This window comes from Mycobacterium timonense, from assembly GCF_025821985.1.
Classification (GTDB): Bacteria; Actinomycetota; Actinomycetes; order Mycobacteriales; family Mycobacteriaceae; genus Mycobacterium; species Mycobacterium avium.
The window spans coordinates 1-56323 of record NZ_JACKSY010000014.1; the positions used below are offsets into that span (position 1 = coordinate 1).

A 56323-nucleotide genomic window follows, 5' to 3' on the forward strand; every position below is an offset into this window, starting at 1 on the left:
CACCCTCTGCCTGGCGCGACGCCGTACCAACGTCCTTTACGCCCTCATCCGTGACAACCGCACCTGGCAACCCGAATCACCCCCGATCACCAAGTCGGCGGCTTGACATCTTCATTGAGAGTCCGGTGACATCGCCGGCGCTCTTGAACAACTCGCCGAGGTTCTTGTTGCGGCTGTTGAGGGTTCGCGACAAGCGGGTGAGCGCGTCGAAGGCCGGCCCCATCTGGGGTGCGATCTGGTCGAGCGTCGCAGCCAGCGTGTCCAAAGACTGGTTCAGCGCCGTGGTGTTCGTCCCGGCGGTGTCGGTGGTCAAGTCGCTGACCGCTTCGGTCAGCGAGTACGGCGACGACGTGCGCGACACCGGAATCAGTGCCATCGGGTGCATGGTGCCGGTGCCGGCGGACTCCAGCGTCAGCATCCGCTCACCCAGCAGCGTCCCGGTGCGGATGTGCGCGGTGGTCTCCGACCCGAGCAGGATGTTGCCCTTCAGCGCAAAGGTCACCAGGGCGTCGCCGCGATGCAGCTTCACGTCCGACACGGTGCCGACCTTCATTCCCGACACCACCACCGGATTGCCCGTGGCAAGGCCGCCGGCCTCGGTGAACAGCGCCTGGTACCTGACCATGGTCGCCCACGCGATGAACCGGTCCGGCGACAGTCCCACCAGGATCACCATCACCGCCAGGACGACACCGATGAGCCCAGCCTTGACGAGCCCAGATCCGCGATACTTGAGCATCAGGGTTCCGTGCACCTTCCAGCATCTGAACGGAATATGGGAGCTCGCACCGTCTTGCCCTGAAGGTCCGTGCCGCGCAGCTCCAACATGCATAGGTAGTAGGGGATGGTGGCGCCGTTCGCGCCGAGCCGAACCAGCTTGCGATAGTTCTTGGGCGCCTTGCCAATTGCCGCGTCGAGGCGGTCCTTGTCGTTGTCGAGAATCGGCGCCAGCCGATTCAACTGATCGATGGTTCCGGTCAGCGGCGGCCGCGCCTGGGCAAGCAGATCCGCCAGCGAGGCGGTTCCCCGGTCCAGGGCGTCGATGGCGGAACCGATGGTGTTGCGGTCATCGGACAGTCCGCTGACGAGACGCTCGAGGCGATCGACCGCGCCGGAAAACTGTTTGCCGTCTTTGGAGATCGTGCCGATCACGATGTTGAGGTTGTCGATCAGTTGCTGCACGGTTTGGTCGTTGTCGGCCAGGGCATTCGAGAACGACGTCGCCTTGGTGAACAGCGAGTCGAGAGTGCCGCCCTGCCCCTGGAAGACCTGCAGGAGTCCTGAGGTCAACGCGTTGACGTCGCGCGCATTCAGGCCCTGGGTAACGGGTTTGAGCCCGCCGAGCAGCAGGTCGAGATCGAGCGCCGGCGCGGTGCGACTGACGGGGATCTGACCGCCGGCCGGCAGCCGCTTGGGCGAGCCCGGACCGTCGACCAGTTCCAGGTAGCGATCGCCGACCAGGTTGAGGTAGCGGACCGCCGCCCGGGTGCCCTCGGTGAGGACGATGTTGCGGTCGGCGTCGAACTTCACCACGACCTTTTTGTCCGGCTGCAACGAAACGCTGTTGACCGTGCCCACCCGGATCCCGGCGACCCGCACCGACTGCCCCGGCTTGAGCCGCGACACGTCGGTGAACACCGCCGAATAGCCGTTCGTCGCACCCGTGCGGTACTGGCCGAAGATGAAGAACAGGAAGGCGGTCAGCATCGCCATCACAACCGCGAAGACGGCGAACTTGATCAGTGTGGCGCGTGTTCTCATCCGGGCATCCCCACCTGTGCGGAGTTGCGCGGCGGGCCCGCGATCGGCCCGTACAACAGCTGTTTGAGCAGATCGGAGTTGATCAGCAGCTGCGGGTTTCCGTATCCGACCGGGTTGGCCCCGATGTCGGTGATGAATTGCGGCGGGTTGGTGTTGAACGGCAGGGTCGGCAGGCCCATGCACTTGGGGCCGCCGGTGGCCGCGACCTTGGGCAGGTTCGTCGGGTAGCGATAGCGTTCGCCGCCCCAGGTGAGGCTCGCCGAGATGTTGATGCTCGGTTCCGACAGCGGCGGACCGTGCGCGATGGTTATCAGCCCGCCGAAACTGCAAGTGAGCGCCGGCGCGTACTCGTTGGTCAGATCGGTCGTCGGCACGAGTAGATGCAGCACGTTCGTCAGCGGTTGGCGGTTCGTCGACAAGACGTCATTGCCGATGTCGGCCAAGCCGATCGCGCTGATCAGCAGCGCGTCCAGGTTGTGCTGTTCGTCGACCAGTGTCTTGCTGATCCGGGTCGCGTTGGCCGCGGTCTTCACCAGGTCGGGCGCCGCGTCGGCATAGGCGTTCGACACCGTCGGCAGGACGGAGAGGTCATGGCGGAACGCGGGAAGGCTCGGCTCCAGCCGGGCGAGGAACGAATCCAGGTCGCTGAGCGACTGGCCCAGCTGTGGGCCGCGCCCACTGAACGCTTGGGCAAGCGCACCCAGGGACTCGTTGAGTTTCGGCGGGTCGATGTGCGACAGCACCGACACCAATTCCTGGAACACCGTGTTGATCTCGACCATGACGTGCTGGCCCTGCAGCGTCTGACCGGCGCGCAGCCGCTGGGCCGAGGGTTGGGCGGGTTCCACCAGTTGGATCGACTTGGCGCCGAACACCGTCGACGACGCGATGTCGACCAGCACGTTGCTCGGGATGAAGTGCATCTGCGACGGGTCCATCGCGAGGTGAATGGCCGCTTGGCCGTTGGGCAGTGATTCGATGGAGGCGACCTTGCCCACCTGCACGCCGCGCATCTTGACCTTGGCGTCCGGGTTCATGACCAGACCGGCTCGTTGCGAAATCACCGTCACCGGAACGGTTTCAGTGAACGAACCCTGAAACAGGCCCACCGCCACGGCGAAGATCAGGCCGATGATGAGGATGGTGGCCAGTCCGAGCAGGGGCGGCAGGTAATTCCGCCCCGCGGGCGGGTGGGCATGGCCCGGCCGCGGGGGTCGACCGGCGATCGCGCCGCGACCGGCTGGCACATTCTGCGTCACTGCCGTTTCACCTCCTCTGCTAACCGGAAAGGTTGAAGTTGCCGTTCGTACCGTAGATAGACAGCGAGACCAACAGCGTCACCGACACCACGACGATGAGCGACGTGCGCACCGCGTTGCCGGTGGCGTTGCCGACACCGGCCGGCCCGCCGGAAGCGAAATAGCCGTAGTACGTGTGGATCAACAGGATGGTCAGCGCCATCAAAATCGCCTGCAGGAAGGACCACAACAAGTCGATGGGGTTCAGGAACGTGTTGAAGTAGTGCTGGTACAAACCCTGTGACTGCCCCAGCAGGAACGTCGTGGTGAACTGACTGGCCACGAACGACAGGATCACGGCGATGCTGTACAACGGCGTGATCGCCAGCATCCCGGCCAGGATCCTGGTGCTCACCAGGTAGGCAACCGGCCGAATTGCCATGCTCTCCAACGCATCGACTTCCTCGTTGATCCGCATGGCGCCCAACTGAGCCGTCACGCCGGCGCCGAAGGTGGCCGCCAGCCCGATCCCGGCGACCACCGGCGCCGCGATGCGCACGTTGATGAACGCGGCCAAAAAGCCGGTCAGCGCCTCGATGCCGATGTTTCCCAGCGAGGTGTACCCCTGAATGGCCAGCGTGCCGCCCGCTGCCAGCGTCAGGAAGCCGACGATCACCACCGTTCCGCCGATCATCGCCAAAGTGCCTGCGCCCATGCTGATCTCGGCGACCAAGCGGACGACCTCGCGCGTGTAGCGGGTAGCCGCGAAGGGCATCCCGGCGAGCGCTTTGCCGTAGAACAGCGCATGATCGCCGATCCCCGCCAGCAGGGCGACCGGCCGCTCGAGTTGGCGGGTCAGTCGTGGGTATGCAGCCCTCAGCGCCACCGACAGCCTCCTACTTCGCCGTCATCTTGATGCCGATCGCCGTGACGACCACGTTGACGACGAACAGGGACATGAACGCATACACCACGGTTTCGTTCACCGCGTTGCCGACCGCCTTCGCGCCGCCACCGGTGATCGACAGGCCCCGATAACAGGCGACCAAACCGGCGATGAGGCCGAAAAGAGCTGCCTTGATACAGGAAATGACGACCTCGGGCACGCCCGTCAGCAAGGTGATACCGGCGGCGAACGCACCGGGATTGACGTCTTGCACAAACACCGAAAAGACGTAGCCACCGAGGACGCCGATGATGACGACCAGGCTGTTGAGCAAGAAGGCCACCAAACCGGAAGCCAGCATGCGCGGCGTCACCAGGCGCTGAATCGGATTGATGCCCAGCACTTCCATCGCGTCGATCTCTTCACGAATCGTGCGCGACCCCAGGTCCGCACACATGGCGGTGGCACCCGCACCGGCCACGATCAACACCGTGACCAGCGGGCCGAGCTGGGTGACCGCACCGAACGCGGCGCCCGCGCCGGACAGATCCGCCGCGCCCAGTTCACGCAACAGGATGTTGAGCGTGAAGCTGACGAGCACGGTAAACGGGATGGCTACCAACAGGGTTGGGGCCAACGACACCCGCGCGACGAACCAGGATTGCTCCAGGAACTCCCGCCACTGGAACGGCCGGCGAAACAAGTACTTGACCGCGTCGGCCGACATGGCGAACAAGGCTCCGACGGCCTGCATCGCCCCGGACACGTCGACCTTCAGTCGCAGCGCGGGCAACCCCGTAGACCATCGCTCGGCACGCAAATCCGCCATCGGCCTCAGACCCTCCCCAGCGTTACGAGACCGTCAGTCTTGTTCTTGGGCAACGGCTGCGGTAAATTCAGCAGAATTGACGGCTGTGAATTCGTACCGGCGACGGCGAAATGCCCGGCGGGCAGCTGGTTTTCGGCACCGATGGCCGCTGCTTCGCTCACGCCAGACCTCCGTTCTGTCGCGTGAGTTGGCGCCGCAAAACGAGGGGCTCCACGTCTTGAAGCGTCCGGCGATTATGACTCATGCCGCGTCCAGGCGGAGCGAAAAATGCATAACCGTTATCGCGCGCTCGGCGCTTTGCGCAAACGCGTAAGGCACCCGCGTGCCAACACATGCGACAGTCCGCTCAGGCATGTCAGGGCTGCTCCAGTCCGGTAGTGCTCAGGTGACGGCGCCGGCCGTCTTGAGTTCGATGATGCGGTCCCAGTCGAGGCCGAGCTCCATCAGGATCTCGTCGGTCTGCTCGGCGAATCCGGGGGCCGGCCCGGTCTGCGGTGCTGCGACGTCGAACTGTACCGGGTTGGCGACGAGCTCCAGCTCGCCCGCCCGCACGATGTACTCGTTCGCCCGGATCTGGGCGTCGTCGGCCGCTTGCAGGGTGTCCTGGACCGGCGCCCACGGCCCGGCGAGGGTGGCGAAGCGCTCGGTCCATTCGGCCAACGTCCGGGTGGCGATGGCCTTGGTCAGCAGTTCCACCGCGTCCGCCGTGTTGGCGGCGATGTTTTCGGCCGTGTCGAAGCGCGGGTCGTCGGCCAGCTCGGGCAGGTCGACATGCCGGCACACGTCGGCCCAGAACTTGGTGGGCTGCATCATCACGAAGGAGATATAGCGGCCGTCGGAGGTCGTGTACAGCCCCACCAACGGATTGTTCGGCGCGCCGTGCACTCCGGGCGGCGGTGATTCCAGCCGCTGGTGCAGATGATTGGTCAGCGCGACGGTGTGGCCCAGCGACCACAGACCGCTGCCCAGCAGCGAGACGTCGACGACGGACGGTTCGCCGGTGCGCTCCCGCTTGAGCAGTGCCGCCGCGATCCCGCCGGCCAGGTTGGTGCCCGAGATGGTGTCACCGTAGGCCGGTCCGGGCGGGGCGATCATTCCCGGCATGCCGGCGGGCGTGATCGTCGCAGCGGTTCCCGCCCGGCACCAGAAGGCGGTCATGTCGTAGCCACCCTTTTCCGATTCGGCGCCCCGGGGGCCGAGCGCGCTCCCTCGGGCGTAGACGATCTTCGGATTGACCGTACGAATGTCGTCGACATCGATGCCGAACTTCTTCCGGTGAGCGGGAAGGAAGCTCGTGAGGAACACATCCGAGCGGCGGGCCAACTCGTAGAGCACTTCCTTGCCCTCCGGCACCGATATGTCCAGCCCGATGCTGCGCTTGCCGCGGTTGGCGTGCTCGATGTTGGGGTTGGGATCGCCCTCGACGCGCAGCATCCCGGTCTGGCGGAGCCCACGCTGCGGGTCACCGGTCACCGCGTGCTCGACCTTGACCACCTCGGCGCCCCACTCGGCCAGCACGGCGCCCGCCGACGGGACGAACCCGTACATGGCGACTTCCAGGACGCGGATGCCTTCCAGCGGCCTCATGCGAGCGCCCCCTCGGCCGGCCCCGCGACAACGGCAAAGGTCTTGCGCTCCAAGAACTCTTCCAATCCCGCAACCCCCATCTCGCGGCCCACGCCGGACTGCTTGAAACCCCCGAACGGGCTGTCGGCGCCAAAGTAGTTGCCGCCGTTGATCGAAAAGGATCCGGTGCGGATCCGGCGCGCCACGGCCAGCGCCCGTTCCTGGTCGCCGCTGAACACCGCGCCGGCCAGTCCGTAGATCGAATTGTTGGCGATGCGCACCGCGTCGTCGTCATCGTCGAACGCGATCACCACGAGCACCGGCCCGAAGATCTCCTCTTGGGCGATCTCGCTGTCCGGGTCGACATTGGTCAGCAGCGTCGGCGCATAGAAGAAGCCGGGATCCAGCCGCTTGCCGCCGGTGACCAGGGTGGCGCCGGCGGCCACCGCCCGCCGGACCATGCCGTCGACCTTGTCGCGCTGCCGCTCGTTGATCAGCGGGCCCATGTAGGTCTTGGGGTCGGCCGGATCGCCGTGCCGGACCTTGGCGAAGTTCTGCGCGATCAGTTCGACGATCTCGTCGTGATGCGAGCGGGGCACCAGCAGCCGGGAAGTGAGCGCGCAGCCCTGGCCCGCGTGGGTGACCATGCTGAAGGCCGCGAACAGGGCCGCGCCGGCGAAGTCGGCGTCGTCGAGGATGATGGCCGCCGATTTGCCGCCCAGTTCCAGGAAGACGCGCTTGACGGTCTGGCTCGCGGCGGCCATGATCTCCCGCCCGACGGCGGTCGACCCGGTGAAGGTGATGACGTCGACGTCCGGGCTGGTGGTCAGGGCGACGCCCGCGGCCGGGTCCGACGAACTGAGCACGTTGACCACGCCGGCGGGGATGTCGGTGTGGTTGGCGATCAGTTCGCCCAGCGCCAGGGTGACCAGCGGCGTGTCCGGGGCGCCCTTGAGCACCACGGTGCAGCCGGCGGCCAGCGCCGGCGCCAGCTTGGCCAGCGCCAACTGGTTCGGATAGTTGTAGGCGATGATGGCGCCCACCACTCCGGCGGCTTCCTTTTCCACCCAGCGGTGGTGGCGCAGGCCGCGCGACTCCTTCTCGCCGAGGTCTTCGGTGAACGGATAGCTGCGCAGCAGGTCGGCGTAGAAGCGCACGATTCCGATCGGCTCGTCGAGCTGAGCGCCGTGGGTCAGCGCACGGGTTGCGCCGACTTCGGCGATGGTGAGCTCCCGCAGCTCGTCGGCGTGCTCGAGCAGCGCCCGGTGCAGCTGGTCGAGGCAGCGGATCCGCAGCTCGACATCGGTGGCCCATCCGGTGCCGTCGAATGCCCGGCGGGCCGCCGCGATGGCCGCTTCGGCCTCGGCCGTGCCGGCGTCGGGGGCGTGCCCGATCACCGCGCCCGTCGCGGGATTGATCGAGGGGAATGTCGTGCCGGCGGTGACCAGCCGGCCGTCGATCAACAGCCGGCGGTCGACATGGGCGGCGGGCGCGGCGTCGGCCGTCGCGGCGGTCGCTGAGCTCCCCGTGACGGGCTCTGCCGTGTCCTGGGCAGGCATTCCGGTACCCCCTGATGTGGTGGCGGTCACGATAATTTCATTCTCTTCCCCGGCGAATCTTACATTCGAGTTTCGATAATTCAAGAAAGTCTCAGGAATGAGATCGAGCTGCTGACCAGCGGCGCGAACGGCCGTACGCTGTGGATCCCGGCCTCTCCATGCAGGCTGGACGCGGTGTTGTGCGCGTGTTGCACGCCGCTCCGAACGGAGAGTAAGGTTCTCATAATTGTAAGGGAGATTCTTTGTGACTGAAATGGCGTCCTTCGGAGCAGAGGCCTCGAGATGAAGACTGCGGTGGTCACCGGCGGCGGATCCGGCATCGGGCTGGCCGTCGTCGAGCGGTTGCGCGCCGACGGCTTGAACGTCGCCTCCATCGACCTGCGGCCGTCGGATGCGGAGCTGGCTTTCACCGCCGACGTCACCGACCGGTCGCAGGTGGACGCCGCGCTGTCGGCCATCCGCGCCCAACTCGGGCCGGTGACGGTGCTGGTGAACGCGGCGGGCCTGGACGGCTTCAAGAAGTTCAACAACATCACGTTCGAGGACTGGCAGCGGGTGATCGACGTCAACCTCAATGGCGTCTTCCACACCACCCAAGCGGTGTTGCCCGACATGATCGAGGCGGGCTGGGGACGCATCGTCAACATCTCTTCGTCGAGCACCCATTCGGGTGCGCCCTACATGAGTCATTACGTGGCGGCCAAGTCGGCGGTCAACGGCCTCACGAAGTCGTTGGCGCTGGAGTACGGGCCCAAGGGCATCACGGTCAACGCCGTGCCGCCGGGCTTCATCGACACCCCGATGCTGCGCGCCGCCGAGAAGAACGGGTTCCTGGGCGACATCGAGGAGACCATCGCCCGGACCCCGGTGCGCCGGATGGGCACGCCCCAGGACATCGCGGCGGCATGCGCATTCCTGGTGTCCGAGGAAGCCGGCTACATCACCGGTCAGATCTTGGGCGTCAACGGCGGCCGCAACACCTGAGCGGTGGGGATCGGTCAGCGGCGCCCGGCAACAAGCACCAGGTGAGAGGAGACAGCCCGTGAAGGTTTGGGTGGATTCGCAGCGATGCCAGGGCCACACCCTGTGTTCGATGATCGCCCCGGATTCGTTCCAGCTCAGCGACATCGACGGCAGTTCATCGGCGATCGACGAAGTGGTGCCCGCCGACCGCGAGGACCAGGTTCGCGAAGCCGCGCAATCGTGTCCGGAGCAGGCCATCATGATCACCGACGACGCCTGAGCCGGCACCGACCAACAGACATCGAGGGAGACGAAGCGTTGAGTGTCGACGACGGCGTCAATGACAGCGACCGCAAGAAGAACCGGTATCACTTCGACCGGCATTCCCCGGACTATCGGTCGCGGTTCAAGGCGATCACCGAGGAGATGCACGCGAAGTGCCCGATGGCGTGGACGGACACCTACGGCGGGCACTGGGTGGCGGCCGGCAGCCACGAGGTCTTCGAACTCGCCCGTTGCCCCGCCGTGTCCAACGACCATGACATCAACGGCGAACGCCGTGGCTACAAAGGCATTTCGATCCCCACGGCCAGCCGCGTCAGCGCAGTGCGCGGCGGCATCCTGGAAATGGACGACCCCGAGCACCGCATCTATCGCACGGTGCTCAACCCGTACCTGTCGCCGGCGGCGGTCAAGCGCTGGGAGCCGTTCATCGACGAGGTGACCCGCGCCGCGCTGGACGAGAAGATCGAAGAGGGCAGCATCGACTTCGTCGACGACCTGGCCAACATCGTGCCGGCCGTCCTGACGCTGGCGATGCTGGGCATTCCGCTGAAGAAGTGGAAGATGTACAGCGAGCCGGTGCACGCCGCGGTCTACACGCCCGAGCACTCTCCCGACATCGAGCGCGTCACCGCCATGCACCGCGAGATGGGCCTCGACATGGTCAACAACATGCTCGAGATCCGCGAGAACCCGCGCCCCGGCATCGTGAATGCGCTGCTGCAGATGCGCATTGACGGCGAACCCGCGCCGGACCTGGAAATCCTCGGCAACCTGGGGCTGGTCATCGGCGGCGGGTTCGACACCACGACCGCCCTGACCGCCCATTCGCTGGAATGGCTGTCCGAGCATCCCGAACAACGACAGCTGCTCAGCGACGAACGCAAAACGCTGCTCGATCCCGCCACCGAAGAGTTCCTGCGCTACTTCACCCCGGCGCCCGGCGACGGCCGGACCTTCTCCGAGGACTTCGAACTCGACGGCACCGTGTTCAAGGAGGGCGAGCGGCTGTGGATCTCCTGGGCGATGGCCAACCGCGACCCGGCGGTCTTCCACGACCCGGACGAGGTGATCCTCGACCGTAAGGGCAACCGGCACTTCAGCTTTGGGCTGGGCATCCACCGCTGCATCGGGTCGAACGTGGCGCGCACCGTGTTCAAGTCGATGCTCATCGCGGTGCTCGACCGGATGCCGGACTACCGCTGCGACCCCGAGGGCACCGTGCACTACGAGACCATCGGCGTCATCCAGGGCATGCGCAAGCTGCCGGCCACATTCACCCCGGGCCGCCGGATCGGCGCCGGACTGGACGAGACGCTGGAGAAACTGCAACGCATCTGCGACGAGCAGGAGCTCGCCCGGCCGATCACCGAGCGCAAGGAGGCCGCCGTCATCGACTAGGGTCTCGACGAACCGTTGACTGTCGCGATTTTTCGGAGTAGGCCCTGTTCAGCGTGACCGCGCCTTATATTCGGGCCACGAACCTGTGCAGAGATGGGAGACGGATCGGTGAAGCCTTTCGCCGTGGGCCTTGCGCTTGCCACCGCCGCGTTGACTCTTACGCCGACCGCGCACGCCGACATGCAGGTCGGCAACTACCGGGTGGACACGGCCCGGGATCCCGGCCACAGCTGGATCTGGGCGATCAGACCCTGCAGCTACGATCGAGGACCGGAATGTCTGACGGTTGAAGCGATTCCGCAACCGAACGGACAAGCGGCGTGGTGGAAGTCGGACGCACATCTGTCCAACGGCCGCTACACCATGGCAGTTGACGTTCCCGATGGTGTGCGCTGCGTGGTCCAGTTCTTTCCCTCGCACGATGTTTACTCGTGGGACCCGGCGACGATGTCGGGTCAGGTCGATTCGACGTTCGACACCGGTTGCGGCGGCGGACCGGGGGGCAGCAACAGTTGGCCGTTCTCGCTCGTGCGATGGTAGCCGCGTGAGACCTATAGGAGTCAGTCGATCATGAGGGCGACGGGCAGCGAGCACCATGGCTGATGCGAAGAAGCCGCCGCACGATTCGGCCACCTCCGACGAGGACGTGAAGGCCTTGCTCGAGGAGGCCGAGGCCGAAGCGGCCGAAGCCGAAGCGCTGGCCGCGGCGGCGCGCGCCCGCGCCCGTGCCGCCCGGCTCCGGCGGGAAGCGCAGGCTCAGGCGGCGAAGGCCGCTGCAGAAACCTCCGAAGCCGACGAGCATGCGGCCGACGACGAGCCGGCGGAGACCGACGATGAGGTCTCCGACAGCGTGGAAGCAACCGACGCCGACGACACGGAGACCACGCAAGCGCAGACCAAGGAGGCGGCCAAGGAAGCCGAGCCCAACGAGGAAGCCGCCGAGGAAACCGCAGAGGACGCAGAATCGGAATCCAAGGCCCGCTCCCGGCGCCGCCTGCGGTTGCCGTCGTGGTCCGTGGCGTGGAAAGCGGCCGTCATCGCCCTCATCTGTGCTTTCGTCGCCGCCAGCGGATACATGATGTGGGAGCGCCATCAAACCTCCGAGCGCAACCAGCGCATCGCGAACTTCCTGGCGGCAGCCCGGCAAGGGGTGGTCAACATGACGTCCCTGGACTTCAACAAGGCCAAGGAGGACGTCCAGCGGGTGATCGACAGCTCGACCGGCCAGTTCCGCGACGACTTCCAGCAGCGTGCAAAGGATTTCACCACCGTCGTCGAGCAGTCCAAGGTGGTCACCCAGGGCACCGTGAACGCGGCGGCCGTGCAATCCATCGACGGGAATTCCGCATTGGTGCTCGTCGCGGCGACGTCGCGGATCACCAACGCCGCCGGCGCCAAAGACGAGCCGCGCAACTGGCGGCTCAAGGTGACCGTCACCGACGAGGGCGGACAGTACAAGATGTCCAAACTGGAGTTCGTTCCATGAGCGAGGACAACCGCAGCAGCGACGCCGCCGACGACTCTGCCGACCGGCCCGAACCCGGTCGGCCCCGCGCGCGACGCAACGTGAAAGTTGTTCCGATCGTTTTGATTTCGCTTCTGCTGATTTCCGGCGCCGGGACGGCCTGGCTCTACTTCAAGGAGTACCTGCCGGACAAGCGCACTGACGCCCGGGTCGCGAGCGCGGTGGTCAATGCGGCGTCCGACGGAACGGTCGCGCTGCTGTCCTACTCGCCCGACACGCTCGACAAGGACTTCGCCGCCGCCAAGTCGCACCTGTCCGGAGATTTCCTGTCGTACTACAACCAATTCACCGAGCAGATCGTGGCTCCGGCCGCCAAGCAGAAATCGCTGAAAACCAACGCTCGGGTGTTGGGGGCCGCGGTTTCGGATCTACGTCCGGACTCGGCCGTCGTGCTGGTGCTGGTCGACCAGAGCACCACCAGCAAGGACAACCCCGACCCGGCGATGGCGTCCAGCAGCGTGCTGGTGAGTCTGACCAAGGTCAACGGCAAGTGGCTCATCACCAAATTCGACCCGGTCTAGGCGCCCGGTGAATGCCGTTGCGCCGCCGGCATTCACTGTGCGCTGACGGCGACGACACGCTGACAACGGCCGCCGTGGCGTGACAGTCAACGCGGTGACTTCGCGCTGCGGCCCGCGGGCCACCCAGACGGCCTCCAAGAATCCGTCAAGGATTCCGCGAGGCCGGCATTCGATCCTCTTCTCAGCCGAACCATCGATGCGCCGAGGAGGAATCGCCATGCCGAGCAACCACATTTCGCTGGTGCATGGGTGGCTGCCGGTGGCGATCCAGGCCGTGGCCGGGATAACGCTGAGCCTGGCCGCCGGATGGCGGTCGTGGCGCTGGCGGCTGTTGTGGCTGCCGTCCGCCGCGGTTTTGGGGGTGACGACGGCCGTCGGGGCGCACCGCTGCATCAGCACGCGGGCCCCGCAGGCGCTGTTCGTCTGGATCGCGTTGGCCGGCATGGCGATCGCGATCCTGCTCCTGGGCTGGCGCGGTGCGCGGTGGTGGCGACGCGGGCTGTCCATCCTGGCCGTACCGCTGTGCCTGCTCTGCTCGCTGCTGGTGCTCAACCAGTGGGTCGGCTACTTCCAGACCGTGCAGAGTGCGTGGAGCCAGTTCACCTCCGGTCCGCTGCCCGACCAGACCGACAGGGCCACCGTCACCACACTGGCGGCGCGGGGCGCCAAACCGCCGCACGGCAGCCTGGTGCCGGTGCAGATCCCCGAGGACGCATCGCATTTCAAGCATCGCGAGGAGCTGGTGTACCTACCGCCGGCGTGGTTCGCGAGCTATCCGCCGCCGCAACTGCCGACGGTGCTGATGATCGGCGGCATGGTCAACACCCCCGCCGACTGGGTGCGCGCCGGCAATGCGGTGGACACCGTCGACGCGTTCGCGGCCGCCCACGGTGGCAACTCGCCGGTGCTGGTGTTCGCGGACCCGGGCGGCGCGTTGGACAACGACACCGAATGCGTCAACGGCAGCCGCGGCAACGCCGCCGACCACCTGACCAAAGATGTTGTGCCCTATATGATTTCGACTTTCGGCGTCAGTAAGGACCCGTCCCGCTGGGGCATCGTCGGCTGGTCCATGGGCGGGACCTGCTCGGTGGACCTGACCGTCATGCATCCGGCGCTGTTCAGCGCGTTCGTCGACATCGACGGCGACCTGACCCCCAACACGGGAACCAGGGAGCAGACCATCGCCGACCTGTTCGACGGCAGTGCCGACGCGTGGGCGACATTCGATCCGGCGACGGTGATCGCCCGCCACGGCCGCTACACCGGCGTGTCCGGATGGTTCGCGATCTCCTCGACCGGCTCGCCGTCACCGCGCCGCGACGTCGACTCCACCGCGATGGCGGTCGCGGGCCGGGCCGCCGCCGATCCGGGTGACCAGGCCGCCGCTGCCGCCTCGCTGTGCGCGCTGGGCCGGGCCAACGGCATCGACTGCGCGGTCGTCGCCCAGGGCGGACACCACGACTGGCCGACCGCCGGCACGGCCTTCGCCACCGCGTTGCCGTGGCTGGCCGGCCAGCTGGGCACTCCGGGGGCGAGCCGGATTTCCTTGCCCGGCAACGCCTCTCGGCAAGCGCTGTGACGGCGCTAACCGCGCGGCAGGCCGAGCACCCGCTGGGCGATGATGTTGCGCTGGATCTCCGAGGTGCCCCCGGCGATGGTCCCGGAGAAGCTGCGCGCGTAGCGCTCGAACCAGCTGGCGAAGTAGTGGTCGAGGTTCATGTGCGCGTACGGCCCGGTCTGCCCGGGGTGCACGAGTCCGTCGGCGCCCGCGGAGGTGAGCGCCAATTCCATGGCGCGCAGCTCGGCTTCCGAACCGAGCAGCTTGAGCACCGAGATGGCGGCGACGTCGTCTTCGCCGCGGGCGGCGCGGGCCAGCGCCGCCGAGCCGAGCAGCCGCAGCGCCTGTCTGTCCATGATCGTGGTGGCGTACTGGTCGCGCTCCACCTCGGTGCCGGGCTGGAAGTCGGCGATCATGTTCTCCAGGCGGTCCGCGAACCCCAGCCACATCATGGTGCGCTCGTGACCCAGCGAACCGTTGGCCACCAGCCACCCTTGGTTGAGTCCACCGACCAGGTTCTCGGCCGGCACCCGCACGTCGGTGAAGAACACCTCGTTGAAGTCCTTGTCGTCGATCGAACAGATCGACGGGAACGGCCGGCGGACCAGGCCCGGGGTGTCGGTGGGGATCACCAGGGCGCTGATTCCCTTGTGCTTGGGCGCATCTGGATCGGTTCGCACGAAGGTCAGCAGGACGTCGGCGTCATGCGCCCCGGAGGTCCACACCTTTTGCCCGTTGACCACGAAGTGGTCGCCGTCCAGCACCGCGCGGGTGCGCAGCGAGGCGAGATCCGAACCGGCGCTGGGCTCGCTCATGCCCAGCGACGCGGTGATCTCGGCGCGCAGGATCGGCACCGCCCAGCGCTGCTTTTGTTCGTCGCTGCCGAACGACAACAGCGACGCCGCAACGATATTCACGCCCTGCGGGTTGAAGCTGTGGTAGATCCGGCGGCGGCTGAGTTCCTCGAGATAGACGAACTGTTGCAGCACCGTGGCGTTGCGGCCGCCGTACTCCGGCGGCTGGCTGGGCAGCAGCCAGCCGTTGTCGAAGAGCAGCCGTTGCCAGCGGCGCGCCCACTGGGGCATGTGCGAGACCGATCGCGGACGTTCCAGGGTTTCGCTTGCCGGGGGCAGGTTTTCGTCCAGGAACGCTGCGAACTCGGCGCGGAACGCCTCGACGTCGGGATCAAAAGTCAGCTGCACGGTATTCCTCTGCGATCCGCGCCCGGTGCTCCGCCGCGCCGCCCAACATCAGCTCACCCGCCTTGGCCCGCTTGAGCGCGAACTGCAGGTCGTTCTCCCAGGTGAATCCCATGGCGCCGTGCAGCTGCAGGCCGTGCCGGAAGGCCAGCGACTGGCACTCCCCCGCCGACGCCTTGGCCATTGCGGCGGCCAGCCGGCGCCGGGGGTCATCGGCCGCGATCGTCAGCGCGGCGAAATAGGCCAGCGCGCGGGCCCGTTGCACGGCGACGTGCATGTCGGCGACCTTGTGCTGCACGGCCTGGAACGAGCCGATCGGCACGCCGAACTGCTGACGGCTTTTGACGTGCTCGAGCACCAGATCGAGGATGCGCTGGCAGGCGCCGACCATGGTGATCGCCATGCCGGTCAGCGCCACATGGTGTGCGCGCTCGGGATCGACGCTCAGCCGGGCGCTGTCGGGCACCCGCACCTCGGCGAACGACAGGTCGGCCACGTGCAGCACCGGGTCGAACACCGCCGTGCGCCTTGCCGACACCTGATTGGCCGCGGTGATGAACACCCCGGCGTCGGTCACCACCGCGAGGCGGTCGACGCGGTCGCCGTCGAGCACGTGGCGCGCGGTGCCGTCCAACACCCAACCGTCGGCGTCCCGGTAGGCGCAGACCCCGCCGTATACGGCGGTCCCGGACTGGTGCGGATCGAAGTGCTCGCCCACCAGCGGCGCGAACTGGCTCATCGTCGCCAGGAAGGGTGTGGGGTCGGTGGCGTGGCCCAGCTCTTCGAGAACGATGGCCAGCTCGACGGTGCTCTCCGGGTCGTTGAGCTCCGTCCAGCCCTGGTCCACGTAGGACTTCCACAGCGGGCTGGGGTCGACGCCCTCCTCGGCCACGCTGCGCACCAGCGACGGCGGGCATTGCTTGGTGACGGCGTCGCGCACCGTGCTCTGCCACAGCCGCTGATCAGCATCGAATTCCAACAGCATCGGCGCCGCCTCTCGTCGTGACCGTCCCGGCGAGAATAACATTCTCGGTTGCGGAAGTAATAATCTCGAAATCCGGGCATGCACTCACGCGACGCCGGTGGCGGGCCGGAATTCCCGTGCGTTAGAGGCCGCTGAGCAGGCCGTCGGCCGGGGCGTCCCAGCGGTCGAGGTTGACGAACTCGGCGAGCGGACGGCGGCGCAGCGGCCCGTGCTTGCCCTTGGGCCAGCCGACGACGATGTGACCGGCGATCATCCAGCCCTCGGGCACCCCGACGGCCTCGCGCAGCAGTTGTTCCCCGCCATAGGACGCCCAGCTGGTCAGGCAGGCGCCGAGCCCCTGGGCGCGGGCGGCGAGCAGGAAGTTCTGCATGGCCGGGAAGATGGACCCGCCGAGCAGCAGCTCCGAGGCCGTCGGGTAGTGCGCCTGGGCGAACAGCACGGAGGTGAATTCGCCTGCGCGGTCGTGCAATTCGTAGGTGGCCCGGTAGGTGCGGGCGCGACGGCTGTGGTCGTCGGGGGCGGGCCGGCTCATTCCGTAGACCGGCTCGATCACTTCCAGCGCCTGGGCCGCGGCTTTGGCCACCACCGCCCGTTGTTCGGGAGAGCGCAGCACCACGAACCGCCAGCCCTGCGCGTTGGCGCCGGAGGGCGCCCACCTGGCGGCCCCGAGGCAGCGCGCCAGCGTCGCATCGTCCACCGGTTCGTCGGTGAAGCGCCGGATGGTGCGGGCGGTCGACATCACTTCCCAGACGTCAGCGGTTGCTTGAGCCACTGCCTCTCCTCACCTTTCCCCGGTCATCCGAAAACGTATTACCGTCCCCCACAAGCCAATTAGCCGTCAATGCGGCCCGGCAGTCCGCCACCGCGGACGGGGACGGTCCGTTTGACCCTCGACTGTAGACCTGCGGACCCGGGGCACGGTGTAAGACTGCGCTCAGGCAATCGGAGCCTCAGCGAAGGACCTCAGCGAAGGAGAAGTGCATTGGATCGCGAAAGATACGAGCGGGGGTTGCGAATTCGCTCCGACGTTCTGGGCGAGCAGTACGTCAACCGGGCGTTGGCCGACGCGGACGAGTTCACCCGGCCCCTGCAAGATCTCGTCACCGAATACTGCTGGGGTGCCGTGTGGGGCCGCGAGGAGCTGCCCCGCAAGACCCGCAGCATGCTCAACCTGGCGATGATCGCGGTGCTCAACCGGCCCAACGAATTGCGGATGCACATCAAGGCGGCCCTGACCAACGGTGTGACCCGCGAGGAGATCCGCGAGGTGTTCCTGCAGGTGGCCATCTACGCCGGTGTGCCGGCGGCGGTTGACAGCTTCCGCATCGCCCGCGAGGCGTTCGCCGAACTCGATCGGGAGAACTCATGACGATCGGCTTCATCGGGCTGGGAAACATGGGATTTCCCATGGCATCTCGGCTCATTCGCGAACAGCACGACGTCGTCGCCTTCGACAGCCGCCGCGAGGCCCTCGAACGCCTCGTCGCCGCCGGGGCGCGCCCCGCCTCGTCGCCGAAAGAGGTGGCCGACGGCGCCGAAACGGTGCTGGCCAGCCTTCCCACCCCGGGCGCGTCACTCGAGGTGGCCACCGGCACCGCGGGCGTGATCGAAGGCGCGCGGGTGAAGCGTTATGTCGACCTGTCCACCGTCGGCAGCCGGACGGCGATGCGGATCCACGACCTGCTGGCGCGGCGGAACATCGTGGCCATCGACAGCCCGGTCAGCGGCGGCGTCGGCGGCGCCGAGCAGGGCACGCTGGCGCTCATGGTGTCCGGCCCGCGCGGCGAATTCGACGTCATACGAACCACACTCGAAGCCCTGGGCCGACCCTTCTACGTCGGCGACAAACCGGGCGCGGCGCAGACGATGAAGCTGGCCAACAACATCCTGGCCGCCAACGTCTTGGCCGCCACGGCCGAGGTCGTCGTGATGGGGGTCAAAGCCGGGCTGGACCCCGCCGTGATGATCGAGGTGCTCAACGCCGGATCCGGCGCGACGAGCGCCAGCCGCGACAAGTTCCCCCGCGCGATCCTGCCGCGCAGCTTCGACTACGGCTTTGCCACCGGCCTGATGGTCAAGGATGTGCGCCTCTATCTCGACGAGGCGAAGGCGCTCGGCGTGCCCGCCGAGGTGGCCGAGACGATCGCGCGGCTGTGGGAGACCGCGGCGCGCGAGGAAGGGCCGGAGGCCGATTTCACGACGGTGATCAAACCGCTGGAGCGGGCCGCCGGCGTCACGGTGGGCCGGTCCGCGCGGTAACCGCGACGGCCCGGCCGGGGCGACGCGCCGTTACTAATCTGCACGAGAATGTTATTATCCTAATTGAAGAACCCAAGTGGCCCAGCCAGCCGATAAATGCCCTCTCACCAGGGAAGACGATTAGACGAAATGCTTACCGGAAACCCATTGATGCGGCGCCGACGAGAATGTTAGATTGCCTATCAGATGATCTTGCCCGGCTCGCTTCGGCTGCCGGAGCCGAAGGGTGGCTCTCGTGATCGAACACGCTGACGGAACACGCACGCCCGTCATCGATGCCAGCGTGCACATCTTCTTCCCGTCCAACAAGGACCTGCGTTCCTTCCTGCGCGAGCCGTTCAAGAGCCGCGGTTTCCCCGACTACGAAATGGACTGGTACGGCGCGCCGGGCAGCGAGTACGCGCCCAACACCGACGGGCCCGACGGCCAGTACCCCGGTTCCGACCCGGAATTCGTTGCCCAGGAACTGTTTTCGAAACGCGGCGTCGACGTCGCCGTGCTGCATCCGATGGGGCGCGGCATCATGCCGGACCGGCATCTGGGCAGCGCGCTGCACGCCGCGCACAACGAGATGATGGTGTCGCGCTGGCTGGACTCACCGGAATTCGGCGAGAAGTTCCGCGGCACCATCCGGGTCAACCCCGACGACATCGCCGGCGCGCTGCGCGAGCTGGAGAGATGGCGGTCCCACCCGCGCGTCGTGCAGCTCGGCATCCCGCTGCAGTCGCGGGAACTGTACGGCAAACCGCAGTTCTGGCCGCTCTGGGAGGCCGCCGCCGACGCCAACCTGCCGGTGGCCGTGCACATCGAGACCGGAGAGGGCATCGGGTTTCCGCCCACCCCGTCCGGGCACACCCAGACCTACGAGCAATACGTCAGCTTCATGGCGCTGAACTACCTGTACCACCTGATGAACATGATCGCCGAGGGCGTATTCGAGCGTTTCCCCGCACTGAAATTCGTGTGGGCCGACGGCGCCGCCGACTTCTTGACGCCGTTCATCTGGCGGATGGACACCTTCGGCCGGCCGCACCTCGAGCAGACGCCGTGGGCTCCGCGCATTCCCAGCGATTACATCCCCGGGCACGTGTATTTCGTCCAGGGCAGCTTGGACGGGCCCGGCGACGCCGACTTCGCGGCGGAGTGGTTCGGCTTCACCGGCAAGGAAGACATGGTGATGTTCGGCTCCAGCTATCCGCACTGGCAGTGCGCCGACGTGCACAAGCTGCCGCCGGCGCTGTCCGCCGAGCAGCGCGAGAAGCTGTGCTGGCGCACCGCGGCGGATCTGTACGGGATCGACATTTCTGTCGACCTGGCCGCGAGCTAGTCGCAGAATAGGGAAAGGGATACGGAGGAGGTCGCCATGACGCTCACCCACATGCAGGAGCGGGTCCCCGCCGCCGAACGCATCGCCGTCCGGTGCGTGGACTCGGATGTGCACCCGGTGCCCAAGCGGGGCGAGATCACCCCGTACATCCCCGAGCGGTGGCGCAAATTCTTCTTCGAACACCGAGTCGGCGAACTCATCTACTACGACGCCCCCGACTATGCGCACGCCTTCGCGATGCGCACCGACACCTTCCCGCCGGACGGCGAGTTCCCCGGCAGCGACCCGGACATGGCCTTCCGCCAGCTGATCATGGAGGCGGGCTCCGATATCGCCATCCTCGAGCCCGCCGGGCGCACCCCGCGGATCGGCGAGGCGCACCAGGCGTACTGCAGCGCGCTCAACGACTGGCAGGCCAACCACTGGCTGGACAGCCGCAACAACTGGCACGAACGCTGGCGCGGCTCGATCTGCGCCGCCATCGAGGACCCCGAGGGCGCCGTCGAGCAGATCGAGAAGTGGGCCGGCCATCCCTACATGGCGCAGATCCTCATCAAGGCCGAACCGCGGCCGTCCTGGGGACACCCCAAGTACGACCCCATCTGGGCCGCGGCCACCAAGCACGACATCGTGGTCAGCTGCCACCTGTCGCGCAGCAATTACGAGATGCTGCCGACGCCTCCGGTCGGATTCCCCAGCTACAACCACGATTTCATGGTCACCTACTCGCTGCTGGCCGCCAACCAGGTGATGAGCCTGATCTTCGACGGTGTCTTCGACCGGTTCCCGACCCTGCGGATCGTGTTCGTCGAGCACGCGTTCACCTGGATCCTGCCGCTGATGTGGCGGATGGACGCGATCTACGAGGCCCGCAAGTCGCGGGTGCAGATCAAGCGCAAGCCAAGCGAATACGTCAAGGACCACATCAAATTCACCACCCAGCCGCTGGACTACCCCGAGGACAAGACCGAGCTGACCCGGGCGCTGGAATGGATGGAGTGCGACAAGATCCTGCTCTACTCCTCGGACTACCCGCACTGGACGTTCGACGACCCGCGCTGGCTGGTCAAGCACCTTCCTAAGGCGGCCCGCGACGCGGTGATGTACAAGAACGGCATCGCGACCTATCACCTGCCGGAGACGGTGCCGGTGCTCGAGGGTCAGGTCCGGGTGCTCTGAATTGGCATCCGAAACCGAGGGGGCTCAGACCAAGCGGCCCGAACCCCGACTCGCCCAGGGCCGCGAGCACGTCGTCGCCACGGTAGACGAAATCCCGCCGGGCACACACAAACTGGTGCCGATCGGTCGCCACGGCGTCGGCGTGTACAACGTCAACGGAACCTTTTACGCGATCGCGAACTACTGCCCACACCAGGGCGGCCCGCTGTGTTCGGGGCGGCCCCGGGGGCGCACCATCGTCGACGAGACCGCGCCCGGTGACTCGGTCATGGTGCGCGACCTGGAGTACATCTACTGCCCTTGGCACCAATGGGGTTTCGAGCTGGCGACCGGAACCACCGCGGTCAAGCCGGAGTGGAGTATCCGCACCTACCCGGTGCGCGTCGTCGGCAACGACGTCGTGGTGCAGGCCTAGCTACAGGAGAATCGGGTGCCTTCTATCGAGGTCAACGGCGGGAATGTGGTCTACGAAATCCTCGGTGACTCAGGTGATCTCATCGCGCTGACGCCGGGCGGACGGTTCAGCATGCAGATCCCCGGCCTGCGGCCGCTCGCCGATGCGCTGGTCGCCGGCGGCTATCGGGTGCTGCTGTGGGACCGGCCCAATTGCGGCGCTTCCGATGTGCAGTTCTACGGGCAAAGCGAATCGCACATGCGCGCCGAAACGCTGCACAAGCTGGTGACCGGGCTCGGCTTCGAGCGCTGCATCCTGGCCGGAGGCTCCGGTGGGGCAAGGGATTCCATGCTGACCACGATGCTCTACCCCGAGATGGTGACCAAACTCGTGGTGTGGAACATCGTCGGCGGCATCTACGGCACCTTTGTGCTCGGCTCCTTCTACATCATCCCCAGCATCCTCGCGGTGCGGGGCACCGGGATGGACGGTGTGATCAAGGTGCAGGAATGGCGCGAACGCATCGAGGAGAACCCGGCCAACAAGCAGCGGTTCCTCGATTTCGACTCCGGCGAGTTCCTCAAGGTGATGCTGCGCTGGCTCAACGCGTTCGTGTCCAAGCCGGGCCAGACCATCCCGGGCGTCGAGGACGAGATGTTCGACCGAATCACGGTGCCCACCTTGATCATTCGCGGCGGCGAGAACGACATGGATCACCCGAAACGGACGTCGCTGGAAGTCAGCTGCCTGATCAAGGGGTCCAAACTCATCGATCCGCCCTGGCCCGAGGACGCGTGGGAGCGCGCGTCCGAGGACCGCGCCGCGGGCCGGGTGCAGCACTTCAACATGTTCGACACCTGGGTGCAGGCCGCACCCGCGATCCTGGAATTTTTGGGGTCGTGATGGCTTTACCGAGTGCGGATGTGGACTTCGCAGTTCAGCGACGCTTCCAGGGCGGTGTGGATGCGGCTTTCCGGAATCCGCTCCAGGTCCTGCTCGCGCAGCGTCACGTAGACGATGTCGAATCCCTCGTCGCCGGCGGTCCTTTCGATGTCCCCGGTGAGCCCGAACCCCGACAGCACCCCGTGCGCGTCGTCGTCGGTTCCCCGGCTGATGAAGGTGACCACCCCCGGCACCGGAGTGGACTGAAACGCTTTGGCGCACAGGGTGACAGCGACGCCCATGGCCGCATCGCCGTCGTCGGCGGCGATGAGCAACTCCACCTCGCGGCGGCTCGCCGGCATGGCGGCCAGGTCGTTGTCGACGACGTCGGCGCCCGCCGCGCGCGCCAGCCCGAGGAGTGCTGCCATGCCGTCGCGTAGTTGTGCAGCCGTGCACTCACTCTTCGGGTCGACGTTGACGCGCACCACCGCAGTTCGCATGTGCGCAAGCCTAACTAACACCTTGGCAGGCCAGCCGTGAACACCACACAGTCCACCACCGTCGTCACCGCAATCGCGCCGGGCTGCCGGCCGCGGTTGCTGACCGGACAGCCCGGGCGTGAAGACCTCGCCGCGTACCGCGGGCTCGGCGGCTATCGCCCGCTCGCTGCCGGCGAGCAGTTGCTCAGCGAGGTCGAGGCCAGTGGCCTGGTCGGACGCGGCGGCGCGGCGTTCCCGCTCGGGGTGAAGTTGCGCACCGTCCGCGACAACGGCCGCGCGGCGGCCGGGGCCGGCGGCACCGTCGTCGTCGCGAATGGCGAAGAGGGAGAACCGGCTTCGATCAAGGACCGTTGGCTGCTGCGCAACCGCCCGCACCTGGTGCTGGACGGGTTGCGGCTGGCGGCCGCGGTGGTCGGCGCCGAGCGTGGCTACGTGTACGTGTCCGACCCGGAAGCCGCGCACAGCGTCGAATCCGCGCTGGGCGAGCTGGATCCCGACACGCTCGGCGGTGTGACGGTCACGCTGTCGACGGTGCCGGCCGGATACGTGGCCGGCGAGGAGACCGCCGCCGTCCGCGCGCTCAACGGCGGTCCGGCCAAGCCGACCGACAAGCCGCCGCGTCCCTTCGAGGCCGGCGTCGGCGACCGGCCCACCCTGGTGAGCAATGTGGAAACCCTGGCCAACGTGCCCTTCCTGCAGTCCCACGGCGCATCCGCGTTCCGCGCGCAAGGCACCCCCCTGTCGCCGGGCACCTTCCTGGCCACCATCAGCGGGGCCGGCCGGCCACCGGTGCTCTACGAGCTCGCCCACGGCACGCCGTTCACCGAACTCCTTGCCCTGCATGGTGTCTCGGCCGACGCAGTGCGCGGCGCGTTGATGGGCGGCTACTTCGCCGGCCTACTGAATCGCTCCGTGCTGCAGACCACGCTGGACCACGAGACGATGCGACGCTTCGGCAGTGGACTGGGCTGCGGTGCGATCTCGGTCCTCACCGATGACTGCCCCGTCGCGGTCGCGGCGTCGGTGCTGGCCTACTTCGATCGCGAAAACGCCGGCCAGTGCGGGTCGTGCTTCAACGGGACGGCGGCGATGGCCGCCGCCGGCGGTGCGCTGCGCGACGGCGCCGCGACGACCGAAGACGTCGACCGGTTGCGGCGCTGGTCGGTGCTGCTGCGGGGCCGCGGTGCCTGCGCGACGCTGGACGCCGCCACCAATATGGCCGCCAGCCTGCTCGACCAGTTCCCGGACGACGTCACGGCCCATCTCGACGGGTCGTGCCCGGATTGCACCCGCGGCGCGTTCCGCGCCGACCGTCCCTACCAGGCGGAAGTTGCGAGGCAGGCATGAGAATCCGGTTGGACCGCACCGTGTGCGACGGCTTCGGCATCTGCGCCAAGCACGCGCCGGGATACTTCTCGCTGGACGACTGGGGGTACGCGTCGCTGATCGGCGACGGCACGGTGGCCGAGGCGGATCGCGACGCGGTGATGCGCGCCCTGCTGGACTGCCCGGTGCACGCCATCGCCGAGATCGGTGAGCGCACCGCCCCTTCCCACCGCCCACCGCTGGCCGAGGCGACGGATCCGGCCGAGCACCTGAAAACCGAAGAGAACGAAGCAGAGTGGGGCTTCACCCGCTGAGCCTCACAACGCCGGGCACACCGCCGACAGGAACTCGTGAGTGCGGCGCCGCGATTCGGCCCGCTCGCGCGCGTCGTTGCCCAGCGGCACGATCCGCGCCGCCAGGTCGGTAGCGCCCGCGTCGCGGTACCGCCGCAACCTGCGCAGCACGGCCGACTCGTCGCCGGCCGCCATGGTGTCGCCGACGTCTTCGGCGTCGCCGTGCTGCAGCAGCCGGACGTAATTCGGGGAGAACTCCGCGTGACCGAGCATCTCGCCGGCATAGGCTCGCGCATCGTCGATCTCGCTGTTCGAGCAGACTGCGACCGGAACCCCGGCGACGACTCGAGGCGCCGGCCGCCCGGCACCGCCGGCCGCCGCGGTGATCCGCGGCACCACATGCTCGCCGATCGCCCGCTCGTCGGCCATCCACAGTATGGTGCCGTCGGCGCGCTCGCCCGCCAGTTGCAGCATCGTCGGCCCCAGCGCCGACAACAGGATCGAGACACCGAATGAATCCGTGACGTCGACCGGCGAATGCACGCAATAACTTTCGTTGTCGACGTCGACGCTGCCCGGTCCGGCGAACGCCGCGCCGAGCACCTGCAGGTAGTTCCTCGTCAGGCGTGCCGGACGTTCATAGGGCAGTCCCAGTTGGCCGTTGACGATCCAGTGATGCGAGGGCCCGATGCCCAACGTGAACCGCCCGCCGCAGGCGACCTGGGTGGTCAATGCCTGCTGCGCCAGGGCCATCGGGTGGCGGGTCTGGATCGGGACCACCGCCGTTCCGATCTCGATGCGCTCGGTGGCCTGCCCGATCAGCGCCACCGCGGTGAGCGCGTCGAGGTAGCCGGGCACCTGGGGCATCCAGAACGCGGTGAAACCGCCGCGTTCGGCGGCGGCCGCGTCGTCGACCAGCCCGGCCAGCCGCTCGGCACGCGAGCGCTCCTTGTCCGAGCCGACCATCAATCCGATTCGCACGCCGCCCCCCGGCTACGGGACATAGCGATCCCATTCGTAGGGCACCACCGCGAAAAACGGTGCGGCAATAAGGGGTTCGACGCCCGCGTCGGCCCAGCGCGCGGTCAGCGCCGGCCGCATCCGCCAGGCGGTCGCGACCGGGTCGTCGTCGACAAAGCAATAGGTGATCGACTGGTCTTCTTGCGCGTTCCCGGAATCGGCGAAGATCCGCCGGGACGACGCGGACCACGCCCCGGCGACGCCGTCGACCTCGACCAGCGGATCGACCGGCGCCGATCCCCGCTCGACCAGCAGCACCGCGCCGCGCACCGGCAGCCAGGGCAGCACATCGGCTCCGACCTTGACCCGCGGCGCGGCCACCTTGCGCCCCACGTCGTACACGCCGCGCTGCACCGGGGGCAGCAACGGGACCTTGCGGCCGGCGTCGCCCAGCGCGGTGGACAGTTCGTTGAAGCCGCGCAGCCCGGACGCGTCGGTGAAGAAGTACGTCATCACGTGATCGACCGCGTCCAGCGGCCCGTCGCCGACCGCGCGCGCCGCCCGGCAGGCCGGCGTGGACACCAGGCGCAGCGAGGCCCGCACCGCGGCCAGGCGATGCTGCTCCGGGCGGTGGTCAAGGGTGTGCCAGCGCAGGTAGTCGGCGTCGTTCCCGTCGGGATGGCGGGTCGCCATCGAGACGAACAACGTGGTGATCTCGCCCCGCCCGGTCGCGAGGACCTCGGCGACTTCGTCGGATGGCCTTCCGGAAAGTTGCATCGCAGCAGTCCTCAGGATGTTGCCGGATCGGCTTGGCGCAGTGTGATTTCCGGGTGCCGTGCCTCGATCATGCGCCGAAATCCTTCGCGCCAGGGCACTTTCGTCCGACCCAACACCTCATGCATCCGGGTGACATCGGGCCACAGCGGCGTGTGCGCCCGCTCGGTGTACTCGAATTTCGGCTCCACACCGATCAATTGGCCCATGAATGTGCAGTACTCCTCCACGCTGACCGTTTCGCTTCCCGCCCAGTTCACCACGACCGGCGGTGTCGCTGCCACCTCCATGGCGCGGATGCCCAGCTCCACGTAGTCGTCTTCATAGATCGGGTTGTAGTTGTTCGGCTTGTCCGGGTGCAACCGAATGGGCTTGCCCGCCAGCATCGCTTCCAGACGATCGGCGGGCGCACCGCCCTGCGGCCCGTAGGTGGAACAGATCCGGATGATGGTCAATGGAATCTGAAAATGCCGGGCGACCCAGGTGCACACCGCTTCGGCCGCCACCTTGGAGATGCTGTAGTTGGCCCGCAGCGGCACCCCCGGCGGGTCGGATTCGGTCAGCGGCCGGCGCCCCTGATAGGCGTACACCGAGCCGGTGGAGCAGAACACGAAACCCTTGGCGGCGCGGCAGTGGTAGAGCAGCTCGCCCGACCGCTGCGCGTTGGTTTCGAGGCAGCGGTTCCAGTCACCCGCGCCGGTGTCCACCGCGGCGTGCAAGACGTAGCTGAAATCCTCAGGGAGACCGGAGAAGTCGCCCGCGCCGACGTCCAGGGCGACCGGTTTGACACCGGCGGCGACGAGTTTCTCGCGGGCCGCAGGGTCTTTCAGCCGGGCCACGCCCCACACCTCGTTGCCGGCCGCGGCCAGGGCGCGCGCGATCGGAAAGGCGATCTTGCCCGTCGCCCCGGTGATCAGAATCTTCTCCGCCTCGAGCAACGGACCTCCCAATGTGAAGTACTTGATATCGCGCTTGGAGCATAACCCCGGCGCGACACGAAACGCCACGACAGCGCTCGGTGGTCGTGGCGTCGGCGAAACGAACCTGGTCGTCGCGGTGGCACCGGAATAAGCTGAGACTCCCAACGTCGTCGGGACGGCCCCACGGGAGGCCCACCATGAGATGGTTTGTCCGTCGTTCGACGGTTGTCGTTGCGGTCGCGTTCATCGGTATGGCGGTAGCGGCGACAGCGACGCCGGGAGTCAGCTCCGCGGAGTGCGATCGCAACATGTCGTGGAATCGGACGACGGGTGAGTGCAGGGTGCCACCGGCGCCGCCGGACTGGTACCAGCCCCCGCCGCCATACGCGCCGTCGTTTGCCGGGCAGGACGTGCCGCCCCCGCCACCGCGGCCCTGGTGGTCGCCCAACGAACCCATGTGGAGTGTGCGCTTTCACCAGTGGGGCACCTATGTCGCCGGCACCTGGGTGCCCTTTTGATCCGGCACCTCGGTGCCGTCTTGACGGTGTCATTCTGCGCGTCCGCAAGTAGTGATAACGTGATTCTCCGAATCGTATAACGGTCCTACCGTGCTACTCGCGGAGGTGACGTGTCAGCATCCGGACGCCCACTGCCCCTGGTCACCGAGGAGAACGAGTTCTTCTGGACGTCGGGCGCCGACGGAAAGCTGCGCCTGCAGGAATGCCGGAGCTGCGCATCGCTGATCCACCCGCCCGCGCCGGTGTGCCGGTACTGCCGGTCCCGCGACATCGGGGTGCGGGCCGTCTCGGGCAAGGCGACGCTGGCCGGATTCACCGTCAACCACCGCTTCAGCCTGCCGGGAATGCCGGCGCCGTACGTGATCGCGCAGGTGGCGATCGCGGAGGACCCACGGGTCCGGCTGACCACCAACATCGTGGAGTGCGATCCCGACCGGCTCGAGCTCGGCCAGGCCGTCGAGGTCGTCTTCGAACAGGCCGACGACGTGTGGTTCCCCCTGTTTCGGCCTAGCGCGGTTGGTGAGCCGGGCCCGCTGCCGGCCGACGAAATCGCCCCCGAGCGGTTCGGCGACCACGTCCGGCCTATGCTCACCACCGCGAAGTTCGAGGACAAGGTCGCCCTCACCGGGATCGGCATGTCGCCGATCGGGCGCCGGTTGATGCAGCTGCCGCTGGCGCTGACCGTGCAGGCCTGCGAGGCGGCCATCGCCGACGCCGGCCTGACGTACGCCGACATCGACGGCCTGTCCACCTATCCCGGCGCGATCAATGTCGCCGGGATGGGCGAGGGCGGCGTCACCGCCCTGGAGGCCGCGCTGGGCATCCGGCCGACGTGGCACAACGGCGCCATGGAGACGTTCGGGCCCGGCGGCTCGGTGATCGCCGCAATGCTTGCTGTCGCAGGCGGTTTGGCGCGCCACGTGTTGTGCTTCCGCACGCTGTGGGAGGCCACCCACACCGAGCTGATGAAGCAGGGCAAGATCACCCCGTCGATGGGCCGGATGCAAGGCTGGCAGATGCCGTTCGGCGCCACCTCGGCGGCGCACACCCTGGCGATGAACGCGCAGCGGCACTTTCACCGCTACGGCACCACCAAGGAGACGCTGGGCTGGATCGCGTTGAACCAGCGGGCCAACGCCGAGCTCAACCCGACCGCGATCTACCGCTCGCCGATGACCATGGAGGACTACCTGGGCGCGCGGCCCATCACCACGCCCTTCGGCCTCTACGACTGCGACGTGCCCTGCGACGGCGCGATCGCCGTCATCGTCTCGGCCGTCGACGCCGCCCGCGATCTGGCCAAGCCGCCGGTGCTGGTGGAGGCGGTGGGCACCCAGATCATCGAGCGAACCGATTGGGACCAAAGCACTCTCACCCACGAGCCGCAGGTGTTGGGCCAGGCGGCACACGTATGGACGCGCACATCGCTGCGCCCGTCGGACGTCGATGTGGCCGAGTTGTACGACGGGTTCTCGTTCAACTGCCTGTCCTGGATCGAGGCGCTGGGATTCTGCGGAATCGGTGAGGCGAAGGAGTTTTTGGACGGCGGCAAGAACATCGCCCGCGACGGCCAGCTACCGCTCAACACGCACGGCGGTCAGCTTTCGCACGGCCGCACCCACGGCATGGGTCTGCTGCACGAAGCCATCACCCAGCTGCGCGGCGAGGCCGGCGACCGCCAAGTCGCCGACGCCCGCGTCGGCGTCGTCAGCAGCGGCGGCCTGACCCCGAGCGGCGTGATCCTGCTGCGGGCCGACCGGTGAACGGCGCCGCGCCGCGTCCCCGACTCGTCATCGTGGACGGCGTGCCGATGTCGGCACTGGTGGCCGAGGCCGAGGATCCCAAGGCCGTGCTGGTGGCCATCCACGGCGGCGGCACCACCGCGGTCTATTTCGACTGCCCGGGCCACCCGTCGTTCTCGCTGCTGCGGGCCGGCGCCACAGCGGGATTCACCGTGGTGGCGCTCGACCGGCCGGGCTACGGCAGCTCGGCCCCCTATCCGGGGGCGATGACGCGGCCCGAGCAGCGCGTCGAGCTCGCCTACGGTGCGGTGGATCGCATCCTCGGGCAGCGGCCGCGCGGCGCCGGGCTGTTCTTGATGGGCCACTCCGGCGGTTGCGAGCTTGTGCTGCGGATGGCGGCCGACGAGCGGGGGGCGGACCTGCTCGGCATCGAGCTGGCCGGCACCGGTCGGCACTACCACCCCGCCGCCCGGGAGATCCTCAAGACCGCGACGCGCGAGCGTCGTCCCGCCGGACTGCGCGAACTGTTGTGGCACCCGGAAAACCTTTATCCGCCTGAGGTTCTCGGCGGTGCGACGGTCTCCCCGAGCGCCCCGTCCTACGAGGACCAGATGGTGTCGAACTGGGCCCGCCGGGATTTTCCGGCGCTCGCCCCGGCCGTGCGTGTCCCGGTGCACTTCAGCATCGCCGAACACGAAAAGGTCTGGCAGAACGACGCTTCGGCGATGGACGAGATCGCGGCGCTGTTCACCGGTGCGCCGGAATTCACCGTGCACCGGCAACCCGGCGCCGGGCACAACATCAGCCTCGGGTACACGGCGGCCGACTATCACGCGACGGTGTTGTCCTTCGCGAACGCCTGCGCGACCGCCGGCCCGGCGCCGAACGTGAAATTAGCTTCACGCTCGGCGTCGAACGTGAAATTAGCTTCACGCTCGGCGGCCGACGGGGAGCCGGCGGCCGACGGGGAGCCGGCGGAGGACGGGGAGCAGGCGGAGGACAGGGAGCAGGCGGCGCACGAAACGACGGCGGCGCAGGAGGAGGCGGGTTGATGCGCGTGGGATTCATCGGGTTGGGCAGCCAGGGCGGGCCGATGGCGCGCCGGATCGTCGAAGGCGGCTACCCCACCACGCTGTGGGCGCGCCGACCCGCGACGCTCGAGGTATTCGCCGACACCGACGCGAAGGTGGCCGGCTCTCCGGCCGAACTCGCCGCGGCCAGTGACCTGGTCTGCCTGTGCGTCATCGGCGACGCCGACATCGACGAACTCACCGACGGCGAGCATGGACTGCTGTCGGCGATGCAACCCGGCGGGGTCATCGCGGTGCACAGCACGGTGCACCCCGACACCTGCCGAAAACTTGCCAAACGGGCTGCGGCGCTCGGGGTTTCGGTCGTCGATGCGCCGGTCAGCGGCGGCGGTGGCGCGGCGGCCGAGGGCCGGCTGCTGGTGATGGCCGGCGGCGACGCCGACGTGGTCGAGCGCTGCCGTCCGGTGTTCGAAACCTACGCCGATCCGGTGGTTCACCTCGGTGAGCTGGGATCCGGGCAAACCACCAAGCTGCTCAACAACTTGCTGTTCACCGCGAACCTGGCCACCGCGGCCACCGCCCTGTCGCTGGCCGAGCAGCTCGGTGTCCGCCCCGAGCGGCTCACCGAAGTCGTCTCGCGCAGCAGCGGAAACAGCTTCGCGCTCAACGCGCTTGGCGGCATCGGCGGGCTGGATCAGCTGGCCGGCGTGGCCGGAGCGTTACTGCGCAAGGACGTCCGGCTGGTCGTCGACCTCGCCGAGCAGGCTGGGGCGGCCGGCGGCGCGGTGCTCGACGCGGCCGATGCGGCCCTGGCGCTGATGGGCCATCCCCGATGATTCCCCGGCTGGGCCCGACCAAGCGGTTGACCGGGTGGGGCCGATGATCGCGAACAGGGTTTGAAATACCAGCGTTTTGGTCTTTTCGGTTTGTCATGAAGGTATTACCGTTACCGTTACAGTCAGGGACTCCGCTGTAAAGGTTTCAGCCCGACCTCGCCGCTGAGGAGGATTCAGTGACCAAACCGAAGCTCGTCTTCGATCCGTACTCCGAGGACTACTTCAACAACCCGTACGAGATCTATCGGCGGATGCGCGAGGAAGCGCCCCTGTATTACGACGAAAAAGAGGATTTCTACGCGCTGACCCGCCACGTGGACGTCGCGGCCGCGTTCAAGGACTACGAGACGTACTCCTCGGCACGCGGCTGCGACCTGGCGATGGTGCGCCGCGGCATCTCGCCGGAACAGAAGTCCATCATCTTCATGGACCCGCCCGAGCACCGCCACATGCGCAGCCTGCTCAACAAGGCGTTCACCCCGCGGGCGATCCAGTCGCAGCGCGAGACCATCATCGAGGTGGTCGACAAGTATCTGAGCGCCGCCGACCCCGACAACTTCGACGTGGTGCAGGACTTCTCCGGGCCGTTTCCGGTGGAGGTCATCACCCGGATGGCGGGCGTGCCTGAGGAATACCGCCAGCAGGTCCGCCACTGGATCGACACCAGTCTGCACCACGAGCCGGGGCAGATCGAGGTCAGCGAGGCCGGCATGCAGGCCAACATCGACACGGCGATGTACTACTTCGGCCTGGTCCAGGAGCGCCGCCAGAACCCGCAGGACGACATGATCAGCCGGCTGATCGCCGCCGAAATCCCCGGCGAAAACGGCCAGATGCGCAAGCTCGACGACATCGAGATCACCGGCTTCGCGACCCTGCTGGGCGGCGCGGGCGCCGAGACCGTCACCAAGCTGCTCGGCAACGCGGCGGTGATCTTCGCCCGCCACCCCGACCAGTGGCAGAAGCTGCAAGACGATCGCGACAAGATCCCCGGGGCGGTCGAAGAGCTACTGCGCTACGAGGGCCCGGTGCAATACAACGTCCGGTACACGCTGAAGGAGGCACACGTCAGCGGGGGCGTGATCCCGGCGGGCAAGCCGGTGTTCCTGTGCGGTGCCGCGGCCAACCGCGACCCGGAGGCCTTCACCGACGCCGACACCTTCGACATCGAGCGGGACCAGACCGAGGCTCAGCACCTCGGCCTGGGATACGGCATCCACAGCTGCCTGGGTGCCGCGCTGGCCCGCCTGGAGAGCCGCATCGCGCTGGAGCGGCTGCTCGACTTCATGCCGCGCTACGAGGTCGACTGGGCGGGCTGCAGACGAGTGACCATGCAAAACGTGGCGGGCTGGAAGAACGTGCCCGTCAAGGTGCTTCGGTAAGGGGGTCACGGTGACGAAGAAGATCGAGGTCGATTGGGGGCTCTGCGAGAGCAACGGCGTCTGCATGGGCATCAACCCGGACATCTTCGAGCTCGGCGATGACGACATGCTGACCGTGCACCAGGAAGAAGTCACCCCGGAGAACGAACACGACGTGCGCGAGGCCGTCCGTCAATGCCCCCGGCAGGCGATCTCCATCGTCGGCGAGTAGCGCTCCGTTAGAAGCCGGCGAGGATGACCGCGTTGCAGTCGGCCGCCGCCTGGCGCAGCTTCGCGGCTTTCTGGTAGCCCTCGGATTCGTACCATGCCCGGGCCGCGTCCACCGATTCGAATTCCAGGACGACGGTCTGGTCGCCGTGCCAGGTGCCCTCGATGACGGTGGGCGCGGTGTCCACGGCAAGCACGGTGGCGCCGCTCATCGCCGATCCGGCGGCCTTCGCGTAGGCCTTCATGCCCTCCGGATCTTTGATGGCCTCGGTGAGGATGACATAGCCTTTTCGCCCGTCGGCCACTCGAATCTCCTTACTCGCGTTTACTTTTCGCTGATCGCCTGCTCGGGACAGCATTCGATGGCCTCTTGGGCGGCCGACTCCAATTCCGTTGGGACATCGGCATCTATCGCTTCGGCGTAGCCGTCGTCGGTCAGGCTGAACACCTCGGGACACAGCGTCAGGCACATCCCGTGGCCGCGACAGCGCTGGTCGTCTACCCAAACCCTCATGCCAGCGTGAACTCCAGGTGCAATTCGGTCAGGCCGCGCAGGATGTAGGTCGGAACATATTGGTAGCGGCGGTCATTCGCCGGGCCGTGGATGTTCTCGTTGATCCTGATGTCGGTGGTGCGGTCGAGCAGCCGTTCGATGGCCACCCGGGTCTCGGCGCGCGCCAGCGGCGCGCCCGGGCAGCTGTGGATGCCGCGGCCGAAGGAGATGTGCTGGCGGGCGTTCTTGCGGGCCGGGTCGAAGGTGGCGGGGTCGTCGAACCGGCGCGGGTCCCGGTTGGCCGCCGCCTGCACCACCATCACCGTGGTCCCGGCGGGCAGGTCGACGCCGCCGACGGTGACCGGCCTTCGGTTCAACCGGAAGTCGCCCTTGACCGGGCTCTCGTGGCGCAGCGACTCCTCGATGAAGTTGGGAATCAGGCTGCGGTCCTTGCGCAACTGCGCCTGGATGTCCGGGCGCTCGCCGAGCGTCTGCAGCGCCGCGCCCAACAGCCGCACGGTGGTTTCCTGGCCCGCCGAGAAGACGTTGCTGGCGACCCGGGCCACGTCTTCGACCTCCGGGATGGAGCCGTCCGGATAGGTCGCGGTGGCCAGGCCGGTCAGCACGTCCTCGCGCGGTTGCCGACGGCGGTCGCGGACGTAGTCGGAGAACAGGCCGTAGAGGAATTCCAGCGGGCTGTGCGCCAGCGTTTCCTCGCCGGTGCCGCCGACCCCGCCGCCCGAGTGCTGGCGGATGCCCTTGACGAACTTGTCCCGGTCCTCCTCCGGCACGCCGAGCAGATCGGCGATCACCAGCAGTGTGAACGGGCCGGCGAAGCCCTTGATGAACTCGCCGTGCCCCGGCGCCAGGAAGGTGTCCAGCGCCTGGTCGGCGAGCACCCACATGGCGTCCTCGTTCTCCTTGAGCCGCTTGGGGGTGATCAGCCGCATCAGCAGGGAGCGGTGGTTGGTGTGGGTGGGCGGGTCGAGGGTGGGCAGCTGGTCACTGAAGGGCAGCTCGTCGCGGTGCCGCTCGATCAGCTCCGTGACGTCGTCACCTTCCAGCGGCACCGGAAAGCCGGGAAACGGGCCGGTGACCGAGATGCACGAGGACCACGTCTCGGCGTCGTTGAGCACCGCGCAGGCCTCGTCCCAGCCGGTGATCATGGTGACGTTGTGGTGGCTTTCCTTGGTGACGGGGCACCGCTGGCGCAGCGCCTCGTAGTAGGGGTACGGGTTCTCGATGAGCTCGCTGCCGCGGAAGAAGTCCAACTCGGAGAATTCGTTCGTCATCTCCTGCTCCTTGAATCTCGGCTAGTGAGAACGTGCCTCTCGCGAATGAGCATTACATTTCCATACGCCAAGGTGGTCGTCAACGCGGCCCCCGGCGGGAACCGGCCGGCGCCGGTCACAGCCAGGCCCGGCGCCGGATCAGCTGGCGGGCACCAGGTCGGCGGCCACCGACGGCCAGGCCAGCAACCCGCTGCGGAAGGTCTCGACGCGATCGACGGCCACCTGCGGCGCCCCGTCGACGCCCGAGGCGGCCGCCAGGGCCTTGGCCTTGAACGTCTGCGCCGCCATGCTCAGCCGGTGCTGCACCAGGCCGACGCTGTCGTCGAGTTCGGACGGCCAGGTCTCGCCCCACAGCGTGACCTCGGTGACGCCGTGGTCGAGGGCCTGCAGCACGCCCTGACGCACCCGTGCGTCGCAGCCGAACAGGTCGGCGCCGGCCGCCAGCGCCTGCGGACGGGGACGCGCGTGCACCGACGCCAGCGCCTCTTCCAGGTCGAGTACCTGGGCGCCGACGATTTGCAGCGGCCGGGGGTCGGGTTCCTCGGCGAGGTCCATCAGCAGCACCGTGACGTCCCATCCGGCCATCGACCGGTCGAAGATCCAGCCGCCGGCGAATCGCACCACGTCGACGGCGGTGGCGGCGACGACGTCGAGCCGGTATCTCATGTCGTCTCGGCCCTCTTCGGAGGCGCGAAGTCCCGCGCCAGTGTCTCGGCGTACTGCTTGAACACCTCGGGCAGCGGTATCGAAGGATCGAGCAACCATGTCGTTTCCATTCCGTGGACGAAGGCGAGAATCTCAACGGCCTTGACGGCGGGGTCTATGTCGGCGCGGTAGCGGCCATCGGCCTGGCCGCGGCGGATCAGGTCGGCGACGATGTCGGTCGCGGCCCGGTGCCTGGCCAGCATGCGGTCGTGCAGCGGCGCCTCGGGCAGGATGTTCTCCACCAGTAGCACCGTGAAGGTGCCCACCAGTTCGGGCGCCCGGTAGAACCGGTCGGCGACCGCGGCGATCTGGTCGAACAGGTCGCCGGTCCGGTCGGCGTGGGTGTCGTCGTCGAGGTCGCGGGCGTCGAGCACGGCGTGCAGCAGCTGCTCCTTCGATTCGAAGTGATGCAGCAGGCCCGCCGGGGTGACGCCGGCCTCCCCGGCGATCTGGGCGAGGGTGGTGTTGCGCCAGCCGTTGCGGGTGAGCAGGCGCTGCGCGACGTCGAGAATCCGCTGCTTGCGGTCCTCGCCCTTGGCCAGCAGCGTGTCGTAGCGCCGTGCGACGGGCAAATGCAACTCCTCGGGCCGGGTGACGTGGGAAAACCAACCTAGTGAACACACAGTAGGTTAGTTTGGCGGCTGTGACAAGGGTCACCCATCGGTGTTTTTCCGCGGTCAGCTCACCAGCTCGACCAGGGTGGCGTTGGCGGTGCCCCCGCCCTCGCACATGGTCTGCAGCCCGTAACGAATTCCGTTGTCGCGCATGTGATGTGCCATGCGCGTCATCAGCACGGCCCCGGACGCGCCCAGCGGGTGCCCAAGCGCGATGGCGCCGCCCAGCGGATTCGTCCGGGCCGCATCGGCCCCGGTCTCGGCCAGCCAGGCCAGCGGCACCGGCGCGAACGCCTCGTTGACCTCGAACACGCCCACATCCGACAGCGCGACGCCGGCCTTCTTCAACACCTTCTCGGTCGCCGGGATCGGGCCGGTGAGCATCAGCACCGGGTCGGCGCCGGTGACCGCGCCGGCCACATACCGCACGATCGGCGTCAGTCCCAGCTCGACGGCCATCTCGGCGGTGGTCACCAGCAGCGCGGCCGCACCGTCGGAGATCTGCGAGGAATTCCCGGCATGGATCACACCGTCCTCGGCGAAGGCCGGTTTGAGCGCGGCCAGCTTCTCCACGCTGCTTCCCCGCCGCACGCCCTCGTCGGCGGCGACGACCTTGTTCTCGGCGTCCTCGACGAACACCGGGACGATCTGGTCGGTGAAGGCGCCGGCGTCCTGGGCGGCGGCCGCCCGCTCGTGCGAGCGGACTGAGTACTCGTCGAGCTGGGTGCGCGAGAACCCCCACTTCTTGGCGATCATCTCCGCCGACAGGCCCTGGTTGAAGGAGAAGTCGTCATAGCGGGCAAGCACTTTGGGGCCGTACGGCGTGCCGGTCGCCCGGGCCGCACCGAGCGGGACGCGGCTCATCACCTCCACCCCGCCGGCCACCACGACGTCCTGCTGACCCGACATCACCGCCTGCACGGCGAAGTCCAGCGCCTGCTGGCTGGAGCCGCAGGCCCGGTTGACGGTGGTCCCGGGAATGCTTTCCGGCCAGCCCGCGGCCAGCACCGCGTAGCGGCCGATGTTGCTGGACTGGTCGCCCACCTGGGAGACGCAGCCCCAGACCACGTCGTCGATGAGCTCGGGTCCGATGCCCGTGCGTTCGACGAGTTCGTTGAGCACGATCGCGGACAGGTCGGCGGCGTGCATGCCGGACAGCGCGCCGTTGCGTTTACCCACCGGGGTGCGCACGGCCTCGACGATGACTGTTTCACGCATAACTGTTACTCCGATTCCTCATGCCCGACCGTCCCATCATTGCCGAACGTGTACTGGTAGCGAAAAAATCGCCAAAAATCAGCCGTGAGTACACGTTCGACGCCGGGCCTAGTAGCTGCGCGGCAACTTCAGCACGTTGGCGCCCAGGAAATTCAAGATCATCTCCTGGCTCACCGGCGCGATCTTCATCAGCCGGGCCTCGCGGAAGTAGCGGGTGATGTGGTACTCCTCGGCGTACCCCATGCCGCCGTGCGTCTGCAACGCCCGGTCGGCCGCGGTGAAGCCGGCGTCGGCGCACAGGTATTTGGCCGTATTCGCCTCGCGTCCACAGGGTTTGCCGTTGTCGTAGAGCCAGGTGGCCTTGCGCAGCATCAGTTCGGCCGCATCGAGGCGGGCAAGCGAATCGGCGAGCGGGAACTGCAGGCCCTGGTTCATGCCGATGGGACGGCCGAAGACCTCACGCTCGTTGCCGTATTTCACCGCCTTGTCCAGCGCCACCCGGCCGATGCCCAGCGCCTCGGCCGCGATCAGCATCCGCTCCGGGTTCAGGCCGTCGAGGATGTACTGGAATCCCTTGCCCTCCTCGCCGATTCGGTCCTCGACCGGCACCTCGAGATTGTCGATGAACAACTCGTTGGAGCTGACGGCGTTGCGGCCCATCTTGCGGATCGGGCGGATGTCGACCCGGCTGCGGTCGAGGTCGGTGATGAACAGCGTCATCCCGTCTGTCTTCTTGGTGACCTCGTCGTAGGCCTGGGTGCGGGTCAGCAACAGGATCTTGTCGGACTCCATCGCTTTGGAGATCCACACCTTGCGGCCGTTGACGATGTAACGGTCCCCATCCCGCTTGGCGAACGTGGTGATGCGTGAAGTGTCAAGTCCGGCACCGGGTTCGGTGACGCCGAAGCAGACGTGCACCTGACCGGTGGCGACGGCGGGCAGGGTACGGGCCTTGAGTTCGTCGGAGCCGTGCACCACCACCGGTTGCATGCCGAAGATGGACAGGTGGATCGAGCTGGCCGCGTTCATGGCGCCGCCGGACTTGGCGACCTCCTCCAGCAGAATGGTGGCTTCGGTGATGCCGAGACCGTGACCGCCGTACTCGGTGGGAATGGTCATCCCCAACCAGCCGCCCTCAGCGATGGCGTTGTAGAACTCGGTCGGAAATTCGTGCGCCTGGTCCTTCTCCATCCAGTACTGGTCGTCGAATTTCCCGGCCAACTCCGCGACGGACCGGCGGATCAGCTCCTGGTCCTCGGTCAGCGCGAAATCCATGCCACGCCCCTTTCTCGAGCGCGAGCAGACACAAAAGCACCCGACACGCCGATGGATCGGGGGCTTTTGCGTCTGCTCGGCGACAGTACGGTGCTCAGTCCTTGTTGCCGGTGAGCGCTTTCGCGTTGGCCGCGAACTCCGCGAACGACGAGCCGCCCCGGCTGTCCTTGTCGTGGCCCTGCGCCTTGATGGACACGTCGTGCCCCTCGGCGGCCTTGCGCAGCGCACCGACGGTGGCCTGTTCCCGCGAAATGTGGGTGAACGGGTCGAACGAATACCACCGCATGGCGTTCTGGTAGGTCATCTTGTTGATCTCGTCGTCGGGAACGTTGTTGATGGACAACACATCCCACAGCTCCTCGGGGGCGCCGGGCCACATCGAGTCGCTGTGCGGGTAGTCGGCCTCCCAGCAGATGTTGTCGATGCCGATCTCGTTGCGCAGCGCCACGCCGACCTTGTCGCTGATGAAGCAGGTCAAAAAGTGCTCGCGGAAAACCTCGCTGGGCAGCTTGCCCTTGAAGTCCTGGTGCGTCCACGCGGAGTGCATCTCGAAGGTCCGGTCCGCGCGCTCCAGGAAGTAGGGAATCCAGCCCGTCCCGCCCTCGGAGAGCGCGATCTTGAGGTCCGGGAACTCCTTGATCGGCCGCGACCACAACAGGTCAGCGGCGGCCTGCACGATGTTCATCGGCTGCAGCGTGATCATCACGTCCATCGGCGCATCGGGCGCGGTGATGGCCAACCGCCCCGAGGAACCGATGTGCACGTTCATCACGGTGTTGGTGTCCACCAACGCTTTCCACAGCGGGTTCCAGTACTCGTCGTGGAAGCTGGGATATCCCATCGCGGCCGGGTTCTCGGTGAAGGTCAGCGCGTGCACGCCCTTCTTGGACACCCGGCGCACCTCTTTGGCGCACTCCTCGGCATCCCAGATCACCGGGATCGCCATCGGGATGAAGCGTGCCGGGTAGGCCCCACACCACTCGTCGATGTGCCAGTCGTTGTAGGCCTGCACCAGCGCGATCGAGAAGTCGTTGTCCTCGGTGGCGAACAGCCGCCCGGCGAAGCCGGGGAACGACGGGAAGCAGATCGAGGCCAGGATGCCGCCGGCGTTCATGTCCTTGACGCGCTCGTCGACGTTGTAGCAACCCGGCCGGATCTCGTCGAGCCCGGTCGGCTCGATGCCGTATTCCTCCTTCGGCCGGCCGGCGACCGCGTTGAGCGCCACGTTGGGGATGACGGTGTCGCGGAACTTCCACATGTCCGAGCCGTCCGGGTTGTGCACCAGCCGCGGCGCGTCGTCCAGATACTTCTTCGGCAGATGGTTCTTGAACATGTCGGGCGGCTCGACGGTGTGGTCGTCGACGCTGATCAGGATCATGTCCTCTTTGTTCATGGCCGTTGCCCTTCCGTTGGATCCGCCGGATCGATTACGGCCGCGGCGAATCGCTGTCCCGTGCCAAGATCACTAAAATGAAAACTATCTTCTCGCCAGGTGAGAATCAACATCCAGCGGTTGCCCCGGCCGCGCGCCGCCGCCTGACCAGGCCCTTGACCGCGAACCAAATTTCTGGCCCGCGACGGTCGACGCGCTGAGGCGCACGCCGAGCGGCGCGGGGCCGCCCCGCACGCCGGCATTGACCGAGCGCACGTTTCGTGCCAGTCTGTTAGTTGCAAATGAGAATCTGATTCTCTTCCACCGAGAGGACACTGCTAATGCGCTTGCAGCCGCTCCCCGCCGAGCAGTGGGACGAGGCGACCCGGCAGGCGCTCGCGGCGATGCGCGGAGCCGACACCAACAACGCGCTGTCCACGCTGGCCCACCACCCGGCGCTGGCCAAGGCGTTTCTTCGATTCAACGTCCACCTGCTGACGGCTTCCACGCTGCCGCCGCGGGTGCGCGAACTGGCCATCCTGCGGGTGGCCCATCGTCGGCAGTGCGCCTACGAGTGGTCCCATCACGTCGGCATGGCCAAGGACGAGGGAATCACGGACGAGCAGATCGCGGCGGTTCGCTGTTTTGCCGGCGACGGCGCCGGCCCATTCGACGCGTTCGACCACGCGGTGCTCGCCGGGGTCGACGAGCTCGACGAGAAATCGGAACTGTCCGACCGGACCTGGGCGGCGCTGGGCGAGCGCCTCGACGACCGGCAACGCATGGACTACGTCTTCACGGTGGGCTGCTACACCCTGCTGGCCATGGCCTTCAACACTTTTGGCATCCAGCTCGAACATGCCGAACAGCACTGAGAAAGAGGAGTAACAACGGTGCCTCACTTCCCCAAGCCAGCCGCAGGCAGCTGGACAGAGAACTACCCCGAACTCGGAACCGGCCCAGTCGATTACACCGACTCGATCGACCCGGCCTTCTTCGAAGCCGAACGCGAGGCGATCTTCAAGAAGACCTGGCTCAACGTCGGCCGCGTCAATCGACTGCCCCGCACCGGCAGCTACTTCACCCGGGAGCTCCCGTCGGCCGGCAAGGGCACCTCGGTGATCATCGTCAAGACCAAGGACGGGTCGGTCAAGGCGTACCACAACGTCTGCCGTCATCGCGGAAACAAGTTGGTGTGGAACGACTTTCCCAACGAGGAGACGTCCGGCACCTGCCGCCAGTTCACCTGCAAATACCACGCCTGGCGCTACAGCCTGGACGGCGACCTGACCTTCGTGCAACAGGAAGAGGAGTTCTTCGACCTCGACAAGAGCAACTACGGCCTGGCGCCGGTGCGTTGCGAGGTGTGGGAAGGCTTCATCTTCATCAACTTCGACGACAACGCGGCCCCGCTCACCGACTACCTCGGGCCGCTGGCCAAGAGCATCGAGGGCTACCCCTTCGGGGAGATGACCGAGACGTATTCCTATCGGGCCGAGGTGGGCAGCAACTGGAAGCTGTTCATCGACGCGTTCGTCGAGTTCTACCACGCGCCGATCCTGCACCAGGGGCAGTACACCAAGGAGGAAGCCGCCAAGATCCAGAAGTTCGGCTACGAGGCACTGCACTACGAGCTGGCCGGGCCGCACAGCCTGCAGTCGACCTGGGGTGGTCAGGCACCGCCCCCGGACATGTCCATGGTCAAGCCGATGGACCAGGTGTTGCGCAGCGGGTTGTTCGGTCCGTGGGACAAGCCGGAGATCATCGAAAAGCTGGACCTGCCACCGGGTGTCAACGTCAAGCGGGTGCCGCAGTGGGGCATCGACTCGTGGCTGTTCTACCCGAACTTCATGCTGCTGATCTGGGAGCCCGGCTGGTTTTTGACCTACCACTACTGGCCCACCGCGGTGGACCGGCACATCTTCGAGTCCACGCTGTATTTCGTGCCGCCGCGCAACGCGCGGGAACGCCTGGCCCAGGAGCTGGCCGCGGTGACGTTCAAGGAGTACGCGCTGCAGGACGCCAACACCCTGGAAGCGACCCAGACCATGATCGGCACCCGGGCCGTCAAGGAGTTCCTGCTGTGCGACCAGGAAGTCCTGATCCGTCACCTGCACAAGACGACCGGCGATTACGTGAAGGAGTACCAGAACAATGGCCACGTCGCTGCCCGCTGAATTCGCCGATTTAGAGCCGTATTTGGAGTGGGACCTCGCCACCGAGCCCGAGCGCTATGCCAAGCGGCTGGCCTCGAGCATGAGCGAGATGCAGGCGTTCTACGACGCGGCCTTTCCGCGCCTCAACGACGTGATCGCCTACTGTGACCAGTACCCGCTCGACGACCTACCCGAGGACGCGAAGACGCTCATGCACATGATGCAGTCGTTGGTCATGGTGTCGTTTCCGATCGAGGCGTGGAAGCAGCCCCGCGTCCCCGACAGCGGGGCCGCGTGGGTGGAGCTGATCAGGGAGCCGGTGATCTGACGTTGCAGACGATCAAGGCCGCCGGGCTGTTCGACGTCGACGCCGGCGAGATCGTTCGGCCCGGGATTCTGCGGGTCGACGGGGACCGGATCGTCGGAGTCGGGGACTCGGGCCCGACGGGCGCGGACGACAACGTGATCGACCTGGGCGAGGCGATCCTGTTGCCCGGGTTGATGGACATGGAGGTCAACCTGCTGATGGGTGGGCGCGGGGAGAAACCCGGTCTGTCTCAGGTGCAGGACGACCCGCCGACCCGGGTGCTGCGCGCGGTCGGCAATGCCCGGCGCACGCTGCGCGCCGGGTTCACCACGGTGCGCAACCTGGGCCTGTTCGTCAAGACCGGCGGATACCTGCTGGACGTGGCGCTGGCCAAGGCCATCGACGCGGGCTGGATCGACGGGCCGCGGGTGGTGCCGGCCGGGCACGCCATCACCCCGACGGGCGGCCACCTGGACCCGACGATGTTCGCCGCGTTCGCGCCGCACGCTCTGGAACTGACCTTCGAGGAAGGCATCGCCAACGGCATCGACGAGATCCGCAAGGCGGTGCGCTACCAGATCAAGCACGGCGCCGAGCTGATCAAGGTTTGCTGCTCGGGTGGCATCATGTCATTGACGGGACCGCCTGGCGCACAGCACTATTCGGACGAGGAGCTGCGCGCGATCGTCGATGAGGCGCATCGGCGCGGGATGCGCGTCGCCGCCCACACCCACGGCGCCGACGCGGTCAAGCACGCCGTCGCCGCCGGCATCGACTGCATCGAGCACGGTTTTCTGATCGACGACGAGGCGATCGCCAGCATGGTCGAGCACGGCACCTTCCTGGTGAGCACCCGTCGTCTGGCCGAGGGGATGGACGTCTCGCACGCCCCGCCCGAGCTGCAGGCCAAGGCCGCCCAGATGTTCCCGAAGTCGCGCACCTCGATCCTGGCCGCGCACCGGGCCGGGGTGAAGATCGCCGTCGGCACCGACGCGCCCGCAATCCCGCACGGCCGCAACGCCGATGAACTCGTCACGCTCGTCGAGTGGGGGCTGCCGCCGGTGGCGGTGCTGCGGGCCGCCACCGTCACCGCGGCCGAGTTGATCAACTCCAGCGACCGCGGCCGGCTGGCCGAGGGCTACCTCGCCGACGTCATCGCCGTTCCGGGAAATCCGTTGGAGGACATCACGGTAACCCAGCACGTCAGCTTCGTCATGAAAGGCGGCAAGGTCTATGTCCACAACCAGAACTGACGACCTGGTCGAGATCCAGCAGCTGCTCGCGCGCTACGCGGTCACCATCACCCAGGAAGACATCGACGGGCTGGTCGCCGTCTTCACGCCGGACGGAACCTACAGCGCCTTCGGCGAGACGTACAGCCTGAACCGATTCCCCGAATTGGTGGCGGCGGCCCCAAAGGGCTTGTTTCTCACCGGAACCGCGGTGGTCGACCTCGACGGCGACCAGGCGAGCGGCACCCAGCCGTTGTGCTTCATCGATCACGCCACGCACGACATGCGGATCGGCTACTACCGCGACACCTACGTGCGGACCCCCGACGGCTGGCGCCTCAAGACCCGCGCCATGACCTTCATCCGCCGCAGCGGTGTGCACGACTCCGGGCGCCCGCACGCCATCGGGCGTCCGGCCGGCGACTCCGCGGCCCAGGCAGCGACCTAAGGAGCCGACCCATCGACGGTGTGAATGTCGAGCAGTTCCGGGCCGACCTGCGCGCGTGGCTCGACGACAACGATCTGACCCCCGGGCCCGACCATTCCCTGCAGGGCCACATGAAGCAGTTCGCCCGGGTCAGCCGCGCGCTCTACGACGCCGACTGGATGCGGTACGGGTGGCCGGCCGAAGTCGGTGGCCTGGGCGGACCCGCGGTGCTGCGGGCGGTCGTCGGCGAGGAAGTGGTGGGCCGCCGGCTGGCCGAACCCGGACCCTACTCGATGCTCGAGGTGCTGGCCCCCACCATGATCGACTACGCCTCCGCCGAACTGGCCGCGGAGATGGTGCCGCGGCTGCTGCGCGGCGAAGAGCACTGGTGTCAAGGCTTTTCCGAGCCGGGGTCGGGCAGCGACCTGGCGTCGCTGACCACCCGCGCGACCCAGGACGGCGACCACTGGATCGTCAACGGGCAGAAGGTCTGGACCAGCTTCGCGCAGTTCTCCACCCGGTGCGTGCTGCTGACCCGCACCGCGCCCGGCTACGACGGGATCACCGCCTTCTTCGTCGACCTGGACACGCCGGGTATCACCATCCGGCCGCTGCGCACCATGCACGGCGTCGACGAATTCTGCGAGGTGTACTACGACGACGTGGCGATTCCGTCGAGCCGCATGCTCGGCCGGCCCGGCGACGGCTGGCGCCTGGCCATGGATCTGCTGCCGTATGAACGGTCCTCCTGCTTCTGGCAGCGCATCGCCTACCTCTACTCGCGTTTCGACGATCTGATCGCCGAGGTCTCGGCGGCCGGGGAGCCCGACGAATCCTCCCTGGGCGCGGCCTATTTGGCGCTGCACACGTTGCGCTGCCGGTCGCGCGCCACCCAGCACCGGATGCGCGACGGGGCCCGGCTGGGGCCCGACACCTCGATCGACAAGGTGCTGCTGGCCACCGCCGAGCAGCGGCTCTACGACACCGTGCGCGACCTGTTGCCGGGCACCCTGGAGCTCGAAAACACGCCGTGGCGCTCGGAATACCTGTACTCGCGCGCGGCCACCATCTACGGCGGTACCGCCGAGATCCAGCGCAACATCATCGCCCGCCGGCTGCTCGATCTCGGGAAGGAGTGAACCGTGGCACCTTCGGCTGACGCCGAGTCGCTGCGCCTGCTGACCGACTCGCTGCGCACCACGATGAGCGCCGCCTCGGGAGCCAAGCTGGACGCCGCGCTGACCGATGTGGGCTGGCGCGACATGCTCGACGAAATGCCGGACATCGCAATCCCTTTGGTGTTCACACTGCTCGGCGAGACGGGAGCGCACGCCCCGCTGCTCAACGACGTGCTGCTGTGCGCGGCCGGCGAAGCACCCGGGGGCACCCTGGCGTTGCCGTTCACCGGCGGGTCCTGGGTGCTGTGGGAGCGCCGCGACAGCTGCGACTCGGCGATCGACGAGCTGCTGCCGATACACCGTGTGCCGCAGGGCGATCCATTGCCGGCCGCCGCGCTGCACGCGGGGTGGCGGGCGCTGGGCTGGTGGCTGGTCGGCACCAGCCGGGCCATGCTCACGCTGGGCCGCCGGCACGCCGTCGACCGCGTGCAGTTCGGTCGGCACATCAGCTCGTTCCAGGCGATCCGGCATCGGCTGGCCGAGGCCCTGGTAGCGGTCGAGGGCGCCGAGGCCACCCTGCAGGCCGCCGCGGAATGCGACGAGGACCCGGGCCTGGCCGCCCTGCTGGCCAAGGCCGCGGCCGGGCAGGCGGCGCTGACCACCGCACGCCACTGCCAGCAGGTGCTGGGCGGTATCGGGTTCACCGCCGAGCACCCGCTGCACCACCACATCAAGCGCTCGCTGATCCTGGACGGCTTGCTGGGCAGCGCCCGGGAATTGACCCGCCAAGCGGGAAAGACGCTGGTGACGACCGGATCGGCGCCGCGGCTCGCCCAGCTCTAGCACCCGGCCCGCCCCCTCACCGTGGCCGGCCGTGAGATGCTTCGCAGATGCGCGGAACCGCGAAGGTGAGAGGCGATGAGTGACCCGCAGCCGCCGCGAAACGAGTTCGGCGTCGCGTCGGTGCTGCTGGGTCTGGTCGGGCTCGTCACCTGCTGGCTGCTGCTGGGGGTGCCCTTCGGCATCGCGGCGGTGGTGACGGGCGACATCGCCCGCCGGCGAGTCGCCCGCGGCGAAGCGAGCAATCCCCGAACCGCGATGACGGGCATCGTGTTAGGGGCCGTCGCGATCCTTGCGGGGCTGGTGGCGATCAGCTACTACGCCCGCATGGATGCCCAAAACCGTTGACGCGCAGCTCAATTGCGCGGCAGCCCGAGGACGCGTTCGGCGATGATATTGCGCTGGATCTCCGACGTGCCACCGGCGATGGTGGCGGCGAAGGTGCGCGCGTAGCGGTCGAACCAGCTGCGGTAGTGGCTGTCCAGATTCAGCGGCGCGACCTGCGCGGTCACCGCCCGGCGCACCAGCCCGGCGGACCCCGCCGCCTCCAGCGCGTCCTCGGACGCGCGTTGCAGCGCCTCGGAGCCCAGCAGCTTGAGCACGGACTGGGCGGGCACGTCCTCTTCGCCGCGGGCGGCGGCGGCCAGCGCCGCCGATCCCAGCAACCGCAGGGCGTGCGCGTCCATCACCAGGGTGGCGTAGCGGTCCCGCTGCAGCGCATCGGCCGGACGGAAGTCGGCGCTCAATTCGTGCAGCAGGTCGACATAACCCATCCACAGCATGACGCGTTCGTGTCCCAGCGAACCGGTGGCCACCCGCCAGCCCTCGTTGAGCTCGCCCACCAGGTTCTCCGCCGGCACCCGCGCGTCGGTGAAGAACACCTCGTTGAAATCGATTTCGTCGATATCGCACATCGACGCGAACGGGCGGCGCACCACGCCCGGAGTGTCGGTCGGGATCAGCAGCACGCTGATCCCCTTGTGCTTGGGCGCATTCGGATCGGTGCGCACAAATGTCAGCAGCACGTCGGCGTCGTGGGCGCCGGAGGTCCACACCTTCTGGCCGTTGACCACGAAGTGGTCGCCGTCGAGCACGGCGCGGGTTTTCAGTGACGCCAGATCCGAACCCGCGCCCGGTTCGCTCATGCCCAGCGAGGCGGTCATCTCCGCGCGCAGAATCGGCACCGCCCAACGCTGCTTTTGTTCGGGGGTGCCGAAGCTCAACAACGACGCCGCGATGATCCCGACGCCCTGCGGATTGAAGCTCTGATAGATGCGCCGCCGCCCCAGCTCCTCGAAGTACACGTACTGCTGCAGCAACGTCGCGTTGCGGCCGCCGAACTCGGGCGGATTGCCGGGCAGCAACCAGCCGCTGTCGAACAGCAGCCGTTGCCAGCGGCGCGCCCACTCCGGTACGTGTGAGCTGGACCGCGGCCGTTCCAGCGCCTCGGCCTCGGCGGGCAGGTGCGCATCGAGGAAGGCGACGAATTCGGCCCGGAACGCCTCTACGTCGGCGTCAAACGTCAGCTGCACAGCACTTCCCCGGCTTCCCGAACTGGCCTCGCGCACCGTCGGTAGATCATGCTTTCCGCCGACGGCACGGTTCGCTCTTTGCGATTACGCTTCCCTACACACGTCTAAGAGAATAGTATTCTCGTGGTAAGAAAGTTACAATCTCCGACACGTGATCCGTGAGGGGGTCGAGCGCAGCGATGTCACGGCGTTCTCCGGTAGAGTCCAATCATGTTCTCCCCTCGCGGCAATCACCCGAGTCGGCCGTGACCAATCCGAGCGAAGAGCCGGCCTGGAAGCAGCGCGCCGTCGAGCGCTCCATCAAAACGGCGAAATTGCGTGCGGCGCAACGCGTTCAGCGTTTCCTCGACGCGGCCCAGGCCATCATCATCGAAAAGGGCAGCACCGACTTTACCGTGCAGGAGGTGGTGGACCGCTCCCGCCAGTCGCTGCGCAGCTTCTACCTGCAGTTCGACGGCAAGCACGAGCTGTTGCTGGCGCTCTTCGAGGACGCGCTGAGCCGATCCGCCGACCAGATCCGGGCCGCCACCGAAAGCCACACCGATCCGCTGGAGCGGCTCCAAGTCGCCGTTCAGCTGCTGTACGAGGCGTCCCGCCCGGACCCGACCGCCAAGCGGCCGCTGTTCACCGACTTCGCACCGCGTTTGCTGGTGACACACCCCGCTGAGGTCAAGGTCGCGCATGCGCCCTTGCTCGCGTTGCTGACGGAGCTGATGGAGGCGGCCGGCGAGGCCGGCAAGCTGCGCGCCACCATCAACCCGAAGCGGGTGGCCGCGATGACCATGCAAACGGTCATGTTCATCGCGCAATCCAGCGGCGGTCCCGACGACGCGACCACCCACCCCATCACCGCCGAAGAGGTGTGGGACTTCTGCTCGCGCGGCTTCGTCGCCTAGCTTCCCGACCGGACCTGTCCCGCACCCTCCCGGGTTGAGCAAATACCGCACGCTGTTTGCCGGTGAGAATGAGATTCTCTAATATCTAAAATCACGAATAGCCGAAACGGATTCGTCGTTGACACCCGTGTTGGCTGAATGACAGAGTTCAAAGTCGGCAAGACCCGCGGTCCGGGGAAGCGCGTGTGTTCTCCGCTGAGGCGCGCCGATCCGATCAAGTCAGGAGTTGAGGTAGCCATGACCGGACGTGTTGAGGGCAAAGTCGCTTTCGTCACCGGGGCGGCACGCGGTCAGGGCCGCAGCCACGCGGTGAGGTTGGCCCAGGAGGGCGCCGACATCATCGCCGTCGACATCTGCAAGCCCATCCGGGCGGGCGTGGTGGACACCGCCATCCCGGCCTCCACGCCCGAGGACCTGGCCGAGACCGCCGATCTGGTCAAGGGGCACAACCGCAGAATCGTCACCGCCGAGGTCGACGTGCGCGACTACGACGCGCTCAAAGCCGCGGTCGACAGCGGCGTCGAGCAGCTGGGCCGGCTGGACATCATCGTGGCCAACGCCGGAATCGGCAACGGCGGCGACACTTTGGACAAGACCAGCGAAGAAGACTGGACCGAGATGATCGACATCAACCTGGCCGGGGTGTGGAAAACCGTGAAAGCCGGTGTGCCGCATATGATCGCCGGCGGCCGCGGCGGATCCATCATCCTGACCAGCTCGGTCGGCGGGCTCAAGGCCTACCCGCACACCGGCCACTACGTCGCGGCCAAGCACGGCGTGGTCGGGCTGATGCGCGCCTTCGGAGTCGAGTTGGGACAGCACATGATTCGCGTCAATTCGGTACACCCGACGCACGTCAAGACCCCGATGCTGCACAACGAGGGCACCTTCAAGATGTTCCGTCCGGATCTGGAGAACCCGGGTCCCGACGACATGGCGCCGATCTGCCAGATGTTCCACACGCTGCCCATCCCGTGGGTCGAGCCGATCGACATCAGCAACGCGGTGCTGTTCTTCGCCTCGGACGAAGCCCGCTACATCACCGGCGTGACCCTGCCCATCGATGCGGGTAGCTGCCTGAAATAGAGTTCCGTCCCATGGACGGATTCCTGTCTGGTTTCGACGGCCGCGCGGCGGTGGTCACCGGCGGCGCCAGCGGCATCGGATTGGCCACCGCCACCGAATTCGCCCGCCGGGGGGCGCGTCTGGTGCTCTCCGACGTCGACCAGCCGGCGCTGGAACAGGCGGTCAACGGGCTGCGCGGCCAGGGGTTCGACGCGCACGGCGTGGTGTGCGACGTCCGGCATCTCGACGAAATGGTCCGTCTCGCCGATGAGGCCTTCCGGCTGCTGGGCGGCGTCGACGTCGTCTTCAGCAACGCCGGCATCGTCGTCGCGGGCCCGCTGGCCCAGATGAACCATGACGACTGGCGCTGGGTGATCGACATCGACCTGTGGGGCTCCATCCATGCCGTCGAGGCGTTCCTGCCCAGGCTGCTCGAGCAGGGCACCGGCGGGCACATCGCGTTCACCGCTTCCTTCGCCGGTCTGGTGCCCAACGCCGGCCTCGGCACCTACGGCGTTGCCAAGTACGGGGTCGTCGGGCTCGCCGAAACGTTGGCGCGCGAAGTCAAGCCCAACGGCATCGGCGTATCGGTGTTGTGCCCGATGGTGGTGGAGACCAAGCTGGTCTCCAACTCGGAACGGATTCGCGGCGCCGACTATGGGATGTCGGCGACGCCGGAGGGGGCCTTCGGGCCGCTGCCCACCCAGGACGAGAGCGTCAGCGCCGACGACGTCGCGCGGCTCACCGCCGACGCGATCCTGGCCAATCGGCTCTACATCCTGCCGCACGCGGCCGCCCGGGAGTCGATCCGCCGCAGGTTCGAACGCATCGACCGGACCTTCGACGAGCAGGCCGCCGAGGGCTGGACGCACTAGATAAATGGGGCCGGGCCCTCGGGGCTGTTGCGGCAGCGTCGGTGAGCTAACCGGCCGGGCCCAGTCGGTAGTCGCCGGTCCGCGGGTCGTGATACCACCCGCTGGAGGCCTGGGTGCCGCCGTCGACGTGCAGCGTCTGCCCCGTCAGGTACCCTGACATGTCGGAAGCCAAAAAAACTGCGGCACTGGCGATTTCGTCGACGTGACCGGGACGGCCCAGCGGAACGATGTTTCCCATCGCGGTGGTGGCGGCCTCACCGCCCAGCTGTTCCAGCCCTTCGGTGAGCGTGATGTCGGGCGCGATCGCGTTGACCCGGATGCCGTGCGGCGCCAGTTCCAGCGCCGCGGTCTTGGTGTAGTTGATGACGCCGGCCTTGGCCGCCGCGTAGGCGGCATAGCCCGGTGCCGCGCGCACGCCTTCGATGGAGGTCAGCGAGATGATGCTGCCGCCGGCGCCCACCGACACCAGCTGCCGGGCGATCCGCTGGGTGCACAGCAGCACGTGCCGAAGATTGGCGCGGTAGAGCGCATCCCAGCCGTTCTCGCTGGTTTCCAGCAGCGGCGAGGAGAACACCCCGCCGGCATTGTTTACCAGGATGGTGGGCGTGCCCAGTTCGGTGATGGTGCGCTGCAGCGCGGCGTCGACCTGGCCGCTGTCCCGCACGTCGGTGACGATGCCCAGTCCTCCGATGGATTCGGCTGCCCGCGTGCAGGTTTGCGCGTCGCGCTCCCAGATCGCCACCCGCGCGCCGAATGCGGCCAGCCCGGCGGCGATGCCGCGGCCGATGCCCGCCCCCGCCCCGGTCACCACCGCGACCCGGTCGGTGAGCAGGATGTCCGAGGGATCGATGGCCATCGCCGGTCAGCCCGCCGGGTGCATGGCCGGCGCGCTGCCGATGACACCTTCGGCCCGCAGCGTCGCGATGTCCGCGTCGGACAAGCCCAGCCCGGACAGCAGTTCCTGGTTGTGCTGCCCGAGCAGCGGCGCGGGCGCGGTGTGGAACCGATCGGGGCCGGCGGAGGATCTCATCGGCACGGTGCTGAGCCTAGCCGGGCCGTTGACCGGGTGGTCGACCTCTTCGAAAAAGCCCCGGAACGTCAGCTGTTCCAGCTCGGATTGCCGGTGGGGTTGCATGACCTTGGCCACCGGCACCCCGGCGTCCCAGAGGGTGGCGACGATGTCGTCGCGGCCGCGGCACTCGCACCACGCCGCGAGCTGCTTGTCGATGAAATCCTGATGCGTGTGCCGGCCAGAAGCGGTCGACAGCTCGGGATCCATTGCCCACGAAGGGGATCCGAGTGCGCGGCACAATCGGTGCCACTGGTCGTCGGTGGCCACGGCGATGGCGACCCAGCTGTCGAGCCGGCCGAATTCGTCGACGTCGGCGCTGAGGTAGAGGTTCTGCGGGGCGGCGGTGGGCCCCCGGTTACCGGCCCGCTCGAGCAGCGCGCCGTAGGCCGAGTACTCAATGACCTGCTCGGCGGCGATGCTCAGCGCGGCATCGACCATCGCCGCCTCGACGAACACCCCCTCGCCGGTGCGGCGCCGGTGCTCGAGCGCCAGCAGTATCGCGTTGAGGGCGTGCACCCCCGCGCACGGGTCGCCGATCGAGTACGGGTCATAGGGGGTGCGATCCGGGTAGCCGGTGAGCCAACTCAACCCGGACGCGGATTCGATGACGTAGGCGAATGCCGGGTTGTCCCGCCACGGCCCGGTGAGTCCGAAGCCGGGCATCCGCACCATGACCGCGTCGGCGCGAATCGATTGCACGGTGGCGAAATCCAGTCCGATCGCATCCAGCACCCGCGGGGTGAAATTCTCCACGATCACGTCGCAGGTGGCGATGAGCCGCCGCAACACGTCCCGGCCGCGCGGGCTCTGCAGGTCCAGGGTCAGGCCCTTCTTGTTGGTGTTCAGGGCCTCGAAGATGGGGGACTTCTCCCACCACCGGTCCTCGCTGACGGGCACCCCGGCGATCAGCCGGGTGCCGTCGGGACGGCGGGTGGACTCCACGTGGATGACCTCGGCGCCGAGCATGGCCATAAAGTGGGTGCAGCAGGGGCCCGCCCAGAATGTGGTGAGGTCCAACACCCGAAGGCCGTTGAACGGCAACGCCGTTCGCCCTCCGTCGGGCGCGGGCCGTGGCGTCAGTTCCGCGCCGCGGTAGCCCTCGGTGTGCTCACCGAGGCGTGGCGCAGGATGAGGCGCGCGCAGCTGCGCCGGGTGCATCCGGTAGGGGTGTGCCGGCTGCAGGAAGCCGTCGCGCGGATTGCGCACGAAGGACCCGCGCTCACGGAACTGATCGAACGACGTGACATTCGCCCCGTTGGCCACCGGGGCGTACGGGATGCGGAAGGCCGTTGCCAGTTCCTGGATTTCGTCGACGGGAGTGCGGGCCATCCAGGCGAAGATCTCGTCGGCGTAGATGTTGGCCAGCTCGGTGATCGACAGCGGCGAGTCCTCGTCGATCCACTCCGGGTGACCCACCATGGCGCACAGGTCGAACCACTGCTGGGCGGTGCCGCAGCCGACGTCCACCAGGCCGTCCTTGGCCTGCGCCACGCCCGGCACGGTCGGCCGCCGGGTGTCACGCCAGGGCCGGCCGAGCACCTCGAAGTAGGTGACCGGGTAGTAGGTGAGGCACAGGATCTGTGTCTCCAGCATGGACAGGTCCAGCAATTCTCCTCGGCCGCCGCGGATTCGGCGCCAGCGCGACGCCAGGGTGGCCGCGCTGGCATAGGCCCCGGCCAGATATTCGCCGACCTGACCGCCGACGAAGACGGGCGGGCGGTGCTGCTCGCCGCGCCCGAGGCCGATGATTCCTCCCGACCAGGCCTGCAGGGTGAACTCGGTGGCCGCCCGGTCCCGCCACGGGCCTTCCAGCCCGAACGGGGTGATCGAGGTGACGGTGAGATGGGGGTGGCGGGCGTGGATCGCCCGCGGCGTGAAGTCGTGGTGCTCGGCCACCGTGGACCCGCCCGACCAGACCACCGCGTCCGCCGCGGCCAGTAACCGGTGCACCAGCGCGGTGTCGTCCTCGTTGGCGGGGTCGGCGACGACGCTGTGTTTGGCGCCGGCCAGGAAGCTGAAGAGGGCGCCGTCACCGCCGGCCGGGACGGGGGCACCGGAGGCCGACCAGGCGCGCAGCAGATCGCCTTGCGGCGGTTCGACTTTGACTACGGCGGCGCCGCCGTCGGCCAGGAGCTTGGTGCAGTAGGCTCCGGCGATGCCGCTGGACAGGTCGATCACCGTATAGCCGGCCAGCGGGGGTTGCGTCACTGCTTCGTTCGCTTCGCCGGGACGGGGCATGGTCAGGGCTGCCAGAACGGGCTCGCGGTGAGCACTTCGGGTCCGTCGGCGGTGATCAGGACCGCTTCCCGGCCGAACACCGCGCCGACTCCTTCCTCCCACACGTATCCCGTCACGGCGAGCACCATCCCCGGCTCCAGCCGTTCGCCGGCGGCGGTCGCGGGCAGGTGCTGGGAGACCACCGGCGGGTCGAAACCCATACCCAGTCCGCGGGCCACCGGCATCGGCGGTGCCGGCTCCCCCGCGGCCCGGTAGGCCGACATCAGCTCGCCCGCCCCCACGCCCGGATGGCAGGCGCCGATCAGCTTGTCCCACAAGGCGTTCCAGCGCCGGTGCAGGGCCTCGGCGCCGCTGGGGGCGCGCTGCTTGTCGGCCGGCCAGGTGCGTCCCACTTCCCCGACGTAGCCGCCGGCCAGCACGCCGGCGGAGAATGCCACCAGGTCGCCGTCCTGGATACGACCGTCACCGTCGGCGCGCCGCCACGGATGGCTGCGCGAGGTCGCCCACGCCACATCCTGATTCGACGGGGTGCTCACCCCGCCCGCCGCGGAGGCCTCCAGCAGGACGCCGGCCAGCGCCTGCTCGCTGACCCCGGGGCGCAACTCCGAGACCGCGGCCGCCAGCGCCGACTCGGCGACCGCGATGGATTCCCGCAGCGCCACGATCTCCTCGGCGGTCTTGACGCGGCGGGCGGCCCGCATGGCCAGTTCTCCGTCGACCAGTTGCGCGTTGGGGAACACGGTGGGCAGCAGCTGCGCGAAAACCGGTGAGAGTGCGTCGGTTCCGACGCGCCGTGCGGTTTGGGTGCCGTCGATGCGGCGCAGCGCCGCCACGGTGTTGGCCGGGTTCCACGAGATGCCGTAGAGGTTTTCGTGCGGGATGTCCTCGGGCACGCCCTCGTCCCAGGTGCTGAGCAGGTGAACCGCGCCGGTCTCGCGCACCAGCACGCAGGTCGGGCCGAACGGCCGGGTGCCCGCGACCCACAGTTGCGGCGCCCCGGAGACGTAGCGGACGTTGGCCTGCCGGCCGAGCACCAGCACGTCGAGGTCGTGGGCGGCCATCTGGTCCAGCGCCCGCCGGCGGCGCCCCGAGCGCAGCGTGCGCCCGTCGGGGCAGACTTCAACTGACATGACGGCCATAGGGGTCATAGGGGTAGTCGGTCAAGCGGATCCAGCCCTCCTCGGTGATCACCAGGACCTCTTCGCTGCGGTAGCCGCCAGTGCCGTCCTCCCACACCACCGGCTCCAGCACCAGCACCATCCCGGCTTGCAGGACGAAGTTCTCGTCGAACTCCTGGCCGAGATCGGTGCCGATCATGGGCATTTCGGCGGCGTTGACGCCGATGCCGTGGCCCAGGTAGAAGTGCGGCAGCCACGGCTTCGCACCGCCGTTGGCCCCGATCGCGGCCCGGCCCAGATCGGCCGCGGTGGCGCCGGCCTTGGCGACGTCCAGGACCGCGGTCATGATTTCGAACCACTTGTCGAACTGGGCCTGTTGGCGCGGCGACGCGTCCCGCCCGACGATCCAGGTGCGGCCGAAGTCCGAGCAGTAGCCCTGGTAGGTGATACTGACGTCGGTCCACAGCACGTCGCCTTCGTCGAGCTCGCGCGCGGTGGACAGCAGCGGCAGCGCCAGGTCGCCGTGCGTGGTCCATACCCCCTCGGCCTTGCTCGGCGGCATCACCTGCCAGATCGGTTCCAGCATGCTGGCCGTGGCGCCCAGCTCGAAGGCGCGCCGCAAAAAGCTTGCCGACAAGTCGATTTGGCGGATACCGGGGGCCAGCCGCTTCTGCACCTCGACCATCGCCTCGTCGGTGATCCGGATCGCGGTGCGGATGCACGACAACTCGTCCGGTGTCTTGACCGCCTTGGCGGCGCCGACGATGGCCGCCGCGTCGACGGGGGCGCCGCGGGGGAACAGCGTCGCGGCCGCGCGGGACATTGCGCCGGTGCATTCGTCGACAGCGATCACGGCGTTGGCCGGAATCAGGTCGGCGACCGTGCGCGCGAAAGCCGCGACGCCTTCGTCGAATTCGAGATAGACCGGCCCGTGCAGATGGTCGGCGGGCAGGTCCGACTCGTGTGCGGCGCCCTCGCGGAACGGCAGGAACAGGTGCGGCCATTCGTCGTCGGCGAGCACCACGGCCACCGGCCGCTCGACATAGGACAGCCCGGCGTCGCCGAGTGGCCAACTGGCGCCGGTGGCATAGACGACGGCGTTGTTGCCGAGCAGGATCATCGCGTCGACGCCGCGCTCGGCCATCGCCGCCCGGAGCCGGGTTCCGGTGTCGCGGCGCAGCCGGGTCAAGTCCGGTGTCTCCGGAATCACCAGCCCTTCACCGGTTTTGGTGTCCAGATGCGCGAGTGTCGTCACTACAAACCCAGGAATTTCGTCACATTGCCGCTGACGATCTGCGCCGCGTTCGCCGGCCCGACGGCGTCGACGACGGCCTTCAGCGACTTCTCGGAATAGCCGTAGGTGCTCTCGTTGTGCGGGTAGTCGCTGGACCACATCACCTTGTCCACCCCGATCTGGTCGATCAGCCGCAGGCCGAGCGGGTCGACCATGAACGAGGCGCTCATGTGGGTGTCCCAGTAGTAGCGCACATCGTGCTGCAGCGGCCGGTTGAACATGTGCTGGTAGGACGCGACCAGGTGCTCGCCGTCCTGCAGCGCCCACGGCACCCAGGAGATGCCGCCCTCGAACCAGCCGATCCGCAGCCCGGGGTGATCGTCGAGGATGCCGCCGAAGATGTATTTGGAGAACGTCTCCCGGAATCCGTCGATGTTG

At 67.7% G+C, this 56323-nt stretch carries 59 protein-coding genes and 1 pseudogene (1 of these 60 cut by a window edge); 31 read left to right on the forward strand and 29 right to left on the reverse strand.

The annotated features are described in order from the left end of the window. Positions 1-97: 97 nt before the first annotated feature. The 8 genes and pseudogenes from H7I87_RS04295 to H7I87_RS04330 all read right to left on the reverse strand — a co-directional run. Positions 98-739, reverse strand: a pseudogene (locus H7I87_RS04295) (MlaD family protein); the annotation flags it as partial. Then, positions 739-1761: an MCE family protein gene (locus H7I87_RS04300; protein WP_009975066.1), complete on the reverse strand. Its 1023-nt coding sequence runs from the start codon at positions 1759-1761 to the stop codon at positions 739-741. The gene H7I87_RS04300 and the pseudogene H7I87_RS04295, both read right to left, overlap by 1 nt. Beyond that, positions 1758-3020 (reverse strand): MCE family protein, encoded by a 1263-nt coding sequence (locus tag H7I87_RS04305; protein WP_009975065.1) that lies wholly within the window; start codon positions 3018-3020, stop codon positions 1758-1760. The genes H7I87_RS04300 and H7I87_RS04305 overlap by 4 nt, the downstream gene beginning before the upstream one ends. Before the next feature lie 19 nt (positions 3021-3039). Continuing rightward, complete coding sequence (locus H7I87_RS04310; RefSeq protein ID WP_011723854.1) at positions 3040-3885, reverse strand: MlaE family ABC transporter permease; 846 nt, start codon at positions 3883-3885, stop codon at positions 3040-3042. Positions 3886-3895: 10 nt separating this feature from the next. Beyond that, complete coding sequence (locus H7I87_RS04315; RefSeq protein WP_011723853.1) at positions 3896-4714, reverse strand: MlaE family ABC transporter permease; 819 nt, start codon at positions 4712-4714, stop codon at positions 3896-3898. A 5-nt stretch (positions 4715-4719) separates the two neighbouring features. Then, the gene (locus H7I87_RS04320; RefSeq protein ID WP_155251434.1) at positions 4720-4875 is read right to left on the reverse strand and encodes a hypothetical protein; all 156 of its coding nucleotides are present in this window, start codon (positions 4873-4875) and stop codon (positions 4720-4722) included. A gap of 220 nt (positions 4876-5095) precedes the next feature. After that, positions 5096-6301, reverse strand: coding sequence for a CaiB/BaiF CoA transferase family protein (locus tag H7I87_RS04325; protein WP_011723852.1), 1206 nt, complete (start codon positions 6299-6301; stop codon positions 5096-5098). Next, complete coding sequence (locus H7I87_RS04330) at positions 6298-7869, reverse strand: aldehyde dehydrogenase family protein (protein WP_011723851.1); 1572 nt, start codon at positions 7867-7869, stop codon at positions 6298-6300. The genes H7I87_RS04325 and H7I87_RS04330 overlap by 4 nt, the downstream gene beginning before the upstream one ends. 252 nt (positions 7870-8121) lie before the next feature. On the opposite strand from H7I87_RS04330, the gene H7I87_RS04335 reads away from it, so the two are divergent. From H7I87_RS04335 to H7I87_RS04365, 7 genes are all read left to right on the forward strand, one after another. Continuing rightward, entirely contained in the window at positions 8122-8823 is a 702-nt protein-coding gene (locus H7I87_RS04335; protein WP_003877305.1) for an SDR family NAD(P)-dependent oxidoreductase, read from the forward strand. Between the two features lie 58 nt (positions 8824-8881). Further along, entirely contained in the window at positions 8882-9082 is a 201-nt protein-coding gene (locus H7I87_RS04340) for a ferredoxin (RefSeq protein WP_003872980.1), read from the forward strand. 38 nt (positions 9083-9120) lie between these two features. Next, entirely contained in the window at positions 9121-10485 is a 1365-nt protein-coding gene (locus H7I87_RS04345) for a cytochrome P450 (protein ID WP_009975059.1), read from the forward strand. A gap of 93 nt (positions 10486-10578) precedes the next feature. Then, on the forward strand, positions 10579-11025 hold the full coding sequence (locus H7I87_RS04350) for a hypothetical protein (RefSeq protein WP_016705575.1): 447 nt from the start codon (positions 10579-10581) through the stop codon (positions 11023-11025). Positions 11026-11080: 55 nt separating this feature from the next. Then, positions 11081-11971 (forward strand): Rv1363c family protein, encoded by an 891-nt coding sequence (locus tag H7I87_RS04355; protein WP_009975056.1) that lies wholly within the window; start codon positions 11081-11083, stop codon positions 11969-11971. Next, positions 11968-12531 carry a hypothetical protein gene (locus H7I87_RS04360; protein WP_009975055.1) on the forward strand — a complete coding sequence of 188 codons (564 nt, stop codon included), beginning with the start codon at positions 11968-11970 and terminating at the stop codon, positions 12529-12531. The genes H7I87_RS04355 and H7I87_RS04360 overlap by 4 nt, the downstream gene beginning before the upstream one ends. Positions 12532-12748: 217 nt before the next feature. Continuing rightward, positions 12749-14113, forward strand: a complete 1365-nt coding sequence (locus H7I87_RS04365; protein ID WP_009975053.1) for an alpha/beta hydrolase — start codon at positions 12749-12751, stop codon at positions 14111-14113. A gap of 5 nt (positions 14114-14118) precedes the next feature. Here H7I87_RS04365 and H7I87_RS04370 read toward each other — a convergent pair whose 3' ends face one another. The 3 genes from H7I87_RS04370 to H7I87_RS04380 all read right to left on the reverse strand — a co-directional run bounded on the left by H7I87_RS04370 (position 14119) and on the right by H7I87_RS04380 (position 17015). Then, entirely contained in the window at positions 14119-15294 is a 1176-nt protein-coding gene (locus H7I87_RS04370) for an acyl-CoA dehydrogenase family protein (RefSeq protein ID WP_009975051.1), read from the reverse strand. Further along, entirely contained in the window at positions 15278-16276 is a 999-nt protein-coding gene (locus H7I87_RS04375) for an acyl-CoA dehydrogenase family protein (RefSeq protein ID WP_009975049.1), read from the reverse strand. The genes H7I87_RS04370 and H7I87_RS04375 overlap by 17 nt, the downstream gene beginning before the upstream one ends. A gap of 121 nt (positions 16277-16397) precedes the next feature. Further along, positions 16398-17015: a nitroreductase family protein gene (locus H7I87_RS04380; RefSeq protein WP_003877272.1), complete on the reverse strand. Its 618-nt coding sequence runs from the start codon at positions 17013-17015 to the stop codon at positions 16398-16400. Positions 17016-17258: 243 nt separating this feature from the next. On the opposite strand from H7I87_RS04380, the gene pcaC reads away from it, so the two are divergent. From pcaC to H7I87_RS04410, 6 genes are all read left to right on the forward strand, one after another. Continuing rightward, the gene (gene pcaC / locus H7I87_RS04385; protein WP_003872991.1) at positions 17259-17645 is read left to right on the forward strand and encodes a 4-carboxymuconolactone decarboxylase; all 387 of its coding nucleotides are present in this window, start codon (positions 17259-17261) and stop codon (positions 17643-17645) included. Beyond that, positions 17642-18535, forward strand: a complete 894-nt coding sequence (locus H7I87_RS04390) for an NAD(P)-dependent oxidoreductase (protein ID WP_011723845.1) — start codon at positions 17642-17644, stop codon at positions 18533-18535. The genes pcaC and H7I87_RS04390 overlap by 4 nt, the downstream gene beginning before the upstream one ends. Before the next feature lie 235 nt (positions 18536-18770). Beyond that, positions 18771-19862, forward strand: coding sequence for an amidohydrolase family protein (locus H7I87_RS04395; protein WP_011723844.1), 1092 nt, complete (start codon positions 18771-18773; stop codon positions 19860-19862). 36 nt (positions 19863-19898) lie between these two features. After that, the gene (locus H7I87_RS04400) at positions 19899-21041 is read left to right on the forward strand and encodes an amidohydrolase family protein (protein ID WP_011723843.1); all 1143 of its coding nucleotides are present in this window, start codon (positions 19899-19901) and stop codon (positions 21039-21041) included. Position 21042: 1 nt separating this feature from the next. Beyond that, entirely contained in the window at positions 21043-21456 is a 414-nt protein-coding gene (locus H7I87_RS04405; protein WP_003872995.1) for a Rieske (2Fe-2S) protein, read from the forward strand. Between the two features lie 15 nt (positions 21457-21471). Then, positions 21472-22338 carry an alpha/beta fold hydrolase gene (locus tag H7I87_RS04410; protein ID WP_010948952.1) on the forward strand — a complete coding sequence of 289 codons (867 nt, stop codon included), beginning with the start codon at positions 21472-21474 and terminating at the stop codon, positions 22336-22338. Positions 22339-22343: 5 nt separating this feature from the next. On the opposite strand, the gene H7I87_RS04415 is transcribed toward H7I87_RS04410, so the two are convergent. After that, a complete protein-coding gene (locus H7I87_RS04415; RefSeq protein WP_023871390.1) occupies positions 22344-22817 on the reverse strand; it encodes a hypothetical protein in 474 nt (157 codons plus the stop codon). Positions 22818-22853: 36 nt separating this feature from the next. On the opposite strand from H7I87_RS04415, the gene H7I87_RS04420 reads away from it, so the two are divergent. Together H7I87_RS04420 and H7I87_RS04425 are read left to right on the forward strand one after the other, a co-directional pair. Next, entirely contained in the window at positions 22854-24164 is a 1311-nt protein-coding gene (locus H7I87_RS04420) for an NADH-ubiquinone oxidoreductase-F iron-sulfur binding region domain-containing protein (RefSeq protein WP_011723841.1), read from the forward strand. Then, positions 24161-24457: a ferredoxin gene (locus H7I87_RS04425; protein WP_003877260.1), complete on the forward strand. Its 297-nt coding sequence runs from the start codon at positions 24161-24163 to the stop codon at positions 24455-24457. Before H7I87_RS04420 ends, H7I87_RS04425 begins: the two co-directional genes overlap by 4 nt. A 3-nt stretch (positions 24458-24460) precedes the next feature. Here H7I87_RS04425 and H7I87_RS04430 read toward each other — a convergent pair whose 3' ends face one another. From H7I87_RS04430 to H7I87_RS04440, 3 genes are read right to left on the reverse strand one after another with little or no spacing between them, the layout of a single operon-like run. Then, positions 24461-25417 (reverse strand): LLM class F420-dependent oxidoreductase, encoded by a 957-nt coding sequence (locus H7I87_RS04430; RefSeq protein ID WP_011723840.1) that lies wholly within the window; start codon positions 25415-25417, stop codon positions 24461-24463. Positions 25418-25429: 12 nt separating this feature from the next. Continuing rightward, complete coding sequence (locus H7I87_RS04435; RefSeq protein ID WP_011723839.1) at positions 25430-26173, reverse strand: hypothetical protein; 744 nt, start codon at positions 26171-26173, stop codon at positions 25430-25432. 11 nt (positions 26174-26184) lie between these two features. Then, positions 26185-27177, reverse strand: coding sequence for an NAD-dependent epimerase/dehydratase family protein (locus H7I87_RS04440; protein WP_011723838.1), 993 nt, complete (start codon positions 27175-27177; stop codon positions 26185-26187). Positions 27178-27718: 541 nt separating this feature from the next. On the opposite strand from H7I87_RS04440, the gene H7I87_RS04445 reads away from it, so the two are divergent. The 5 genes from H7I87_RS04445 (at position 27719) to H7I87_RS04465 (ending at position 32810) form a co-directional block, all read left to right on the forward strand. Beyond that, the gene (locus H7I87_RS04445; protein ID WP_011723836.1) at positions 27719-29371 is read left to right on the forward strand and encodes a thiolase C-terminal domain-containing protein; all 1653 of its coding nucleotides are present in this window, start codon (positions 27719-27721) and stop codon (positions 29369-29371) included. Next, positions 29368-30402, forward strand: coding sequence for an alpha/beta hydrolase (locus tag H7I87_RS04450; protein ID WP_009975034.1), 1035 nt, complete (start codon positions 29368-29370; stop codon positions 30400-30402). The genes H7I87_RS04445 and H7I87_RS04450 overlap by 4 nt, the downstream gene beginning before the upstream one ends. Then, positions 30402-31217: an NAD(P)-dependent oxidoreductase gene (locus H7I87_RS04455; protein WP_011723835.1), complete on the forward strand. Its 816-nt coding sequence runs from the start codon at positions 30402-30404 to the stop codon at positions 31215-31217. The genes H7I87_RS04450 and H7I87_RS04455 overlap by 1 nt, the downstream gene beginning before the upstream one ends. 176 nt (positions 31218-31393) lie before the next feature. Next, positions 31394-32599: a cytochrome P450 gene (locus H7I87_RS04460; RefSeq protein WP_009975032.1), complete on the forward strand. Its 1206-nt coding sequence runs from the start codon at positions 31394-31396 to the stop codon at positions 32597-32599. Positions 32600-32609: 10 nt separating this feature from the next. After that, on the forward strand, positions 32610-32810 hold the full coding sequence (locus H7I87_RS04465) for a ferredoxin (protein ID WP_003873007.1): 201 nt from the start codon (positions 32610-32612) through the stop codon (positions 32808-32810). Between the two features lie 7 nt (positions 32811-32817). On the opposite strand, the gene H7I87_RS04470 is transcribed toward H7I87_RS04465, so the two are convergent. The 8 genes from H7I87_RS04470 to H7I87_RS04505 form a co-directional block, all read right to left on the reverse strand. Further along, positions 32818-33111 carry a DUF1330 domain-containing protein gene (locus H7I87_RS04470; protein ID WP_009975031.1) on the reverse strand — a complete coding sequence of 98 codons (294 nt, stop codon included), beginning with the start codon at positions 33109-33111 and terminating at the stop codon, positions 32818-32820. Positions 33112-33131: 20 nt separating this feature from the next. Further along, positions 33132-33320 (reverse strand): ferredoxin, encoded by a 189-nt coding sequence (locus H7I87_RS04475; protein WP_003873009.1) that lies wholly within the window; start codon positions 33318-33320, stop codon positions 33132-33134. Continuing rightward, positions 33317-34591 carry a cytochrome P450 gene (locus H7I87_RS04480; RefSeq protein WP_003873010.1) on the reverse strand — a complete coding sequence of 425 codons (1275 nt, stop codon included), beginning with the start codon at positions 34589-34591 and terminating at the stop codon, positions 33317-33319. The genes H7I87_RS04475 and H7I87_RS04480 overlap by 4 nt, the downstream gene beginning before the upstream one ends. A 138-nt stretch (positions 34592-34729) precedes the next feature. Next, entirely contained in the window at positions 34730-35257 is a 528-nt protein-coding gene (locus H7I87_RS04485; RefSeq protein ID WP_003873011.1) for a hypothetical protein, read from the reverse strand. Further along, a complete protein-coding gene (locus tag H7I87_RS04490) occupies positions 35254-35868 on the reverse strand; it encodes a TetR/AcrR family transcriptional regulator (RefSeq protein WP_003873012.1) in 615 nt (204 codons plus the stop codon). Before H7I87_RS04490 ends, H7I87_RS04485 begins: the two co-directional genes overlap by 4 nt. Positions 35869-35973: 105 nt before the next feature. Further along, a complete protein-coding gene (locus tag H7I87_RS04495; RefSeq protein ID WP_011723833.1) occupies positions 35974-37128 on the reverse strand; it encodes a thiolase family protein in 1155 nt (384 codons plus the stop codon). A gap of 108 nt (positions 37129-37236) precedes the next feature. After that, a complete protein-coding gene (locus H7I87_RS04500) occupies positions 37237-38403 on the reverse strand; it encodes an acyl-CoA dehydrogenase family protein (protein ID WP_003873014.1) in 1167 nt (388 codons plus the stop codon). 94 nt (positions 38404-38497) lie between these two features. After that, on the reverse strand, positions 38498-39796 hold the full coding sequence (locus H7I87_RS04505; protein ID WP_003873015.1) for an amidohydrolase family protein: 1299 nt from the start codon (positions 39794-39796) through the stop codon (positions 38498-38500). A gap of 320 nt (positions 39797-40116) precedes the next feature. On the opposite strand from H7I87_RS04505, the gene H7I87_RS04510 reads away from it, so the two are divergent. The 8 genes from H7I87_RS04510 (at position 40117) to H7I87_RS04545 (ending at position 46203) form a co-directional block, all read left to right on the forward strand. Further along, positions 40117-40650: a carboxymuconolactone decarboxylase family protein gene (locus H7I87_RS04510; RefSeq protein ID WP_009975025.1), complete on the forward strand. Its 534-nt coding sequence runs from the start codon at positions 40117-40119 to the stop codon at positions 40648-40650. Between the two features lie 18 nt (positions 40651-40668). Continuing rightward, complete coding sequence (locus H7I87_RS04515; protein ID WP_009975024.1) at positions 40669-41952, forward strand: aromatic ring-hydroxylating oxygenase subunit alpha; 1284 nt, start codon at positions 40669-40671, stop codon at positions 41950-41952. After that, positions 41930-42259 carry a hypothetical protein gene (locus H7I87_RS04520; RefSeq protein WP_003873018.1) on the forward strand — a complete coding sequence of 110 codons (330 nt, stop codon included), beginning with the start codon at positions 41930-41932 and terminating at the stop codon, positions 42257-42259. Before H7I87_RS04515 ends, H7I87_RS04520 begins: the two co-directional genes overlap by 23 nt. A 2-nt stretch (positions 42260-42261) precedes the next feature. Next, entirely contained in the window at positions 42262-43491 is a 1230-nt protein-coding gene (locus H7I87_RS04525) for a metal-dependent hydrolase family protein (RefSeq protein WP_063966953.1), read from the forward strand. Then, entirely contained in the window at positions 43472-43918 is a 447-nt protein-coding gene (locus tag H7I87_RS04530; RefSeq protein ID WP_003877248.1) for a nuclear transport factor 2 family protein, read from the forward strand. Before H7I87_RS04525 ends, H7I87_RS04530 begins: the two co-directional genes overlap by 20 nt. A 20-nt stretch (positions 43919-43938) precedes the next feature. Beyond that, on the forward strand, positions 43939-45036 hold the full coding sequence (locus H7I87_RS04535) for an acyl-CoA dehydrogenase family protein (RefSeq protein WP_062894681.1): 1098 nt from the start codon (positions 43939-43941) through the stop codon (positions 45034-45036). Positions 45037-45039: 3 nt separating this feature from the next. After that, positions 45040-45858, forward strand: coding sequence for an acyl-CoA dehydrogenase family protein (locus H7I87_RS04540; protein WP_009975021.1), 819 nt, complete (start codon positions 45040-45042; stop codon positions 45856-45858). Positions 45859-45933: 75 nt separating this feature from the next. Then, on the forward strand, positions 45934-46203 hold the full coding sequence (locus tag H7I87_RS04545) for a DUF4190 domain-containing protein (protein WP_003873023.1): 270 nt from the start codon (positions 45934-45936) through the stop codon (positions 46201-46203). Between the two features lie 8 nt (positions 46204-46211). Here H7I87_RS04545 and H7I87_RS04550 read toward each other — a convergent pair whose 3' ends face one another. Next, positions 46212-47387: an acyl-CoA dehydrogenase family protein gene (locus H7I87_RS04550; protein WP_009975020.1), complete on the reverse strand. Its 1176-nt coding sequence runs from the start codon at positions 47385-47387 to the stop codon at positions 46212-46214. 245 nt (positions 47388-47632) lie between these two features. Here H7I87_RS04550 and H7I87_RS04555 point away from each other — a divergent pair, with 245 nt between their 5' ends. The 3 genes from H7I87_RS04555 (at position 47633) to H7I87_RS04565 (ending at position 50223) form a co-directional block, all read left to right on the forward strand. Continuing rightward, positions 47633-48283: a TetR/AcrR family transcriptional regulator gene (locus H7I87_RS04555; RefSeq protein WP_009975019.1), complete on the forward strand. Its 651-nt coding sequence runs from the start codon at positions 47633-47635 to the stop codon at positions 48281-48283. A gap of 237 nt (positions 48284-48520) precedes the next feature. Continuing rightward, positions 48521-49369 (forward strand): mycofactocin-coupled SDR family oxidoreductase, encoded by an 849-nt coding sequence (locus H7I87_RS04560; protein WP_003873026.1) that lies wholly within the window; start codon positions 48521-48523, stop codon positions 49367-49369. Positions 49370-49392: 23 nt separating this feature from the next. Beyond that, complete coding sequence (locus H7I87_RS04565; protein WP_024637094.1) at positions 49393-50223, forward strand: SDR family NAD(P)-dependent oxidoreductase; 831 nt, start codon at positions 49393-49395, stop codon at positions 50221-50223. A 46-nt stretch (positions 50224-50269) separates the two neighbouring features. Here H7I87_RS04565 and H7I87_RS04570 read toward each other — a convergent pair whose 3' ends face one another. The 5 genes in view from H7I87_RS04570 to H7I87_RS04590 are tightly spaced (at most 6 nt apart) and all read right to left on the reverse strand, a layout consistent with a single transcriptional unit that may run on beyond the window. Next, entirely contained in the window at positions 50270-51079 is an 810-nt protein-coding gene (locus H7I87_RS04570; RefSeq protein WP_023871396.1) for an SDR family NAD(P)-dependent oxidoreductase, read from the reverse strand. A gap of 6 nt (positions 51080-51085) precedes the next feature. Continuing rightward, positions 51086-53533 carry a CaiB/BaiF CoA-transferase family protein gene (locus H7I87_RS04575; protein WP_050483918.1) on the reverse strand — a complete coding sequence of 816 codons (2448 nt, stop codon included), beginning with the start codon at positions 53531-53533 and terminating at the stop codon, positions 51086-51088. 2 nt (positions 53534-53535) lie between these two features. Next, positions 53536-54663, reverse strand: a complete 1128-nt coding sequence (locus tag H7I87_RS04580; RefSeq protein ID WP_031344496.1) for a M24 family metallopeptidase — start codon at positions 54661-54663, stop codon at positions 53536-53538. After that, entirely contained in the window at positions 54653-55906 is a 1254-nt protein-coding gene (locus H7I87_RS04585) for a M24 family metallopeptidase (RefSeq protein ID WP_019732839.1), read from the reverse strand. Before H7I87_RS04585 ends, H7I87_RS04580 begins: the two co-directional genes overlap by 11 nt. After that, positions 55906-56323, reverse strand: the 3' portion of a protein-coding gene (locus tag H7I87_RS04590) for an amidohydrolase family protein (RefSeq protein ID WP_031344497.1). Its footprint extends 644 nt past the window's final position; 418 of the gene's 1062 nt are visible here — the last part of the coding sequence; its start codon lies off the right edge, out of view; its stop codon occupies positions 55906-55908. Before H7I87_RS04590 ends, H7I87_RS04585 begins: the two co-directional genes overlap by 1 nt.

Excerpts from the sequence above, each read along its gene's own strand:
- H7I87_RS04390 (WP_011723845.1), top strand. The coding sequence starts at position 17,642 with ATGACGATCGGCTTCATCGGGCTGGGAAACATGGGATTTCCCATGGCA.
- H7I87_RS04425 (WP_003877260.1), top strand. The coding sequence starts at position 24,161 with ATGAGAATCCGGTTGGACCGCACCGTGTGCGACGGCTTCGGCATCTGC.
- H7I87_RS04365 (WP_009975053.1), top strand. The coding sequence starts at position 12,749 with ATGCCGAGCAACCACATTTCGCTGGTGCATGGGTGGCTGCCGGTGGCG.
- H7I87_RS04415 (WP_023871390.1), bottom strand. The coding sequence starts at position 22,817 with ATGCGAACTGCGGTGGTGCGCGTCAACGTCGACCCGAAGAGTGAGTGC.
- H7I87_RS04350 (WP_016705575.1), top strand. The coding sequence starts at position 10,579 with ATGGGAGACGGATCGGTGAAGCCTTTCGCCGTGGGCCTTGCGCTTGCC.
- H7I87_RS04335 (WP_003877305.1), top strand. The coding sequence starts at position 8,122 with ATGAAGACTGCGGTGGTCACCGGCGGCGGATCCGGCATCGGGCTGGCC.
- H7I87_RS04510 (WP_009975025.1), top strand. The coding sequence starts at position 40,117 with ATGCGCTTGCAGCCGCTCCCCGCCGAGCAGTGGGACGAGGCGACCCGG.
- H7I87_RS04380 (WP_003877272.1), bottom strand. The coding sequence starts at position 17,015 with ATGTCGACCGCCCGCACCATCCGGCGCTTCACCGACGAACCGGTGGAC.
- H7I87_RS04400 (WP_011723843.1), top strand. The coding sequence starts at position 19,899 with ATGACGCTCACCCACATGCAGGAGCGGGTCCCCGCCGCCGAACGCATC.
- H7I87_RS04325 (WP_011723852.1), bottom strand. The coding sequence starts at position 6,301 with ATGAGGCCGCTGGAAGGCATCCGCGTCCTGGAAGTCGCCATGTACGGG.
- H7I87_RS04475 (WP_003873009.1), bottom strand. The coding sequence starts at position 33,320 with ATGAGGGTTTGGGTAGACGACCAGCGCTGTCGCGGCCACGGGATGTGC.
- H7I87_RS04500 (WP_003873014.1), bottom strand. The coding sequence starts at position 38,403 with ATGGATTTCGCGCTGACCGAGGACCAGGAGCTGATCCGCCGGTCCGTC.
- H7I87_RS04575 (WP_050483918.1), bottom strand. The coding sequence starts at position 53,533 with ATGCCCCGTCCCGGCGAAGCGAACGAAGCAGTGACGCAACCCCCGCTG.
- H7I87_RS04530 (WP_003877248.1), top strand. The coding sequence starts at position 43,472 with ATGTCCACAACCAGAACTGACGACCTGGTCGAGATCCAGCAGCTGCTC.
- H7I87_RS04315 (WP_011723853.1), bottom strand. The coding sequence starts at position 4,714 with ATGGCGGATTTGCGTGCCGAGCGATGGTCTACGGGGTTGCCCGCGCTG.
- H7I87_RS04355 (WP_009975056.1), top strand. The coding sequence starts at position 11,081 with ATGGCTGATGCGAAGAAGCCGCCGCACGATTCGGCCACCTCCGACGAG.
- H7I87_RS04560 (WP_003873026.1), top strand. The coding sequence starts at position 48,521 with ATGACCGGACGTGTTGAGGGCAAAGTCGCTTTCGTCACCGGGGCGGCA.
- H7I87_RS04435 (WP_011723839.1), bottom strand. The coding sequence starts at position 26,173 with ATGCAACTTTCCGGAAGGCCATCCGACGAAGTCGCCGAGGTCCTCGCG.
- H7I87_RS04300 (WP_009975066.1), bottom strand. The coding sequence starts at position 1,761 with ATGAGAACACGCGCCACACTGATCAAGTTCGCCGTCTTCGCGGTTGTG.
- H7I87_RS04545 (WP_003873023.1), top strand. The coding sequence starts at position 45,934 with ATGAGTGACCCGCAGCCGCCGCGAAACGAGTTCGGCGTCGCGTCGGTG.
- H7I87_RS04520 (WP_003873018.1), top strand. The coding sequence starts at position 41,930 with ATGGCCACGTCGCTGCCCGCTGAATTCGCCGATTTAGAGCCGTATTTG.
- H7I87_RS04580 (WP_031344496.1), bottom strand. The coding sequence starts at position 54,663 with ATGTCAGTTGAAGTCTGCCCCGACGGGCGCACGCTGCGCTCGGGGCGC.
- H7I87_RS04360 (WP_009975055.1), top strand. The coding sequence starts at position 11,968 with ATGAGCGAGGACAACCGCAGCAGCGACGCCGCCGACGACTCTGCCGAC.
- H7I87_RS04505 (WP_003873015.1), bottom strand. The coding sequence starts at position 39,796 with ATGAACAAAGAGGACATGATCCTGATCAGCGTCGACGACCACACCGTC.
- H7I87_RS04485 (WP_003873011.1), bottom strand. The coding sequence starts at position 35,257 with ATGAGATACCGGCTCGACGTCGTCGCCGCCACCGCCGTCGACGTGGTG.
- H7I87_RS04375 (WP_009975049.1), bottom strand. The coding sequence starts at position 16,276 with ATGCTGTTGGAATTCGATGCTGATCAGCGGCTGTGGCAGAGCACGGTG.
- H7I87_RS04570 (WP_023871396.1), bottom strand. The coding sequence starts at position 51,079 with ATGGCCATCGATCCCTCGGACATCCTGCTCACCGACCGGGTCGCGGTG.
- H7I87_RS04480 (WP_003873010.1), bottom strand. The coding sequence starts at position 34,591 with ATGACGAACGAATTCTCCGAGTTGGACTTCTTCCGCGGCAGCGAGCTC.
- H7I87_RS04495 (WP_011723833.1), bottom strand. The coding sequence starts at position 37,128 with ATGCGTGAAACAGTCATCGTCGAGGCCGTGCGCACCCCGGTGGGTAAA.
- H7I87_RS04455 (WP_011723835.1), top strand. The coding sequence starts at position 30,402 with ATGCGCGTGGGATTCATCGGGTTGGGCAGCCAGGGCGGGCCGATGGCG.